Origin of the sequence: Luteibacter sp., from assembly GCF_036499525.1 — a bacterium.
GTDB lineage: Bacteria > Pseudomonadota > Gammaproteobacteria > Xanthomonadales > Rhodanobacteraceae > Luteibacter.
Window position 1 is genome coordinate 1 of sequence record NZ_DASYDO010000080.1, and the last position, 57,671, is coordinate 57,671.

Here is a 57,671-nt window from a genome sequence, read left to right on the forward strand (position 1 = left end):
AGGCCAGCGTTTTGCCTCGGGCTTCCTTCAGACGACCAGTCACCCGAATCGCCCTTGCCTCTGGCTAACCCTTCCCCTTGCCGGGTGGGTAGAGGACTTTCACCTCCTAGCAGGTGCGCCCTGCCGGGCGCACATAAAAAAGGCCGGCGCTCCGCGCCGGCCAGTTCCAGGGAGATCTCGTCGCGCACCCGGATACTTTGCCCGGGTGCGCGCTGGTCCTCGCCGTTTAGAGCGAGAAGTCGTAGCGAACGCCGACGCGGACGTAGCGCGGGTTCTGGAACGCGATCGGACGCTCGTAGTTGATGCTCTTCACCGGCAGGCCGGTGTCCTCGTTGATCGCACCCGTTTCGCCCACGTCCGTCTGAGCCACCACGCGCTGCTTGCCGGCGACGTTGAAGATCGCCGCGGTGAAGGCGAGCGGCTGCTTCTCGCCGGCCCACATCGGGCGGTATTCGGCGTTCAGATCGAGGTTCCAGGTGTACGGCAGACGGCCCTTCGAACCACGCGGCGCCGGCTGCAGGCCACACTCGAAGTACGAAGCGCCGTACTGAATCGCATCGACCGGATCGACACCGATGCAGTTCTTCGGACGGCCGGTAGCAATGGCCATGTTGGCGCCGATCAGCCACTCGGGCGACGCCTGCCAGTAACCGTACGCCTTCAGCTGGTGGGTACGGTCGTTCGGCAGCGGACCGTTCGTGTACTGCATGATTTCCGGGGCATCCCAGTCCTGGGTCACCGACGGATCGAGCTGGCCGATATCCGACTTCAGCTGGCCTTCCGAGTTACCGTAGCTGCGCGAGAAGGTGTAGTCGATGCGACCGTACCAGCTGTCGGCGAAGTGGTGCTCGAGGTACATGTTCAGCGCGTAGTAGCTGCGCTTCAGGTCCGGCATCTTCACGCCGGCCGGCGATGTGAAGTCGTCCTTGCCCAGCTTGAATGGCACGTACTGGCCGTTGCCCACGTTGACCAGGAACGTGTTCGACTCGCCCGGGTTGAACAGGTAGCAGCCCGGGAGCGACGCGTTGGTGATGTCGATACCGTTGCGCTCGGCATACGCTTCGAACGGGCGCGAATCGCAGAAGTCGTCGATCGAGCTCTTCAGCTTGCGATAGGTGGCCTTGGCGCCGAAGCTCCAGTTCTCGCTGAGCGCCTTGTCGAAGCCGAGGATGTACTCGTCCTGGTAGTACGCCTTGATGTCTTTCGCGGCCACCGTCTTCGGGTCGAGCGGGGTGCCGTCCTCGCCGTTGAGGTAGGCACGGGAGCCAAGCTGGGCGATGCCGGTGGGCTCGCCGTTCACGCCCACGCCGCTGTAGGTGTAGTACTCGCTGTAATACGTGGACGCGGAAGCCCCACGGATCGCGACATTCGACGGGATGGCCAGGTGGTAGCGGCCGGCGTTCGCGTAGATCTTGAACGTGGAATCGCCGAACACGTCCCAGGTGACACCCAGGCGCGGAGCAAGCTGGTGGCGCTGCTTCACATAGGTATCGCCGCTGCCGTTGATGTTCTTGAACTGCTCGTTACGCAGGCCGATGTACGCCAGCCAGCGATCGGTGACCTGCCAGTGGTCTTCGATGTACTGCGCTTCCTGCTCGGTCTTGACGCTCGCGCCGGTCTGGAACAGGCGCTTTTCCACGAAGTAGTCGGTGCCCGGAGGCGGGAGAACGTCGTCGCGGCCCGGCACGGTGCCGGCATCCTGATACACCCAGCGGTAACCACCTTCATAGACGTTGCCGGCGTAGGACTCGAGAGTCTGGTTGTCCACACCCACGCGGAAATCGTGATCGCCGATGCGGTACTCGACGTCGAGGCGATAGCCGTGGGTCTTGTCCTGGGCACCATCGCCAAGAACGGTGCCGTTGACCAGGCCGCAGCCGACGATCGGCGTGCTGACCGAGCGATTGTCCGTGATCCAGGGGCAGTTCGGGTTGGAATTGTACGAGAGGTTGCGCTCATGCACCGTCTTGCTGTGGCCGTACAGCGCGTTGATCGTCAGATCGTCGGTGAGGTAACCGGTGTACTTGGCGACGTAGACGTCACCGCCCGGCGCCGCGCCCGGGCCCGCGTCGAAGTTCTTCAGGTTGTCGGTGCCGATATAGTCGGCGCGGCTACCCGAGGCGTAGTTATATTGGTAGACGCTGCGCTCGGTGTTGGTCTTGTCGCCGAGTCCGGTCAGTTCGAGCAGGTGGTTGTCGGTGATGTTCCAGTCGACCTTGGCCAGCCACCGGGTGGCCTTCTGCTCCTGGTAAGTCTTCTGCGGTGCGGTGACGACGCTCGTGTTCCTGCTGTTGGAGCGGGTGAAGTCGCCTGCCGCGTACAGGAACAGCTTGTCCTTGATCAGCGGACCGCTGATGTAGCCGGTGTACTGCGTGTCGGTGCTCTTATTCTCCGAGCGGGTCTGGTAGAGCGTGCCGTTCGTGCGATAGATGTTGCGCGGGTTCTGGCGCAGCGCCGAGGGCGTGAAGTACATGCCGACGCCAGCCTTCCACTCGTTGCCGCCGCGCTTGGTCACGATGTTGATCACGCCGCCGGTCGAACGGCCGTATTCCGCGCCGTAGCCACCGGTGTAGATCTGCTGCTGATCGATGGCATCGAACGGCAGCGTGGTGGCGCCCAGGCCGGTGAGCGCGTTGGTGACCGAGTAACCGTTGATGTAGTACTGGTTTTCCGACGCCGACGAACCACCGAACGATGCGGCGTTGCCATAGCGGCTGTCAGCGGCGACGACACCAGGCGCGAGCAGGGCGGCGGCGGTCACGTCGCGGGCGAGCGGAATCTTCTGCATCTGTTCGGAGGTGAGGACGGTGCGCGAGTCGACCTGCGACACGTCGATCGCGGGCAGCACGTTGCCGGTAACCTGCACGCCTTCGAGGTTCTGCGCCTCGGCGCTGGTAGCGCTGGCGGCGCCGGCGAAGGATACGTCCACGCCGCCGCCGATGTTCACCTGGACGTTGTCGCGGGTCTCGGTGGCCTGGCCATTGCGCTCGACGGTGACCTTATAACGGCCGATGGGCAGCGAGCTGGCGTTGTAGCGGCCATCGGCCGAGACCTCGATATCGCGGTTGAAACCGGTGTCGAGGTTGGTCACGTGCACCCTGGCGCCTTCAGGCTGGGAGACACGACCGAACACGGTACCGGTGGTATTGGATTGGGCGAGCACGGCGCCACTGGCGAAGCAAAGGGCGAGCGCGGTGCACAGGGTGGAACGGCGGATGACGCCGGTGTGGCGGGTGGAACGTTGCATGTGTTGTCTCCCCAAATAAACAGCAAGGAAGCCGTAGCCATGATTGGAATCGGACTTCTGTTCTCGATGGCCGCTTTTCGTACCCGCTCCACTCATCCTCCCCAGGACGGTGGTTTACCGGCACGCCCCCGGGGCGAAAGAACTCGCCCCACGCAGCAATCTCTTACGCTTTTAATCGAATTATTTCGCGCCCGTCAAGGGGTTGTTAAGGTTTCGATGAAAAACCCGTGACAGACAAGGGACTTGCGCTGTAGCATCCGGCACGTTCGGGTGGCCCTTGTAAGCGTTTCCACAGGGGCTGAAACGGGAAGCCGGTGCGCCAGTTCTTGGGGCAAGGCCGGCACTGCCCCCGCAACGGTATGCGTCATCGGGAGGGCGGTTTGCGCTTTCCTGCGATCCGGTCGTAAGCCACTGCGCAAGCGGGAAGGCACCGGAGCGGCCATCGCCGATGGCTGGCGCGAGTCCGGAGACCGGCCCGATGAACGCCCGCCCCCTTTGGGGTGGGTGTCCCTGTTTCGGTCGATTCGCGGAGGGCGGATCCGGACAGCTTCCGGGTCCCTCCCCGTTCGCCGTTCGCCTGCGTCCTCCCAGCGGCCTCTTGCCATGGCCGCGGTAGCGGCAGAGGAACGGACGGTAGTGAGAAAGACCCTGCTTGCGACAGCGTTGCTGTCGACGATCGCCATGGCGCACGCGGCCGATGCGCCCGACCGCCTGGATCCCGTCGTGGTTACCGCCAGCCGCTTCGCCACGCCCCTCGACCAGGTCCTTGCCCCGGTCACCGTGATCGCCCGCGAGGACATCGGGCGCCTGCAGCCGCTCAGCGTGCAGGACGTTCTCGCCGGCCTCCCAGGCGTATCGTTCTCCAACGCCGGTGGCCTGGGCCAGCAGACCTCGCTGTTCATGCGCGGCACGAACTCTTCGCACACCCTCGTGCTGGTCGACGGCGTCCGCGTCGGAACGGTCGGCGCTGGCCTTCCTGCCTATGAACAGCTACCCGTCGAGCAGATCGACCGCATCGAGGTCGTCCGTGGCCCGCGCTCTGCGCTGTATGGGTCGGACGCGATCGGCGGTGTCATCCAGATCTTCACCCGCCACGGCGAAGCGGGCCAGGCACCGGCACCGACGTTGTCGATCACGGGTGGCAGCCATGGCTACACCGCCGGACAGGTCGGCGTTTCCGGAGGCACCGCGCATGGCTGGTACAACGCCAGCCTGGGCGGCCAATACACCTCGGGCATCAACGCCTGCCGCGTCGGTGCCGCGACCGCATTCGCCGGTTGCTTCACCGACGAGCCCGATCGCGACGCGTACCGCACCTACAACGGCGCGTTGTCCGGCGGCTATCGCTGGGACGACGGCACGGAATTGACCGGTAGCTGGCTCCGCGCCAAGGGCGACATCGCCTATGACGGCGATTTCCAGAACGTCACCCGGCGGTCGCAGCAGGTAGCAGGCGCCAGGCTAGCCTTCGACGCAATGGCCGACTGGCGCATGTCCCTGTCCGTGGGCCAGAACCAGGACCGTGCCGACAACTACCTCGACGGCGCCGGCAAGACGCTGGATTTCGTGAACTACGGGGTCGACAAGGCACGCGTCGGCTATCTCTATTCGAAGCGCAATCAGGCTTCCTGGCAGAACGACATCGCGCTCACGAAGAACCAGGTGCTGAGCGCGGGCGTGGACTTCCAGCAGGAGAAACTGGAGAGCGATACGGCCTACCTCGCCGACTCGCGAGACAACACTGGTGTGTTCGCTCTTTACCGTGGCGTATTCGGTGCGCACGAGCTTGAGCTGTCGGCGCGCCACGACCACAACTCCCAGTTCGGCAACCACACCACCGGTTCGGCGGCCTATGGCTTCCGCTTCGGCAATGGCATGAAGGTCACCGCCTCGTACGGCACGGCCTTCCACGCCCCCACGTTCAACGACGAGTTCTATCCGTACGGCGCCCCGGTAAATCTCAATCCGGAGAAGTCGCGCACCACTGAAGTCGGCCTTTCCGCTCGGCCGGGCATCTGGAACTGGGCGGTGAACGCCTACAGCACCGATGTGGACGACCTGATCGGCTTCGACGCTTCCTTCCTTCCGATCAACGTGAGCAAAGCGAGGATCCGCGGCCTCGAAGGCCAGGTCGGTGCCGACGTGGATGGCTGGCACCTGCGTGGCTACCTCACCTTCCAGCAACCGGAAAACCGCGACAGCGGTGCGCAGGAGGACAACCAGCTCGCACGCCGGCCACGGCGCATCGCGCGCGCCGACATCGACAGGGACCTGGGCGCGTTCACGCTGGGCGGCTCGGTCAACGCGGCCGGCGACAGCTACGACGACGCTGCCAACACGCGCCGGCTGGGCGGTTACGCCACCGCCGACATCCGCGCGACCTGGCACGTGGCCCGCGACTGGAGCGTGCAGGGTCGCGTGGCCAACGTGGCGGATAAGCGCTACGAGACCGCGGCGTTCTATAACCAACTCGGCCGCACCTACTATCTAACGCTGCGCTACTCCCCGATACGTTAATCCTGACGAAAGGTCCAGCCCCCGTAGGAGCGTGCCCTGCGCGTTTATGCCCGCGTCGGGTACGACAGCCCTTCGCCAGGAGCGACAGGTCCTGCGGCTCTTGGCCTCAAAAGATGTCGCGCGCAACGCGCGCTCCTACCTGCCATGACATATAACCCCCTGCCTTCCGGCAGGGGCCCCACTAAAGGCACAGGCGACGAATCTCGCGGGACGTCATAAAGTTGCGGGCGCGGAGTGTGGGCTCCGCCCACAGGAAGTGCCGTGAACTTTTTTGCTCCATTCATTCGCCGACCGAAAGGTACCTCGCTGCTCGCAGCGGGGCTGACGCTTGCAGGCGCCATCGCCTACATGTTGCTGGGCGTGGCCGCGTTGCCGTCGATCGAAGTGCCCGCCGTATTCATCCAGACACAGATGCCGGGTGCCAGCGCGCAGACGATGGCATCGACGGTGATCGCGCCGCTGGAACGCCACCTGGGTCAGATTCCCGGTGTCGACCAGATGTACTCGAACAGCGTGGAAGGCGCCGGGTTCGTGCGCATCCGCTTCAACCTCGACCGCTCGACGGACGCGGCCGCCCGCGACGTGCAGGCCGCGATCAACGCCGCCGCCGCCGACTTGCCGGCCGGCATGCCCTCGCCGCCGCAGTACTTCAAGTTCGACACGGGCCAGATTCCCGTGCTCCTGGTGGCTTTCACCTCGAAGACCATGCCGCCGGACAAGCTCTACGACGTGGTCGATACACTGATCCGCCCGGCCGTCGCGCAGATCGACGGCGTTTCGCGCGTGCAGGTGTTCGGGGGCACGCCGCACGCCGTGCGCATCGAACTGGACACGAATGCGCTTTCCTCGAAGGGCATTACTACCAACGACGTCTCCAATGCCCTGCAGGCCGCGAACGTGAATTCGCCGCAGGGCCTGCTGTCCGACGGCAGGACGCAAATGACGGTGATCGCGAACGACGGCCTGCGCGATCCGTCGGAGTTCGCCAACATCCTGATCGCCGTGCGGAACAACATTCCGGTACGGCTTTCGGACATCGCGAAGGTCTACAGCGGCCAGCAGGACCAGTACCAGAAGGCGTGGTTCCAGGGCGAACGCTCGGTCACCATGCAGATCAGCAAGCGGCCGGAGGCCAACTCTATCGCCACCGCGAATGCCATTCGCGCGGCGCTGCCACGTTTCCGCTCGCTGTTGCCCGCCGATGCGCAGGTAACGCCGATCTTCGACCTGACCCAGACGACGCAATCGGCGCTGCACGAGGTCAAGGTGGCGCTGCTGATCAGTATCGCCATGGTCGTGCTCGTGATGATGGTATTCCTGCGCCGGCTGGGACCCACCATGATCGCGACCTTGAGCGTGCCGCTGTCGCTGGCGGGTGCCTTCGTCATCATGTGGTCGCTCGGATATACGTTGAACACGATGTCGCTCATGGCGCTGGTGCTGTGCATCGGCTTCGTGGTGGACGATGCCATCGTGGTCATCGAAAACATCGTCCGGCACATGGAGAACGGGGCCAAGCCGATGGAAGCGGCCTTGGAAGGCGTACGCGAGATCGGTTTCACCGTCGTATCGATCACGTTGTCGCTGGTGGCCGTGTTCGCTCCGCTGTTGTTCGGCAACAACATGGTCACGAAACTCCTTCGCGAGTTCTCGGTGACGCTCGCGTCTGCGGTGCTGATCTCGGCGGTCGTGTCGTTGACGCTCACGCCCGCGCTGTGCGCGCATTACCTCAAGCATGACCCGCCGGACCGCAAGCCCGGCCGCTGGGAGCTGGCGCTGGAGCGCTTCGACCGTGGTTTCCTGCGCGTCTACCAGCGTGCGCTCGACTGGGCGATGCACCATCGCCGCCTCATGCGCTGGCAGCCGTTGATCCTGCTCGGGGCCACCGTGTTGCTCGCCATCGCGGTGCTGAAGACCGCCGGCGGCAACTTCATGCCAGACGAAGACACCGGCATGCTGCAGGCGCAGGTCAGCGCCGACGCCAACATATCGCCCGATGAGATGAGCCGGCGCCTGAAGCGGGTCGGCGACATCATGCAGCACGACAGCACCGTGGCCGATGTCACGACCATCCTCGGTGGCGACAGCGGGGGCGCGGTGGGGAACCAGGGCCTGATGTTCATCGACCTCAAGCCCAAGGGCAGCGGCCCGGACCACCGCAAGGAGTCGATGAAGGAGATCATGGACCGGTTGGGCAAGGCGTACGAAAAGATCTCCGACGTCCAGGTGTTCATGAACCCCGTGCAGTTCCTCGGCGGCGGTGGCGGCAACAGCAATCGCGGGCAGTATTCGTTCCAGCTCATCAGCACCAGTGGCGAAAACCTCCAGCCCTGGACGCTCAAGCTCGTGCGACAGATGCGCACGATGAAGGAATTCCGCGACGTCGGCAGCGACTTCGACATCGTGGGCAAGCAGCAGATGCTGAAGGTGGACCGCGAGGCCGCGGGCCGCCTGCACGTGGGCATGGGCATGATCGATTCCGCCCTGTTCAATGCGTTCGGCCAGCGGCAGGTGTCCATCATCTATTCGGACATCAACCAGTACTGGGTGGTGCTGACGGCCGCCGCGGCGCAGACGCTGAGTCCGGATGCCCTGCTCAACACCTACGTGAAGAACGAGATCGGCAAGATGATCCCGCTGTCGGCGGTCGCGAAGATCGCGCCCGTGGCGGTTCCCAGTTCGGTGACGCACCAGAACCAGCTGGAGTCGGCGGACATCACCTATAACCTCGCTCCGAAGATCACGGCGGACAAGGGCAATAAGCTGGTCGAGCAGGCGGTGCAGGCCATCCACCTGCCCGAGGGCGTGCGCATGGATTTCACCGGTGCCAACCAGCGCCTGCGCGACGCGCAGTCGAACGGCATGGTGCTGCTGATCGGCGCCATCCTCGCCGTGTACATCGTGCTGGGCATCCTTTACGAGAGCCTGGGCCACCCGCTCACGATCATCTCGACCTTGCCGGCGGCCGGCGCGGGTGCGTTCCTCGCCATGCTGGTCACGCAGACGCAGGTGACGCTGATGGCGATCATCTCCGTGTTGCTGTTGATCGGCATCGTGAAGAAGAATGCGATCCTGATGGTCGATTTCGCCCTCGTGGCACAGCGCGAGCAAGGCATGTCGCCGGTGGAGGCGATTCGCCAGGCGGCGCTCGTGCGCTTCCGCCCGATCACGATGACGACGCTCGTGGCGATGGGCGCCGCGCTGCCGCTCGCGATCGGTTTCGGCGTGGGCTCGGAAATGCGCCGTCCGCTCGGTATCGCCATCGTCGGCGGCCTGCTGGTCTCGCAACTGCTCACCCTGCTGAGCACCCCGGCGATCTACCTGTGGAACCACGACCGCAAGGAACGCAAATACCGGCGCAAGCTGAAGCGCCGGTACAAACGGTGGGTGAAGATCCGGAAGGAGCGGGAGAACGGCGGGCTGCGGGGGCTGACGCCAAGCGAGGCCTGATGCTGTTACGGTAGGAGCGCGCCCGGCGCGCGACAGTTTTTCGCCAAGACCTGGAGCTGGCGCGCAAGCTCGCGGACAGGGGCGAAAAGCTGTCGCGCGCAGGGCGCGCTCCTACGTGACGGCGGGGTCCGCCAGGGTGCGAATGTAATCGCGCACGTCCGTCGGCCACGCGTCGATCAGCCCCTCGAACCGCTCGCGCTCGTTCCGATGGAACGCGCGCGACGCCTCCTCGTAGCCGGGCAGGTTGCCCGCCAGCGCCAGCATCACGCGATCGACCGCTTCGCGCGCCTGGCGGATCCGGTCGGCGGACACATTCTCGCGACTTGCGGCTTCGACCAGGCGCCGCAGTGCCACGGACGCGCCTCCGGGCTGGGCACCCAGCCAATCCCAATGACGCGGCAGCAGCGTGACCTCGCGAGCGACAACTCCAAGCTTCGGCCTGCCTGGCCCACGCCTCGCCGCCGGTTCGGCGGCTGGCATAAGGCGCGCCAGCACGTCGTGGGTGGTGCCCCGGTAGTCGATGTCGACCGGACGGCCCGTGGTGTCGTCATAAACGAGGATCGCGGCGCCGGGATCGGTGTCGTGGAAGGCCTTGCAGCGCTCGGCGACCGCAGTAAGCGAACCGGCGCCGAGGCGGGTCTGCGCGTGGAAGGCGGTGTAGGTGGTCATGAGCGGTGGCTCCGGGGTAGACTGGCAAATAGTACCCGGGTCAAAAGTTTCGCTCAATACTCCCCGGATAAAATAGAGCTCAGGTAGGAGTTGCTATGACGGCGAGAAAATCCGGTGGCGGAGCCCCAAGATGCGCCGGCCGCTATAGCGGCTCCTACGCGACGCCCCAAGCGTAGGAATCCATCGATAGCACGCCGTACGTGATGCCTCCATCGATCGCCATGGGCGCGTCGCTCCCGGCAGCACCCTGGGCCACCAGCAAAGGCAGGTAATGCTCCTCGGTGGGATGCGCGCGAATGGCGCTTGGCGCCACCTGCCGGTAGTCCAGCAAGGCCTCGACGTCGCCGGCAAGGACGGCTTTTCGACTCCACGCGGCAAATTCCTTCGCATAGGCCGCGTTTTCGCCATCGCGCCGTACTTCGTAAAGGTTATGCGTGAGGCTTCCCGAACCTACGATGGCAACGCCGCGGTCGCGCAGCGGCGCGAGGGTCTTTCCCAGTCGAAGCGCGCCGGCGGCATCGAGGTTGTGCGGCATGGATACCTGAATTACCGGTGTGTCGGCGCCCGGCCGCAAGTAGCGCATTGGCACCCATGCACCGTGGTCGTAGCCGCGCTCGGGATCCACCATGGCAACGAGACCGCTGTCGATCAGCAGTGACGCAGTCTCGGCGGCGAGGGCGGCGGAGCCGGGCGCGGGGTAGGTAAGGCTGTACAACGGCGGAGGAAAGCCGCCGAAGTCATGGATCGTCGGCGGCCACGCCGCTCCGGTGACACGGATGCCGCAAGTCTGCCAATGCGGAGACACGACGACGATGGCGCCGGCACTCGAGAGGCGCTCGCCGAGTTCGGTCAGGCGGGAGCCGAGCAGGCCGGGTTCGAGCGCGAAGGTGGGAGCGCCGTGGGAAACAAAAAGGGCGGGAGCACGGTACATGGGGATCACCGGGGGGACGATGGCTTGGTGCCATGGTTTCCAATGTAGGAGCCCGGCGCCTTGGGATAAATCGCCTTCCGGCGAACGGAATGGATCATTCCGCGAACGACCGTCGGCATCTGCCCTACAAGGGCTCCCAGAGGACGGAAAACGGGTCCGCGGGTGCCGCGGGAGGCACGGGCCGGAAGCACCGTATTTCCTCGATGGGTACCGGGCGCGAGAAGAAATAGCCCTGCATGGCGCTGCAGCCCTCGGCCAGGAGCCAGTTGCGCTGGCTATCCGTTTCCACGCCCTCGGCCACCACGTCGAGGTTCAGGCTGCGTGCGAGGAAGATGATTGAACGACAGATGGAGGTGTCCACGTCGTCCTGCAGCAGGGTGGAGGTGAAATGGCGGTCGATCTTGATCTTGTCGAGCGGGAGGCGAGAGAGATAGGTGAGGTTCGAGTAGCCGGTACCGAAGTCGTCCAGCGCGATGCTGACGCCCATCGCGCGCAGCTCGTGCAAAGTGCGTATCGCCCGTTCGGGCTCGTGCATGAACGCGCTTTCCGTCAACTCGAGTTCCAGCGCCGAGGCACTGGCGCCCGTCTCGGCCAGGGCCTGGCGCACGTCGGCGACAAGGTCGGTATGCACCAGTTGCTGCGCTGACACATTCACCGACAGGCGGCATCCATGGCCGATGATGTCCAGCACCAGGCGCTGCTGCCGGCACGCCTCGCGCAACACCCACTGGCCGATCTGCACGATGGCGCCGGTTTCCTCAAGCAAGGGAATCAGACGATCGTTGCTCCCGAGGTCGCCAGGCGCCGAGGGCCAGCGCAGCAGGGCTTCCGCGCCGATCGTCCCACCGTCGGCGCCCGCGTGCTGGGTCTGCCATGCGAGTGCGAGTTCGTTGTCGAGGTTCGCACCGGAGAGGCGAGTGAGTACCGTGAGCCTCGCCATCGCGGTCGCGTGCATCTCGGCGGAATAGCATTTCCACGTATGCCGGCCGGAGCGCTTGGCGTCGTACATCGCTGTATCGGCATTGCGGATCAGGGTGTCCGCGTCGGCGCCGTCACGCGTGGCGAAAGCGACGCCGATGCTGCATTTCAGGCGCTGCAAGGTACCGGCCACCTCGAGGGGTTCCTCGATGGCGCGCTGGATGCGTGGGAGGACGTCGATCGCCTTCGCGGGCGAGCAGGTGAACGGCAACATCGCCACGAACTCGTCACCGCCGAACCGGCCGACTTGCCCTGCGCCTTCGAGGGCGTCGCCCAATCGCAAGGTGACGTCGCGCAGCACCTGGTCGCCGAACGCGTGCCCGAGCGCGTCATTGATGACCTTGAAGTGGTCCAGGTCGATGAACACCACCATCAGCCCCGAACCGTCGCGCACGCTTTGCGCGACCATGGCATCCAGCGTTTCCCGCAACGCGCGGCGGTTGGGCAGGCCGGTGAGCTCGTCATGCCTGGCCTGGTGGTTGAGGCGTTCCTCGTAGCGGCGTTGTTCGGTCACGTCGCGAACGATCACCAAGGTGCCGCGACCCCGCGAATCGCGGTAATCGGATAGTGCCAGTTCCGCCTCGAACGGCATCCCTCGCCCGGGCTCGATCCACGCGGCGATGCTGGTGCCTTCGGGCGTGCCGCGCCGCGTGACTTCTCGTGCATCCGCATCCAGGAAGTCGCCCGCCGGGCGGCCGACCAGGGTCGAACCCTCGCCACCGAGGCGCTCCTCCGCGAGGAGGTTGGCGTATTCGATGCGATCGTCCCGAACGATCAGCAGGGGCAACGGCATGCGGGCCAGCAGCTGGCGGTACGCCGCCTCGCTGGCGGCAAGGTCGCGATCCGTGTCCTGCAGGCGCTGCCGCGTTTCGTGCAGCGCCGTGATTTCGCTGATCGTGCCGGCCAGGATCGAATGGCCTTCCTCGCTGGTGATCCGCGCGGCACGCAGGTTCACCCGCACCTCGCGCCCATCCGGCCGGCGCAGCCGATGCTCGCACTCGTAGGGACCGTCGCCTCGGGCAAACGACGCGAACCATGCCGCGACGGCTGGCTGGTCTTCCTCGTGCACGAGCCGGTAGTACGTGCCCTGGCGACCGATCACCCGGTCGGGCGACAGGCCGGTGATTTCGTGGACCTGACCGGACCACACGATGGTCCGGTCGGCGAGGTCGGCTTCCCACAGACCGATGTGCCCGGTGCGCTGCACGTCACCCAGGTGGCGCGTGCTGCGCGAGAGTGCTTCCACCAGGCGTGTCTGCCTGCGATAGGCCCGGTCGAAAAGCGCCGCGAACCCGTTGAGCAGGATCACGAGCGCCAGCGTCGCCAGCATGGACGGACGCGCCTGGCGCATCCAGTCGGCCTGGGTAGCGGCACGGTCCAGGCTGACCAGCACCATATAAGGATAGTGAGTTGAGGCAAGCCATGCGTAGAGCCGGCCGCCATCGTCGTAATTGCCCGATGCGCCGGGCTGCGGGGACGGCAACGTCCACGGCGTAACGACGTCGTCCCGATTGCTCGCAAAAGGGCGACCGTCGAGCGCGAACGCGCTCATTACCGCGCTGAGGCCGAGCATCGAATGACGCATCCCATCGCCCACGCGACCGGCATCGACCACCGCGCCGAAGGCGGCAGGCTGGGGCACGCGCGAATCGACGAGGATGCGCACCCCCGCCGGGAGCTTGCCCTGCGCATCCGCCACATGAACACGCACGCTCACGCCCAAAGCCATGTGGCGTGGGATCGTGAGGCTGCTCCGCCAGTTCGCGAGAGGAAGGCTGGTGGATGCGATCACCCCGCCGTCGGCGTCGAGGGCGACCATGCTGGCCAACTCGGGATGACGCGCCTGCACTTCGGCCAGGCGCGCATGGATCGGGCCCGAGTCGGCGCTGTCGATCGCGTTGCGCAGGGCGAGCAGCGGACCGAGGCCGCTATCGATGCTCTGGTCGATCATGCGCACGGCGTCCGAAGCCGACCCGGCCAGTTGTCGCCAGGTATTGCCGAGCGTGCGGTGATAGGCATCGAGCTGGAGGATCGCGACGATCGCGACGATGGCGATCGACAACGCAAGGGTTACCGCCCAGGTCGCCAGGCGTACATGGCGGGCGCGCACTCTTGTCGCCACCTTGAGCGTGCCGCCTTCCACCGTTCCCTGACCCCTGTAGCCCCTGTGCCCGCCATCGACGGCGGGCCCTCTGCTCTTTAACGGCAGGCCCCCGGTTCCCCTTTACCACCCTGGTGGCAGGTGTAGCCAATCTTCTACGTTCCCGGCGGAAAATAATCGCGTTCGTGCCCTTTATTCACATTCGTTGGACACTATTTACCAAACGATTCAGTACACAAACGTCCGATTACAAGGCCTCGTCCCCTATGCGTTCGTCCCGTCCCATCCTCGGTTCCCTCGCCGTGCTCGCCCTCGCCGCCGCCAGCCTTCCCGCCGCGGCGCAAACCCACTTCGAAGTGCAGGGTGGGCGCAGCTACATGAACGGCTATGGCACCGCCGCCTTCTTCACCGAAGCCGTGTTTGAGCCCCAGGTCATGGGCCAGAGCCGCTTCACCTGGTCGCCGGACGTGTCCATCGGCTACATCAAAGGGCGCGAGATCGGCCATTACCGTGAGTCGAACCCCGGTGTGACGAACAACGTCTGGGTGGGTGCCGCCGGTGCGCGGTTCCATTACGGCAACAACGGCGACTGGTACCAGCCATTCTTCTTCAGCTTCCAGCTGGCGGGCACCACGGGCGGCCGGACCCAGGCCCTGTCCAGCGGCTACGAGTTCGTCAGCACCGTGGGCTGGCAGTTCAAGAACGTGAGTTTCCAGATCCGCCATATCTCCAACGGCGGCTTCAAGGAGCCGAATCGCGGCGAGACGATGGCGCTGGTAGGCGTCGGGTTCGACATCTGAAGAAGTCCGTAGGAGCGCGCCTTGCGCGCGACATCTCTTGAAGCTATGAGCAACAGGACCTGTTGCTCCTCGCGAAAAGATGTCGCGCGCAGGGCGCGCTCCTACGTGAGCGGTTAGTGGCCGGAGGCTGCGGGTCCGGCCTTCGCGGAGAAGGGCGGCTTCGCGAGCCACACCACCAGGATCAGCGCCGCGAAGACGTAGCCCAGCATGTGGAAGACCTCGTTGAAAGAGATCTGGTAACTCTGCTGGGTGATCATCTGGTTCACCGCCGCCGCCGCGTATTGCGCATCGCCGTGGCCGATCTGGGTGAGCGCCTGCTGCGCCGTGGGGTTGAACGGCGTGATGTTCTCCGCAAGGCGCTCGTGATGCACGATTGCGCGGTGGTCCCACATGAACGTGGTGATCGACGCGGCGAAACTACCGCCAAGCGTGCGCAGGAAGGTGGCAAGGCCGGAGCCCGACGCGATCTCGCGCGGTTGCAGGTCGGAAAGCAGGATCGTCAGCACCGGCATGAAGAACAACGCCACGCCCAGTCCCTGGATCAGCTGCACCATCGCCACGCTGTAGAAGTCGATTTCCAGGTAGAAGTCCGACCGCATGAAACAGGTGGCGCCCATGACGATGAACGCACCGGATGCCAGGAGGCGCAGGTCGAACTTGTGCGCGTAGCGACCTACGAACGGCGTGAGGATCACCGGCAGGATGCCTAAGGGTGCGGCGGCAAAGCCGGCCCATGTCGACGTATAGCCCACGTTGCGCTGCAGCCATTGCGGCACGAGCAGGCCGATCGCGAAGAACGCCGCGTAGGCCAGCACGAGACATAGCGTGCCCATCGCGAAGTTCCGGTGCCGGAACAGCTTCAGGTCGACGATCGGGTCCTTGTCGGTAAGCTCCCAGATGAGGAAGACGATGATGCCGACCGCCGCGACGATCGCCGTGATCACGATGAAGGTGGAGTTGAACCAGTCCTCGTCGTTGCCCTTGTCGAGCACCACCTGCAGCGCGCCCACGCCGATGATCAGGGTGATGAGGCCCACGTAGTCGACCTTCGGCCGCTCGGTCGTTTCCGGACGTCCCTTCATCTGGTTCGCCACGACGAAGCTGGCGAAGATGCCGATCGGCACGTTGATGAAGAAGATCCACGGCCACGCGTAGTTGTCCGTGATCCAGCCGCCGAGGATCGGGCCGGCGATCGGCGCCACGACCGTGACCATCGCCAGCAGCGCCAGCGCCATGCCGCGTTTCGCGGGTGGATAGATGGAGATCAGCAGGCTCTGCGTGATCGGGTACATGGGGCCTGCCACCGCGCCCTGGATGGCGCGGAACAGGATCAGCATGCTCATGCTCTGCGCGATACCGCACAGTAAGGAGGCCAGCGAGAACAACAAGGTGGCCCACACGAACAGCTTCGTCTCACCGAACCGGCGGGTGAGGAAGCCGGTGAGCGGCAACGCGATGGCGTTGCTCACGGCGAACGAAGTGATGACCCAGGTGCTCTGGTTGGAACTGACGCCCAGGTTGCCCGCGATGGTAGGCAGCGAGACGTTCGCGATCGTGGTGTCCAGCACCTGCATGAAGGTCGCCAGCGAAAGGCCGACTGTAGACAGCGCCAGATTGGGCGGTCGAAATTCGGTGCTCATGGATAGAACCTGATCGTTGAAGGACGGTGCGGTCGGGGGAGAAGGCGCTTACTTCGGCGCCTTTTCCTTTTCGCCGTCGCCGGCCGAGACGTTCTCATGGATGACGCGCGCGATTTCCTCGTCCGCGCCAGCGAGGCGGCGGTCGTAGACGTCGGTCGCGAACTCCGGCTTGCTGGGTGCCTGCTGCGCGAGCAGCGGGCCGCCCTGGTCATGCAGCGAGACGGTCACCTTGGTCGAAAGACCCAGGCGCAACGGCTTCTCGTCGAGTTGCTTCGGATCCGTGAAGACCACGCGCACCGGCACGCGCTGCACGATCTTGATCCAGTTACCCGTGGCGTTCTGCGCCGGAAGCAGCGAGAACGCGCTACCGCTACCCACGCCGAGGCTGCGGATCTTCGCCTTGTACACAACGTCGCCACCATAGACGTCGGCGGTGACATCCACCGGCTGGCCGATGCGCATGTGGGTGAGCTGGGTTTCCTTGAAGTTGGCGTCGATCCACACCTCGTGGAGCGGCACCACGGCCATCAGGGCGGCACCGGGCTGAACGCGCTGGCCCAGCTGCACGCTGCGCTTGGCAACGTAGCCGTCCACTGGCGCGAGGATGATCGAGCGGGCCTCGTCCAGGATGGCCGAACGCAACTTCGCGGCGGCGGCGCGCACGTCGGGGTGCGAGGCGACCACGGTGTCGTCGACCAGCACCTTGCTCGTGCTGTAGGACTGCTTCGCCGAAGCGAGGCTGCTTTCCGCCGAGGTGAGCGTATCCATCGCGTGGGACAGTTCCTCCGCCGAGATCGCACCCGACTTCGCCAGGTCGCGACGACGGTTGTAGTCGGCACGGGCGCGGTCCACGGCGGTCTGGCGCACGGCCACGTCGGCCTGCGCGGAACTCACGTTGTTGTACAGGCCACGCACGCGGCGCACGGTATTGGCGAGTCCGGCACGCGCGGTCAGCAGGGCGATCTGGGCATCGCTGTCGTCGAGCTTCACCAGCACGTCGCCCTTGTGCACGAGGTCGCCGTCGTCGGCCGTGATCGACAGGACGGTGGCGGCGATCTGCGGCGTGATCTGCACAATGTTGCCGTTGACGTAGGCATCGTCGGTTTCCTCGTACCAACGGCCGTCCACGAAGTACCAGACGGTCCAGCCGATACCGGCCAGGACGAGGACCAGGACCAGGAGCTTGAGGAGTAAGCCGCGACGGCTCTTCGGTGGCGGCGCCACGACGGCGCCGGCGGGGGCGGTGGTTTCTTGGGACATCGTTAGCTGCCTCGGGACGTTTTCTTAGTTGTTCGCCGGCGTGGCGGCGACCGGCTGATCGCCTGCCTCGGGGCGGAAACCGCCGCCGAGCGCCTGGATGAGTTGGACGGACGTGTCGACTTTCTGCGCGCGCAGCGCGGCCATGCGCTGTTCCGCCATGAGCAATTGCTGGCGCACCACGAGCGATTCGAGATAGCTGCCGACACCGGCCTTGAACCGCTGCTGCGACAGGTCGTAAGCCTGCTGCGCGGCATCCGTCGCACGCTGTTGCGCTTCGATCTGGGTGCCCAGCGAGTCGAGGCCGGAAAGGTCGTCGGCCACCTCGTTGAGCGCGCCGACCAGGATCTTGTTGTACTGGGCGACGGCAAGGTCATACCCGGCATCCTTGCCGGCAAGGTTGGCGCGCAGCCGCCCGCCGTCGAAGATCGGAAGGCTCACTGCGGGAAGCACCTGCCAGAAACGGGCGCGCGACGAGAGCAGGTTCTCCGTGCCGCCCGCGACCTGCGCGGCGAGGATGCCGAGGCTCACGTTGGGCAGGAACTCCGTCTTGGCCGCGGCGATGTCCTTCGACGCCGCCTCCACGCGCCAGCGCGCGGCGACCAGGTCGGCACGATGGCCGAGCAGGTCGGCCGGCAGGTTCGCCGGAACGGCCACCGCCGAAGGCGTCAGCACCGCCGGACGTGCGATGTCGAGGCCGCGGTCCGGGCCCTTGCCCAACAGCACGCTCAGCGCGCTGCGCGAGGTATCGATCGCGCGCTGCGCTACCGCCATCTCACGCTCCGCCGAAGCCACCTCGGTATCGGCCTGCTTCACCTGTATCTGGTTGTCGACGCCTGCGGCGACGCGCTGGCGCGTCAGGTCGCGCGAGGCGACGCTACGCTCCAGCTCGGCCTTCGCCACATCCTGTTCGGTAAACGCGTAGCCGAGCTGCACGTAGGCACGAGCCACGTTGGTCGACAGCTCGATGCGCGCCGCGCGTGCATCGATCTCGCTGGCGCGCTGCGAACCCACCGCCGCTTCCCATGCGGCGCGCTTGCCGCCCCACAGGTCGAAATCCCAGCTGAAATTGCCGTAGCCGTACTTGGTCCAGCCGAAGTGGTTGCCCAGAGGCGCGGGAAACAGCGTGCCCGGCAAGTGCGCGCCGGCGACACCGCCACCCACGGACAGCGTGGGATCGCGCGCGGCATCGGCCGCGCCGCTCTGTGCCTCAGCCTGGCGCACGCGTGCGTCCGCGGCGGCGAGGTCGGGATTGTCCTTCAGCGCGTCGTCGATCAGCCCCGAGAGCTGGCTGTCGCCCAGCCCCGTCCACCAGTCCGCCGCGGGCCAGTTGGCCGGCGATACCTGCGCTTTCGCCAGGCTGCGTTCGGCGTGGAGGGTGGCTGGATCGGCGAGTTGGCCCTGCGGCTCCAGTCCACGGCTGGTGACACAGCCGGAAAGGATCAACGCGGCCCCGACGGCCGCCACGAGAGTGTGCAGACGCATGAGTTTTTGCCTCGACAGTAAGGTCAGACTTTTTCGCGGAGCGCGGTAAGCACGCGCCCCAGGTAATCCTGCAGCCGGTCGCGCTCTTCGGCGGACAGGCTGCGTTGCGCGCGCTCCAGCGTCGCGACGTTGCTTTCGTACAGGTGCCGCCAGAGCGCCTCCCCGGCCTCGGTCAGTTCGATGCGCAGCGCCCGGCGATCCTGCTCGTGCGGCTGACGACGCAGGTAACCCTTGGCCTCAAGCTGGTCGAGTTGGCGGGTCATGGCGCCCCCATCCAGATCGACGGCGCGGGCCAGCTCGGTGGCCGACATCGGTCCGTGCATGGCCAGACGCTTCAGCACGTGGAACTGAGTGAACTTAAGGTCCGCACCCTGGGCGGCGAGGTCGTACTCGATGGCCCGCACTATCTCGCTACGGACCATGCCGATCAGGGCGCCAAGGCTATCCCGGCCGTCAGGGGTTGGACAGGCGTTCGTGTTCATGCCGCACATTCTATTGCCCTTGGTATAGTTGTCAAGGCAAATATGCGCATTGCAGATACTTTCAGCTCACGGACAGTTCGTTCTCATCGGCGAGGAGGGCGGCGAGTGCCGGATCGCGGATCGCGAACAGGTCGAACACGCCGAGGGCGCGGAGGGTCGGCAACTGTGCCAGCAGGCGCGGCTCGAGGGTTCGGACCTGATCTTCCGGGGTTCCCGGGTCAAGCATGGCGTGAGCGCAGGCCACGAAGGTGACCATGGCGTTGCCCGCCTCCTGCCCTCGGTCAAGGTCGCTGTAGTCGTTAGTGACGAGACGGATCATGGGGAATCTCCGGCGTCGAGGTCCCTGTCGCGGCGAAAGAGCACCACGCGGAGACATTTGTTTGGGAGTGCAAATGTTAGCCATGGATGCTAACGGCCTGATATCGTCATCGGGCCAACTTATGTCGAGGAATGGCCAAAATGCTGGATGATGCCCTCCATATATTGCTGGAGCGCGCTGACGGCCCCCCGTTGGTTGCCTACGAGGCAAAAGGCGAAATCCCGGTAGAGGAGACCGACTGGCACAGTCACGTGCGCGGCCAGTTCTTCTATGTCGAGCAAGGGCTGGTCGTCAGCCGCACCGAGCATGGCTCCTGGCTGCTGCCGCCGCACCGGGCGGGCTGGATGCCGCCCGGCGAGATGCATACGGTAAGCATCGCCGGACCGACGCGCGCCTGGGGCGTGTTCATCGCGCCCTGCGCCGCGGCGGGCCTGCCCGACCGGCCGTGCGTCGTCGGCGTCAACGACCTGTTCCGCGCGATCATCAAGCGCGCGGCCACCTGGCCCGTCGACGCGGTAAGCGAACCGGACAAGGATCGCCTGCTGGCGGTGCTGCTTGACGAGATGCGCCGTGCGCCTGTCGAACAGCTGCACCTGCCCATGCCGGTGGACCGCCGCCTGCGCCGCATCGCCATGGCGATGTTCGAACGGCCCGATGACACCCGCGGAATCGAGGAGTGGGCAAGCTGGGCCGGCATGTCGGTGCGCACGCTCACCCGGCTGTTCCGCCAGGAAACCCAATGCAGCGTGGCGCAATGGCGGCAGCAGGCGCGCCTCACCTGTGCACTGGAGCGACTGGCTGAAGGGGAACCCGTCTCGGTGGTGTCGGATGCGCTCGGCTACGCCTCGCCCAGCGCGTTCGTGGCGATGTTCCGCAAGGCGTTCGGCGATTCACCAGGGCGTTACCTCGCAAGGCAGACCGTCGGGGCGTAACCCTGCGGAACATGCGGCTTTCACACGGTGTCGGATTTCCACAAGCGGCAGACCGGAACAATGTCGGGATATGTTTCGCACGATGCCGCCCCCATCGCGTACTTCTCGGCGGGGCACCCGCCGCAACATCCGGCCGGGGATTTGCAGCTTCCGCGGCTTGCATTCGACAACGCCTGGGCGAAGAGGGTGAACTCGTTCGTGCCGGGATTCAGGGCAATGCCCTCGTCATCCATGGTGCAGAAGTGGAAATCCGTGTCGAAGAGATAGGAGCAGATATAGCAACGTCCATCGGGGAAGATCGATATACGGTCCATCGTTCTTCCCACGCACCCGCGATAGCCTTGTTCGTAGTATCCCGGCAGGTCTTCGATCCTGGCATACGTCGGTTGATACCAGATCTGGCACCTGGATTGTCCTTCCTTCTGCTTTAGCAGATCGCAGAATTCCACCCATTCGATCGGCGTCAGGGCTGCGGAGTCGTCGCCCTTGCCTGTCCCAATCGTCGAAAACACATGGTATTTGACCAGCGTTGCGCCGATTTCGTCCGCCAACCTGATCAGGTCGAGGCAATCCGCCATGTTCTTTCTGCTCACAGTGCAGATAAAACGAATGTCGTAACCGGCGCGACACAATAGCCGTGCGGTTTCCAGCGCATACCGGAAGGTGCCTGGCCCCCGGATGAGATCGTGTGTTGCATGGCTTCCGCCGTCCAGGCTTATCTGGACATAGTTGAACAATGAAGGCTCGAACTTCAGGAATCCGCGTCGTGCAGGACCAAGGCCATTCGTCGTAACGATCACCTTCTCGTATCCCAGCTCGTAGGCAGCCTGGACACACTCGCGGAAATGCGGATGGGTGGTGGGCTCTCCGCCCAGGAGGGTCAGCTTGCTTCCGCCCATCTTCCGCCAGAGCGCCAGGGTTGTCCTGACCTTCTCCAGCGGCATGACCCGGGCGCTTTCAAGGCGCTCGCCCATGTAGCAATGGCTACACCGGAGCTGGCACACCTCCGTGATGTACAAGTAGACGTTCCGAAAGCGCCCGTATTCAATGCGCCGCTCCGTTTCGGGAAAACGGGCCCAGCCATAAGCATCCGGCGCAACGGGCAGTCGCTGTGTGATGTCAACCATGTCTAGAGCACTCCTTCGCTCTGAAGTTTCCTGAGCACTGAATCGTACTGCTCGCCGGTCATGCGCTTCTCGCGCTTCTGCGATTCCGACTCCAGTGCGCTTGCATATTGCGTCCACGACTCCGATGTCGTGCGGTCCATCACCGTGAAGGCGCGCCTGGCCGCGGGACCACGAATGATAAGGGTGATCGTATTGGCGGAAGCGCGGATCGAATGGTAGAGGTTCTCCTTTAGGAAATAGGAGGTTCCCTCTTCGCGGTGCTCCAGGAACTCCAGTTGCAGATCCTCCGGGCGCGTGGATTCCTGCGGTGGAGGGCCGTCCTTCCTGGCGAAGATATAATGGTCGTAGCCGCCCGTCAGAATCCGGGCTGCATACGGCCACCTGTGATTATGCGGCCTGTCGAACCGGCCGCTTCCGAAAACATGCAGCCTGATTCGCGCATCGGAATCAGCGTCATGATGCAGGACAAGCTTGTCCAGGATGTCATAGTGCTCGCACATCGCCCACAGGTGGGGAGCATGCCGGCTTTCGATGACCGCATCACGGAGGGCGGCCCGATCGGATGCGAGCCGTCCCAGCAGGTGAATGCTCTGGTGGGCAACCGTTTCCGTGTCTGCCCAATCCAGCCGATGCAGTGCCTCTACATAGGTATCGAACATCCCCAACCTCCATGTTCCGAATACGGAATGCCATCCCGTATGTAATGCAGGGCCGAGCGGACATAGCCGACAATGTTATCCACCTGGTCAAGCGTGTCCAAAGTGACCCAGCGAATTCCGCCGCATTTGTGCGGCTCCAGGTTCCTGGGGCTCCCCTGCCAGATCTGGCATTTGAAGAATACGGCCAATCGGTCGCTGTCGGAGCGATGATGCATGATGTGCACGAGCCGGAGATCCGCAGGAGTGATGTCGATGCCAATTTCTTCCCTGGCTTCGCGAAGCATGCCTTGGGCCAGGGTCTCGTTCGCCTCGAGGTGGCCGGCAACCAGACCGAGGTTTCCGTCTTCGAAGCCGGTGCCGAAGCGAAGGGACAGACACACCTTTCCCCGGTCCATCAGCATGAGGTGAAGATCGATAGTCAGTACCGGCCTCATATGCGCTGCTCGCAGCAGTCTCCCTGACTCGCGACCGGCGGATAGGCGAAGTACCCGAAAAGCATCGCGCGATCCCATTCGGTCAGATGGATGAAATTGCGCGAAAGGATTTGCTCTACATTCATTGCCCTCATGACGCTGTTGACAACGACGCCATCGCACAACAGCGACTTCATCATCGCCGCCTCCGAAGAGCTTGCGTCGAGCACATCGATTGCGCGGGCGACAACCGTCGCCGGCTTATTGAAATCGGCATCGTAGAAGTCGTTCCGCGACACGCGGCATGCACGGTGAATTACCCGCCACGCCAACGTAGCCTGGAACTGGGCACGGGTCTGGCGGCTCGCCCCATAGTTATGCCGACTCAACTCCCGGTAGACCTGTAAGAACCGGACATCGGCATTTGCCGGCTCCGCGCACCTGCACGGAAACAGGATATCCGCCTGCTCTGCCGCGTCGATCGCCGTATCGGGCACATGCAGGCAGTTCAGCAAGCGGTTCATGTGCCCCATTCTCTCCCGCAGGAGACCATCCCCTGCAGGGATGGCGGCGCCTTGATGGCTCTTCAGGCACGCTTGAATGTTTCCTGCCTGGCTTTCACTGGACACCATGAGGGCAAGCCAGGGACCGAGGCGGGCACACCTTCGATTAACCAGCCACGAGTCGTTCTTCGCGTCGAATCCGCGCTCATACGCCAAGTGGTAGAGGCGGTCACTCATGTGAACGATCTGGAAGCGGCGGACCCTGTAGCCCCACAGGTGCATGGTATCGAACGCCCTGGCAAGACAGCCGGTAATGAGAACGTCCGGTTTCAGATAGCAAAGTGCCAGGGTCACATGAATTCCTTTTCATACGGCGGCGGCCATCCGGTCCACCATTGGTTCCAGCTCCAGCTCTACGGCAACGACGAGCTGGATGCATCCGATGCAAGCCGTGATATCACCACGCCTGAGCAGGGTCAATACATCGATTAGCCATGCTGCCAGTCAGCGCGAGCGCGTCTTCACGCAAGTCATGCTTTCCTTGTCGTCGTCGTGGCGACAGGTGAGAAGGCAAATTCGGTACGCCAGTGAAATGCGCATGGTTCGCAAGGAGTTTTTTGGGCCAGGGCTCGAGGTGAAGCATGGAATCGAATGTGCGGAATTCATGGACGGATCGCGCCATGGCCTTCGAAGTGCAACTCGGAAATTTTCTCTTTACGCATCCATGGGTGCGGGAATGCAGTTCGCGGATGCGCGATGCATGCCTGCGATACATACGGATCGGCTCGCTCAACCGAGGGCGCTCGCTACACGAGATGCTGTTTCGCATACATCGTCCCGTTGAACTGCCGTTTGCCGGCCGGGTCGGCAGCACCCTCGATCTCTTCCGCGTGCTTCATGGCGAGGGATCGATTCGCGAGGAGCAATGTGTTGTCTGGCGCGTCTTCAGTGAACTGATCGCTTGCGACCTGGTCGGCGGCATGCGCCGCGACGATAGCCTCGAGATTGCCGAACGCGCGGGATTCAACCTATACCACCTGGAGGGCTGGTTGACCGACGCTGCCAATCATGCTCGCGCGCGGACCGGCTGGGACACTGCGTGGAACCAGGTGAACCCACGCGACGATTTCATGCGTATGGATTGGCACGCCATACGAAAACTCCAGGACGACACCCGATTGATCTACTCGTCCATGCATCAGAGGCAGCGTTACTGGAGCCTGGGCACCCGTGCCGAACATCTTGCTTCCGGCGGATCATTCAGCCGATTCGAAACGCGGCTTTCGGGCCCTCTCGGCCCGGGACGACTTCCATGGGTCGATGCACGTCGCTTCGCGAAGCCAAATCCAGTCAGCCCAGTGGTGCAGGACGCGGAAAGGTCTCGCGTTCCGATGGTGACGGGCGTTTCGGGCGTGAGCATGCACATGCACCAGTTTGCCCGCGTCCTGGGTGTCGACGACCCCATCGGCGTCCGCCTGGTCGCCGCAGCGTACCTGCTTCCCATCCGGCAGCACAGCTTTTACGAGATACTGGTATCGGAGGGCTCCGCCGCCCCGGATCGCGTCGAACCCCTCGTCTATCGTGACCTGGTCCCCATCGATCACGAGCGTTTACACATCCATAGCGTTTCGAAGGTGTAAGCATCGCCGCTATGCCGTTCAACGACATCCATCGCAATCCGGCCGTAGCGCCATTCGCCGTACTCGCCCGGTTTACTTACCTCGTAACACGCGCGCTGCTTCTCGAAATCCCCTGTGTCGGGGTGGGTCATCTGGTGCTCTTCCTCGCGGCATTGCAGGAAGGCCTCATCGTATGAAGGAAGGAGGCGTTCCCCCGCGACGAAACGCTCGTCCGAGCACGTCACCATCGCGGCTGGAGCAGGCAGCTTATGAGCGGCGGCCGCAAGTGACAGGATAGCGACGGCAATGCACGACAACCGGACCATGAAACCCTCCTTCTTCGAATGAGCGCGCGAGGCTGCGGCAGCCCATCGTTGAAGGAAATCGGATTTGTCTTAGAAACGGGGCGCGATACCTGGGATGTGACGTGGATCACGCGCCCGGTAAGAGAAATGAAGAGCGCGTGAGAGATGAAAACGTTTGCTCGCGATCACGACGCGGGGAAGCGATAGCCCACGCCGGGCTCGGTTTTGAGCCAACGCGGAGACGAGGGGTCGTCGCCGAGCTTCTGCCGGAGCTTTCCCATCACGATGCGCAGGTAGTGGGTGTCTTGCGTATGCGTGGCGCCCCAGACATCGCGCAGGATCTGCTGCTGTCCCACCACGCGGCCGGGATGGCGCACGAGCAGCGACAACACGGCGAATTCCTTGCGGGTGAGGGCAATCATGTGTCCGTCCAGGGAAACCTCCCGGCGCGCGACGTCGATCGACAGCGTGCCGTCGTCATAGCGCAGCGATGCTTCGGCATCCCCGGCTTTAGCGCCCGAGCGCAAGAGCACGCGCAGGCGCGCCATCAGTTCCTGGATGCCGAAGGGCTTGGTGACATAATCGTTCGCGCCGCGATCCAGTGCCTTCACTTTTTCGCTTTCGGCGTCGCGCACGGAAAGCATCAGCACCGGCACCTCGCTCCATGCGCGTAGTTCGCGCAGCACGTCATGGCCTTCCATGTCCGGCAGGCCGATATCGAGGATGACGATGTCGGGCGAGCGTGTCGCCGCCAGGCCCAGCCCTTCCTGTCCGGTGGACGCCAGGATCACCTGATAGCCTTCCGCACGCAGGCCGATGTCGAGGAAACGGCGGATCTGGACTTCGTCGTCGATCACCAGCACGCGCGGAGCGGCAGGATTCATGGGCTTTGCCCTGGCGGCGCCGGCAAGGGCAGCGAGACCCGGATGGTGGTGCCAACGCCTGCGTTGGGCAAGGCCTCCACGCTGCCGCCATGTGCGCCGATCATGCCGCGGCAGATGGCGAGCCCGAGCCCCGTTCCCTGTTTGCCGCGGTCGCCCCGCGCCACCGAGTGGAACATGTCGAAGATCCGCTCCCGTTCGTCCTCGGGAATGCCGGGGCCGCGGTCGATCACGTCGACCAGCAGGCGGCCGGCCTCGCCGCGGACCACGACGCGCACGGGTTCGGACGGCGGCGAGAACCGTGCGGCGTTCTCGAGGATGTTGAACAGCGCCTGTTCGATCAGCGCCGGGTGCACGTGGAGCAGCACCGTGTCCTGCGGCAGTTGCATGTCCACGCGCGACTCGGGGAACAGCTTGCGCATGCGCGCCACCGCGGCGGCGACGATTTCGCCGGCGTCCACCCAGTCGCGCTTGAGTTTCAGCGCGCCATGGCCCAGCCGGGTCATGTCGAGCAGGTTCTGGATGTAACGATCGAGGCGCTGGCCCTCGCCGAGGATGGCTTCCAGCAGCTCCCGCCGTTCATGTTCGGGGAGTTGCCTGTCGTAATCGAGCAGGGTGCCGGCGGAGCCGATCATCGAGGCGAGGGGCGAACGCAGGTCGTGCGATACCGACGACAGCAGGGCGCTGCGCAGGCGCTCGGTTTCCCCTTCCACGCGAGCGCCTTCCAGCTCGGCGGCCAGACGCGCGCGCTCGAGCGCCTGGCCGATGTCCTGGACCATCGCCAGGGCCAGGCCGCGGCGGTCGGCATCCGGTTCGCCCAGGGCTGGAGGGAAACGCAGGGCGACGACGCCCGCGCGCCGCAAGTCGCTGCCCAGCGGCAGCATCCAGCTCGATGCGGCGTGGAGCGTGTCGGTGAAGCGACCCGCCGGCTCCGCGTGCATCTCGCTCCAGTCGGCGGCGGCAAGGTCCTGCGTGGACAGCGCGAACGGCTCCGGCGCCGAGGCGGCCGGAACGAGCTCGGCCGCCTCGTTGCGCGAGAGCACGGCCACGTGGATGTCCAGCGTGCGCGCCAGGGCGCGGGCACCCACTTCCCGGATGGCGGCGCCATCGGTCGCGGTAGCCAGTTGCTGGCCCAGCGTCACCAGCGCGCGGCCGCGCACCTGTGCGGCCCGCAGCGAGTTGACCTGGCCCGCGAGGCGGGTGGCGAGACGGCTGCAGACCAGTGCCGCGACGAGGAAGAGCACTACCGCCAGCACATCGTCGGCGTTGGCGATCACCAGCGTGTAGCGCGGCGGGGCGAAGAAGAAGTTGTACCCGAGGAAGCAGAGCAGGGCCGTGTACACCGCTACCGCCATGCGCGTGCGCGCCGCGACGAAGAGCACCGCGGTAAGGAAGATCAGCGACAGGTTGGCGACCGAGAGGAAGCGGTCGGCAACGAAGGCCAGGGCCATCGCCACGGCCGTCGCCATCGTGGCCATGCCGTACTCGCGCCGCGAACCTTTCGCTTCGGCGGCGGAGCGCAGGCGACGGCGCGCGCTGGCACGTTCCACCGGCGTGGCGACGATCGTCAGTTCCAGGTGCGCGCCGCGACGGAGCAACTGCTGGGTGAGCGAAAAGCCGAGCCGGCGGGCGATGGGCCGTTCCCGCGTGCGGCCCACGATGATCTGGCCCACGCCTTCGCGATCGGCCCAGGCCAGCAGTTCGTCGGCCACCGCGTGACCGCGCAGGATGACCTCCTCGCCGCCCAGCCGGCGGGCCAGGCGCATCGCCGCATCCACGCGTTCGCGGCGGCCGGCGTCCACGCCGCCGCGATCGACGAACACCACGCTCCACGGCGCACCGCGCCGGTCCGCGATGCGCCGGGTGACACGCACCAGGTATTCGCTCTGCGCCGCGCCGTCGATCGCCGCGACGATCCGCCGGCGCACCGGCATGACACCGCCGCGCGCGAGCATGGACTCGCGCAGGTCGCTGTCCACGTGGGTAGCGACCGTCTCCACGGCCAGTTCGCGGAGTGCGGCGAGGTTGGTCGGCGAGAAGAAGGCCTCGAGTGCCACGGCAGCGGTCTCGGGCACGTACACCTTGCCCTGGCGCAGGCGCGCGATGAGTTCGCGCGGCGGCAGATCGATCAGCACGATGTCACGCGCGCGGTCGAGGAACGCGTCAGGCACGGTCTCGCGCACGGCCACCCCGGTGATCCGGCGCACCTGGTCGTTAAGGCTTTCCAGGTGCTGCACGTTCATCGCCGTGTACACCTCGATGCCCGCCTCGAGCAGTTCCGCGATGTCCTGCCACCGGCGTGCGTGGCGGCCACCGGGCAGGTTGGCATGCACCAGTTCGTCGACGAGGATCACCGCCGGCTTGCGGGCCAGCGCCCCTTCGAGGTCGAACTCCTGGAAGGTGCGCCCCGCGTAATGCACCGATCGCGTCGGCAGTACCTCCACGCCTTCGAGCAGTGCCGACGTTTCCGTGCGGCCGTGTGTCTCGACCAGGCCGACCACCACGTCGAGGCCCTGCCGGCGCAGCTCGCGCGCCGCCGAAAGCATGGCGAAGGTCTTGCCCACCCCGGGCGAAGCGCCGAGGAAGATCTTCAGGCGCTGGCCGTCCTCGTCCTTCGCTGCATTGAGCAGCGCGTCTGCGCGGGCGTCGCGATCGTCGTTCATGAGAGTGGCTGGGCAAAGTGAGGGAACGTGCCGAGCGTAGCCGAACACGACGGAAGGGTAGGAGTGCGCCCTGCGCGCGACAGCTTTTCGCGATAAGCACAATCCTGTGGTCCTCGGCGAAAAGCTGTCGCGCGCAGGGCGCGCTCCTACATTTATTTGCTGGCGTCCAGTGCGAGGTTCAGCGCCAGCACGTTTACCCGCGGCTCGCCCAGTACGCCGAACTGGCGGCCGGTGGTGCTGGCCGCGATCAGTTCGCGCACCCTGGCCGGGTCCATCCGGCGCTCGCGGGCGATGCGGCTCACCTGGTATGCCGCGGCGGCGGGGCTGATGTCGGGGTCCAGGCCGCTGCCCGAGGCCGTGACCAGGTCCACGGGCACCGGCGCCGTGTTCGACGGATCGGCCTGCCTCAGCGCATCGATCCGTTGCTTCACGGCATCCGTCAACGCGGGATTGGTCGGCCCCTGGTTTGAGCCGGACGAGCTGGCGCCGTTGTCCGGATTAGGCGAAGTCGCCGACGGACGACCCCAGAAATACTTCGGCTCCGAGAACGCCTGCCCGATCAGCGATGACCCGACCGTCCTGCCATCCTTCTGGATCAGGCTCCCATTGGCCCTGGCGGGAAAAAGCACCTGGGCCAGCCCGGTCGCCGCCAGGGGATAGACGATGCCGGTGACCACCGTCATCGCCACGAACAGAACCGCGCATTGCCTGATGAATTTACTCATGGCCATACCCTCTTAGAAGGTCCCCTGAAACATGACGAGTCCACGGGTGCCGCCGGTGTCGCGCGTGTCGCTCGCGTCGACGAAGCTGGACACGTGGCGATAGAACGCCTCGTCGGTCGCGCGCGTCACGCCGGCGCTCACCGACCAGTGCGTGGCGAACTGGTACTTCACCGTGGCCGAATAGTCGCTGTAACTGGCGTCGCGAGCGCCATTGCCAAGTGCCGTCGCGAGCCGGGCCGCGTAATGGGTATGACCCGCATGCAAGGCCAGCGACCAGACATCCGACAGCGGAAAGGCCGCGTCGAGCTGGAGATAGCCCGTGCCATGTGTATCGCCGTCGTAGCCCTGTTCCTTGTCCGCCGCGAAGTAGTCGGTCAGCGAACGGTTGTATTTCAGGGTGAACTGGCGCCAGGTCAGGGCAACGTTGGCCTCGAGCGTATTGAAGGAACGCGACTGCAGGTTCGCTTCGTCCAGGTCGGCACCGGGATACACGTAGCCATACAGTCCGATGCGCCACGACCAGTCCTCGTCGATCGGACGGCCGAAGCTGGCATACAGGTCCAGCTCCATCGAGCCGCCGGGGTAGCTCCTGTCGCTGATGCTCGATGCCCAGGTACCGGCGGCGAACCCGTTCGGGTTGGTGTAATCGGCACCGCCCTGGATCGCCGGGTGGCCCCAGGTCTGCGTCAGCCCGCGGAACATGTAATCCGAGACCGCGGCCACGTTGCCGATAACGGTCGGGGCATCTTCCGCCTGTACAACCGAACCGATGCCGAGGAGGGAAACAACCGCAGCTGCGGTAAGCGAAACGACTTTCATGGATGTGCTCTTGGCAATGGGTCAGGCCAGCCCGGACAGGACCAGCAACATGTCGATCAACTTGATGCCGACGAACGGGACCGCGATGCCGCCCAGCCCGTAGATCAGGAGATTGCGGCGAAGCAGCGCGCCGGCGGCCAGGGCACGGTAAGCCACGCCCTTGAGCGCGAGTGGGATGAGAAAAATGATGATCAGGGCATTGAAGATCACCGCCGACAGAATCGCGCTCTGCGGCGTGGCCAGGTGCATCACGTTCAGGGCATTCAGTGCCGGGTATGTCGTGGCGAATGCCGCCGGGATGATCGCGAAGTACTTGGCGATGTCGTTGGCGATGGAGAAGGTCGTCAGGGAGCCGCGGGTGATCAGCATCTGCTTGCCGATGCCGACGATCTCGATGAGCTTCGTCGGATTGGAGTCGAGATCGACCATGTTCCCGGCTTCCTTCGCCGCCTGCGTGCCGCTGTTCATGGCCACGGCTACATCGGCCTGCGCCAGCGCGGGTGCATCGTTGGTGCCGTCGCCGCACATCGCCACCAGGCGGTTCTCGGCCTGGATATCGCGGATGAGCTTGAGCTTGGCTTCCGGCGTCGCCTCGGCGAGGAAGTCGTCGACACCCGCCTCGGCCGCGATCGCCGCCGCGGTCAACGGGTTGTCGCCGGTGATCATCACGGTTCGGATGCCCATCTTGCGCATCTCGGCGAAGCGCTCCTTGATGCCGTCCTTCACGATGTCTTTCAGTTCGACCACGCCGAGCGCCAGCGAGCCGTCGACGACGATCAACGGTGTCGCGCCGCGTCGCGCCACCTCTTCGGCCATGCGCTTGACCAGCGGGGGCATGTGGCTGTCCAGCGATTCCAGGTAACGCTCCACGGCGTCGATGGCACCCTTGCGGATATGGCGGGTGTCGAGATCGACTCCGCTCATGCGGGTCTGGGCCGTGAAGGGGACGAACTGGGCACGACTGTCGGCTTGATGCTGCCCGGCCTGGCCAAACAGCTTCGAAGCCAGTGTGACGATGCTTCGGCCTTCGGGCGTTTCGTCTGCGCGCGAGGCCAGTTCGGCCGTCTCGGCAAGCTCCCGTTCCTCGACGCCGGGCGCGGGATGGAACGCCACCGCGTGGCGGTTGCCCAGCGTGATCGTGCCCGTCTTGTCCAGGAGCAGCACGTCGACGTCGCCCGCGGCCTCCACGGCGCGGCCGGAGGTGGCGATGACGTTGGCGCGGATCATGCGATCCATGCCGGCGATACCGATCGCCGAGAGCAGGGCGCCGATCGTCGTCGGGATCAGGCAGACCAGCAGGGCGATCAGCACCGTGAGCGTGATCGGATTACCCGCGCCCGCCGCCTGCACGCTGTAGATCGAGTACGGAAGCAGCGTGGCGCAGGCGAGCAGGAAGATCAGCGTGAACTTCGCGAGCAGGATCGTCAGCGCGATCTCGTTAGGAGTCTTCCGGCGCGATGCGCCTTCCACCATCGAGATCATGCGGTCGAGGAAACTTTCGCCCGGGTTGCTGGTGATGCGCACGACGAGCCAGTCGGAAAGGACGCGGGTGCCGCCGGTGACGGCGCTGCGGTCGCCGCCGGCCTCCCGAATCACCGGCGCGGACTCGCCGGTGATCGCGCTTTCGTCCACGCTTGCCGCGCCGGCCACCACTTCGCCGTCGCCCGGAACGATGTCGCCCGCCTCGACGAGCACATGGTGCCCGGTACGCAGCTCGCTCGAAGGTGTGAACACGATGCGGGCAGCCCGATCCGCGGAAGCCAGCTTCTTCGCCGCCACGTCCCGGCGCGAGCCGCGCAGCGCATCGGCCTGCGCCTTGCCGCGGCCTTCTGCCAGCGCCTCGGCGAAGTTGGCGAACAGCAGGGTGAACCACAGCCAGAGGCTGACCCAGAAGATAAAGGCGGTCGGCGCCTCGCCGTGACCAGCCAGCGCCTGCACCCAGAGGAGGGTTGTCAGCGAACTGCAGACGAAGACGACGAACATCACGGGATTGCGGAACTGCAATCGCGGAGAGAGCTTGACGAACGCGTCACCCAGGGCGCGTGTTACCAGGGCGCGGTCGAAACCGTGCCTTGCTGTAGTCGGATTATTCATGGATCAGCGTCCCGTAGCGGACATCAGGTGCTCGGCAATCGGCCCGAGGGCCAGCGCCGGGAGGAAGGTGAGTGCGCCGACCACGATGACCACGCTGGCCAGTAGAACGACGAAGAGTGGCGTATGCGTCGGGAGCGTGCCCGCGCTCTCGGGTACATGGCGCTTCGCAGCCAGCGACCCGGCCATGGCCAGCATGGCGATGGCAAGCGGATAACGGGCGAAATACATGCAAATCGCCAGCAACACGTTCCAGAAGGGCGTGTTGGCCGAGAGACCGCCGAACGCACTTCCATTGTTGTTGGAAGCCGAACTTACCGCGTAGAGGATCTCGCTGAAGCCATGGATACCTGGATTGGCAATGCCCGCCACACCCGCCGGCGACATCACGGCGATCGCCGTACAGATGACCACCAGGGCACAGGGCAGCAGCACCGCGAGGCTCGCCATCTTCATTTCATGGGCTTCGATTTTCTTGCCCAGGTACTCCGGGGTACGCCCGACCATCAGCCCTGCGATGAATACGGCGACCACGGCGAAGGCAAGCATGCCGTAGAGACCCGAACCCGCGCCGCCGAAAACGACCTCGCCCAGCTGCATCAGCCACATGGGAACCAGGCCGCCAAGGGGAGTCAGGGAATCGTGCATGGCGTTGACCGCACCGCATGAGGCGGCCGTGGTGATCGCCGCGAACAGACCGGATGCGGCGATACCGAAGCGCGTCTCCTTGCCTTCCATGTTGCCGCCGCTCTGCAACATGCTGGCATGCGCGTCGACAGCCAGGCCATGCAGCGCCGGATTGCCCGCCTGCTCGGCGGCCACCACGCCGATGGTCAATGGAATGAAGATCACCAGCATCGTCGCAAGGATGGCCCAGCCCTGGCGTCGGTCGCCCACGAGCTTGCCGAACATGTAACAGAGGCCACTGGGAATCAGGAAAATCGCCAGCATCTCGATGAAGTTCGAGAAGGGTGTCGGGTTCTCGTAAGGGTGCGCGGAATTGACATTGAAAAAGCCGCCACCGTTCGTGCCGAGCATCTTGATCGCAATCTGCGAGGCGGCCGGACCCATCGGAAGCACCTGCTCCTGGGTGCTCGCCGTATGGGTGACGGGTTTACCCGCCGCATCGAGCACGGGGTTACCGTCCGCGTCCTTGACCGGCTCGTCGAACGTCGTGGCCTGGACCGTCGTCGCGTGTTCATACGGGCGGATGTTCTGAACGACACCCTGCGAAACCAGCACCAGCGTGATGACGAGCGAGATCGGAAGGAGGATGTACAACGTCGCCCGGGTCATATCGACCCAGAAATTGCCCAAAGCCGAGACACCACGGCGCGCGAAGCCGCGTATCACCGCGATCAGCACGGCGATGCCCGTGGCCGCCGACAGGAAGTTCTGCACGGCAAGGCCAAGCGCCTGGGTGAGGTAGCTCATCGTCGATTCGCCGCCATATCCTTGCCAGTTCGTGTTGGTGGCGAAGCTGACGGCGGTATTCATGGCGGAATCCGGCGTGATCGCACCGAAATGTTCCGGATTGAGCGGCAGCCATTGCTGGACGCGCTGCAGGACATAGACGGCAACGATACCGGCGACGTTGAACATGAGCATCGCGAAGGCATACTTCTTCCATGACATGTCTTCGCCGGGCTCCACGCCCGATGCCTTATAGATAAGTCTCTCGATGCGCGCGCCAAAGCGCGTCACGCCATTGGGCCGCTCGTCGAAGACCAGCGCCATGTACGCGCCCATCGGCTTGACGAGAAGCAGCAGGACGACGAGGAAAACGACAATCTGGATCCAGTCGTTGGCGCTCATTCGAACCACTCCGGCTTGAGAAGCGCTACGACCAGGTAGCACACGAGTGCCACGGCTATCAGCCCGGCAGCGATATAAAGGAGAGTCATGTCGGTTCCTTACCTGCGACCCAGCCGGTCGCAGATCATGAGGAAACCGATCGTCATGGCCGTAAGGACGACGACGAGGAGGACGTACAGGAATTCCACGGTTGCGTTCCGTCGAAGAGGACGGTGCGCATTGTTCGCCCGGGGCGATATTTACGGCGTATCGATAAGGAAGGGGGGCGTAACGTTTGCGTAAAATTTCATTGTGGTCACTGTAGGAGCGCGCCTTGCGCGCGACATCTTTACGCGAGGCGCCACAGGACCTGCCACCTGATCGCGAAAAGCTGTCGCGCGCAGGGCGCGCTCCTACGGATGGCGGTCGATGGTACCGGCTGGCTCCAGCTTTTCGCGGAACAGTTCATCGATCCGCCGGTACTCGTCATACCACGAGTCCGCGTGCACGAATCCATGCCGCTCCATCGGGTACAGGGACATCCAGAAGTTCTTCTTGTGCAGCTCGATGAAGCGCTGGTACAGGCGGATGGAATCGCTGGCCAGCACGTTGTCGTCGATCAGGCCGTGTTCGATCAGCAGCGGATCGGCCAGTGCCTCGGCGTAATGGATCGGCGAGCTGGCCTTGTACGCCTCGGGATCGATCTGCGGATCGTTGAGGATGTTCGACGTGTATTCGTGGTTGTAGCTGGTCCAGTCGCTCACCGGGCGCAGCGCGGCGCCAGCGGCGAATTCGCCCGGCGCGCGCAGCAGGGCCATCAGCGTCATGAAGCCGCCGTAGCTGCCGCCATAGATACCCACGCGCTTCGGGTCCACCCCGTGGTCCGCCACCAGCCAGGCCTTGCCGTCGAGAAGGTCGTCCAGTTCCGGGTGGCCCATCTGCCGGTAGATCGCCGTGCGCCAGTCGCGGCCGTAGCCCTTCGAGGCGCGGTAGTCCATGTCGAGCACGACGTAGCCGCGCTGGACCAGCAGGTTATGGAACATCTGCTCGCGGAAGTACGCCGGATACGACAGGTGCACGTTCTGCAGGTAGCCGGCGCCGTGGACGAAGATCACCGCCGGCCGCGATGCCGACGCAGCCGCGTCGGCAGGACCGTAGAACTTCGCCCAGATCGTGCCCGCGCCATGCTTCGACGGCACCTGCACGATCTTCGGGACGATCCACTCGCGGGCCTTGTAGGCCGGCTTGCGCGTGTCGGTCAGCTCGCGAACCGCCGAACCGTCCACGCCAATGGTCGCCAGCTGCGACGGCACGTATGGCGAGGAGTGCAGCACGGCGAGGCGGCTGCCGTCGGGCGACAGCATGAAATCGTCGAGTCCTTCGAACGTCGTGACCCGGGTAAGCTCGCCACCCTTCACCGGCACGGCATAGATGTCGTAGCTGTACGGCGCGACCTTGTTCGTGCGCACGTAGAAGCGCGAACCGTCGGGGCTCAGCAGCGGATGGTCGACCTCGAAGCGGCCCGAAGTCAGTGCCGTGGCCTTGCCGCCCAGCGGGCGCGTGTACAGCTGCGCGTAACCGGATTCCTCGCTGAGGTACCAGAGCGTGCGGCCGTCGCGCAGCCAGCCGAAGTCGTTACCGTCCCAGTTGATCCAGGCCTTGTCGGTAAGGCGGTGCTGGGACACCAGCGCGTGGCGATCGAAGTCCACGGTGGCGATCCAGCGATCCTTGTTGTCGATGGCACGCAGCTGCACGGCCACTTCATGGCCGTCGTCGCTCCAGGCGATGCCGGGGCTGTATTCGCCGTTGACGATGACCGGCCGTTTCTTCGGCGCGGCGAGTTCGTCGGCGCGGTCGTTCTTGCCGTCCTTGCGCAGCGCCGCGATGGTCTTCGCGCGGATGTCGGCCAGCGGATCGTCGCCGATGCCGGGCAGCGTCTTCATGTCGAGGTCGTAGCTCGCGCGGGTCTTCAGGTCGAGCAGGCGCAGGGACTGCGGCACGGGATCTTTCCTGCCGACATAGCTGCGCGTGGCCTCGGATTCCGCGTAACCCGAATCGGTCACGTAATGGGTGAGGTCAGCGATCTTGCCCTTGTCGGCGTCCTTGGCTTCGGTCACCACAAGCATCCAGCGGCCGTCCGGCGACACCGATGTATCGGCGATGCTCACGTCCTTGCCCAGCCAGAACGGCTTCGGCGTGCGGCCCGCGTCGGCTGCCGCCAGCGCGTCGGTATCGGCGGCCATCGCCTCTTCGTCGGAACGCAGGTCGCGCAGTGTCTTGAACAGCGCTTGCTGGTCGTCGGTGAGGTCATCCGACTTTCTGGCTTTTGGATCTTCTTTCGCTTGCAGGTCCGCCACCTGCGATACCGGGCCGCCCGCGACGGCATAGGCGAACCAGTCATTGCCGGCGCGGAAGGTGAGCAACCGGCCGTCGAGGGAGAAGCGCGGATCGCGTTCCTTCGCGCTGCTGCGCGTCACCTGCACGGTGGCACCGCTGGCGAGGTCGCGCAGGAAGATATCGCCGTGGCTGACGAAGGCCGCGTGACGGTGGTCGCGGTCGAACACCGGCTTGCCGCCATCGGCCTTCGCGGCTGCCGCCGGGTCGAGGCGCTCCGGTGTACCGCCGCTCGCGGCCACTCGCCAGAGGTCGCGCACCGGCGTGCCGTCGTGCTTCAGCGAGTAGTAGACCTGACTGCCGTCCACGCTCCAGTAGGCATCCTCCACCGGCGGCCCGATCCAGTCCGGATCGGCCATGATCGTTTCCATGTCCAGCGGCGGCTGCGCGGCGAGCGCGGGGGCGGCGGCAAGGACGGTGAGCAGGGCGGTGGCGAGTACGCGCATCGGGAGGGTTCCGGATGTGGCAAATCGGGCGAGCATAGCGCGGCCACGAAACCCGGTGTAGGAGCGCGCCGTTTGCTACCCTCGGAAATCCTCCACGGGAGTCCAAACCCATGCGCGTTCTCGTCCCCCATCTGCTCGCCGCCAGCCTGTGCCTCGCCTTCGGTGCGCAGGCCGCCACGACCACCCCGCCCCCGACGCCGAAGCGGATGGTCTCGGAAACGCTCGCGGGCCAGCCGGTAAACGATGCGTACCGCTGGCTGGAAAACCCGGACGCGGCCGATGTGAAGCAGTGGATCGACGCGCAGAACACCTATACCGAGGCCGCCATCGGCGCCATGCCGCTGGGCAAGGCACTGAGCAACCGCATCCGCGAGCTGTCGATCACCTCCACCACGCGCTCCTCGCCCACCCTGGCCGGCGGGACGCTGTTCTACTTCGAGAACACGCCGCCGCAGCCGCAGCCGGTGCTGGTCGCGAAGGCCTGGCCTGACGGCAAGACGCGCACGCTGGTCGACCTCAACCAGGGCGACGGCAGTACCGCGATCACCGCCTACTGGCCCTCGCCCAGCGGTCGTTACCTCGCTTATGGCACCGCCGAAGGCGGCAGCGAGCTGACCACCATCCACATCCTCGACACGAGCACCGGCAAGCCGCTGGGCGACGTGCTGCCCTTCGCCGGCGGCGGCACCACGCCGCAGGCCCTGGTCTGGGACGCCGACGAGAAGGGCGTCACCTATGCGCGTTTCGCCGCGCCGGCCGCCGGCAAGCCGCTGCGCCAGTTCGGCGCTTACCTCGCCCACCACGTCATCGGCCAGCCGGCGGCGAAGGACACCACGGCGTTCGGCAAGGGCTATTCGCACGTGGCCGAATACATCCTCATGGAAAGCAAGGGCGGCAAGACCACGGCGCTGCTGGCGAACGAAGGCGACGGCGGCCCGGCGGAGGTCTACCTGCGCGAGGACAACGGTTCGTTCAAACGCGTGCTTGGCCGCGAGGCCGACGCGCGCGAGGCAAGTTGGGTCGGCGACCGCCTCTACGTCGCGACCTTCGCGGGCGCGCCGCGCGGAAAGATCGTCGCCATCGGTGCGGACGGCAAGGCCACCGACGTGCTCGCGGAAGGCAAGGGCGCCATCCAGCGCGTCACCCCGCTCGGCGATGGCTTCCTCGTCGTTCGCAGCGCAGGCCCGGATTGGTGGGCCGACCAATACGATGCCAAGGCGGGCTTCGTGCGCCGCGTGCCGCTGCCCGCGACCGGCATCACGATCGGCGGCGTCGCCGCCGAGCAGGGCGAGGGCAAGGCACTGATCAGCTACGCCGGCTGGACCCAGCCGACCCACTGGGTCGAATACGACGGCGCCACCGGCACGGTGAAGACTGTCTTCGAGGTGAAGCCGGCCGCCGATTATTCGAAGGTGCGCGTAACCCGTGTCGAGGGCACGTCGAAGGACGGAAGCAAGATCCCTGTGACCGTGATCTCCATGGATGGCACCACGCCGAACGGCAAACGTCCCACCATTCTCTACAGCTACGGCGGCTTCGGCATTCCGGTCACGCCGGGCTTCATCGGCGCGAACCTCGCATGGCTGGAACACGGCGGCGTACTCGCCTATGCCAACATCCGCGGCGGTAACGAATTCGGCGAGGCCTGGCACGAGCAGGGCCAGAAGACGCGCAAGCAGAACGTATTCGACGATTTCTACGCGGCCTCGCAGGCGCTGATCGACACGAAGTGGACCGACACGAAGCACCTCGGCATCCTCGGTGGCAGCAACGGCGGCCTGCTGATGGGCGCCTCGCTCACCCAGCATCCGGAGCAGTACCGGGCCGTGGTCGGTGCCGTCGGCATCTACGACGTGCCGCGTCACGAGACCGCGTTCGCCAACGGTCCATATAACGTGAGCGAGTACGGCAGCGTGTCCGACCCCGTGCTGGCGAAGGCCATGCTCGCCTACTCGCCGCTGCACAACGTAAAGAAGGGCACGAACTATCCGGCAGTGCTGCTGACCACCGGTGCCAACGATCCGCGCGTGGCCCCGTGGCAGTCGCGCAAGTTCGCCGCGGCGTTGCAGGACGCCAGCACGTCCGGCCAGCCCGTGCTGCTGCTCACGCGCATGAATGCGGGCCACGGCATCGGCGCGCCCTTCAGCCAGCGCGTGGGCAACCAGGCGCTGTCCATGACTTTCTTCGCGACGGAGCTCGGGCTCGGGGAGTAGTTGCGTAACGCTTCGGCATGCGTAGAGGATGCCCGCGGCACCGCACCCGATGCCGCGGGATCGCCACTGAAGCGGCTCCCCCCCGGTTTCGTCAGGCTTCCGGGAAGGGCAGGCCCAGGCGCTGTCGATAGTACTGATGAAACCCGGCGGTGTGATGAAGCTGTTCGCCTTCGCCCCGGTCTTCGGCCGATACGACACGGCAGAGGAAGAAGGTGTGCGAGCCGATGACCTGACTATGGATGATCGCCAACTCCTGCACGCGCAGCGCCGATGCGACCGTCGGAATGTCGAACCGGGGGGAACGGCTAAGCGGGACGGAAAGTTCGTTCCAGATCGTCACGGCATCCTTGTGATGTCGCGCCAGCTGGTAGACGGCCGCCTTCATCGATGCCGGCGGGTGCGAGAGCGCCACGCGGCGCACGTCGCGCATGGTGGGCTCCGACACGTTGGTGCTGCGCAAGGCGAGCGAAAAAAGTCCACTGCCCTCCAGCGGCCCGATGAGGTCCATGGGAAAGATGTTCCGGTGGCCTTCCGTCTCTACCGATACCAGGACCACGGGGCGCGGGCACAGGTAGGTGACCATGAGCTGCTGTGCAGCGACGGGTTCCATGTTCAGGTGATTCGCGGCCCGGTGCTTGAGCATGTTCCGGTTCTGGCGCCATGCCGTGAGCTCACGCAGTGGCCAGCCGAGGCAATAGTGCCTGCCGGATTCGACCTGGTAGACCGTGAGTGTCGCATCCTCGACCGCGATGGTTCCCTCTTTCCTGAGACGAAGCGCCCCAAGCGTGCACTCCGTCAGACGATCGCGGTACTGGAGTAGCGGCCGGGGTCCGGCATCGATGCTGGTCGCGATGGTCAATGGCTTGAGCGAGGCGATCGTGTGATCCCGGGTGGCCTCGGCCGAACCGCTTTCCCAGCGCAGTTCCGCCGTCACGAACTGTGCCGACGGCTCGACGCCGACCGACGCCCATTGCGGCACGGCCGGTATGAGCCGGTCGACGATGCCATGCCACATAGTCAGCCTCGCCTGAACAACAGGAACATGTACGGCGCGGTCAACATGCCAAGCCCTCCGGGGAACAGCCGTTCGAGGTGGAAATGCGGTGTGGCGGCACGCGCCAGCACGTGTGGGGCAAAGCGATGGATCCCGCTTTCCGTATCGAACGAATAAGCGCCGTGGCGAAAGAGGTTCACGAGGTTCTTCCTCCACCACCCGTACTTCGCGTCGCTGAGGACGTATGGATTGAGCATGCTGGCAAGAACGAATCCGCCGGGGCGGACCACGGTGTACAACTGTTCGAACAGAGGCGCGTGATCGGCAATGTGGTTGAGCACGGCGAAGTTCGCCGTCACCGCGTCGACATGGCAAGGAAGATCCGCCCCGACCTCGACGACCGTACCGCCGGCGATCTCGCTGCGGCAGTGGACTTGGAGATATCCGCGCATCGATGGCGACGGTTCGTAGACATACGTCCGGTGGCCCCTCGCCGCATACGCCTTGGCGTCGATACCCGTGCCTGCGCCAAAGTCGAGAAGCTCGGCTTTTTCCGCCAACAAGGGCAGCAGCGCCTTCTGGAAGCGGTCGCGTACCGCCAGGTCTCGCCTGGAGGACAGGAAGAATTCGTGGTACTGCTCCCCGGTATGCATACGTCGGCGACCTTGCGTTGTAAGAACACCCCGAGGGCGAACGGCTGCAGGGTAAGTGCTCCTGACCTCCCGAAAGGTTTCATCAGGTACGATGCGGACCCTGCGAAACGGAGTTTTCACCCATGCCCCTGCCCACCGTCGAACACGAAACGAAGCCCTCACCCGGCTGGTCCGTCATCTGGTTGCACGGGCTTGGCGCCGACGGCAATGACTTCGCCCCGATCGTCCCGGAGCTGGTCGATGCGGCGTGGCCGGGCGTTCGTTTCGTGTTCCCGCACGCTCCGGTGCGCCCGATCACGGTGAACAACGGCGTGCCGATGCGGGCCTGGTACGACATCAAGGGTCTCGCCATCGCCGACAAGCAGGATGCCCCCGGTATCCGGGCCTCGATCGGTGAGGTGGAGGCGCTGATCGCACACGAGGTCGAGCGCGGCGTACCGCCGTCGCGGATCGTGCTGGCCGGTTTCTCCCAGGGCGGCGCGATGGCGCTCGCCGCGGGGCTGCGGCATCGCGAATCGCTCGCAGGCCTCCTCGTCCTGTCCGCCTATCTTCCGCTGCACGACACCATCGAGGCCGAGCGTAGCGGAGCGAACCACGCCACGCCGATCTTCTGGGGCCATGGCAGCGCCGATCCGATCGTGCCGATGGCCCTCGGTGAACAGTCGCGCCAGGCGCTGGAAGCGCTGGGCCATCGCATCGACTGGCACACCTATCCCATGGGCCACCAGGTGAGCATGCCGGAGATCGCGGACATCCGCGCCTGGATGTCGGAACGCTTCGCCGACGCGTGATCCGGCGCGCGCCGGCCCTTCCAGGCATCCGGCATACTCGCCGCATGTCCGAACCCCGCGACAATCCACGCCAGCCATCGGCACCGCTGCCCGATTTCTGCAGCCTGCCGGTGCTGTTTGCCTTGCTGGTGGTCGGGGCGCTCACCGTCACGCTGATGTGGCTGGCGCCGGGTAACGACGGCGACCTGCGCGATTACAGCATCGCCGTGCTCTTCACCAGCTGGCTGTCGATCCTGCTCACCGTGGCGCTGTGCAAGCTGCGCCCCTGGATGCAGCGGCTTCCCTGGCTCCTGCCTTATGCCGCCGTGTGGCTGTTGCTCGTGATCACGGTCGGCGTCAGCGCCGCTGTCCTCGGATGGATCGACCGCAATCTGGGCGCCGGCCTCAGCCCTGCCTCGGGTTTCCGTTTCGTACGCGACTGCGTGTTCGCCACCGGCCTTCTCGGTGCCGGCCTTCTTCGCTACTTCTACGTGGTGGCGCAGTGGCAGGCGCGTGTCGCCGCGGCGACGCAGGCGCAGGTTGCCGCCCTCCAGGCGCGCATCCGTCCTCATTTCCTCTTCAACAGCATGAACGCGGTGGCCGCCCTCATCCACGTGGATCCCGACGCTGCCGAGCGCACGGTGGAGAACCTGGCGGAATTGTTCCGCGCGGCGCTGGGCAGCGATCCGGCCTCGCTGGGCACGCTAGCGGATGAGTGGGCGCTGGTGGACCGTTACCTTGAGATCGAGGCGCTGCGCCTCGGCGACCGCCTTCGCGTGGAGCGCGATATCGACGTGCCGGCGGACCTTCCTCTGCCCCGCCTGCTGCTCCAGCCGCTGGTGGAGAACGCCATCCGCCACGGCGTGCAGCCTCTCCGCGAAGGCGGCACGATCCGCCTCGGGGGCCGCCGGGTGCCGGGTGGCGTGGAGATCGTCGTGGACAATCCCCTGGCCGACGCACCGGCAACGCCCGGCAACGGGCACGGCCTGCGCAACGTGCGCGAGCGCGTGCGTTTCCACTTCGGCGAGCGCGCCACCGTGAGCGCGCAGGCGCGCGACGGCCGCTTCATCGTGAACGTGTTCCTGCCGGAGGCCGCGCATGCGCGTACTCATCGCCGATGACGAGCCGCTGGCGCGGGTCCGCCTGCGCGGCCTGCTGGCCCGGCGCGCCGATGTGACGGTCGTAGGCGAAGTGGCCGACGGCGAGGCGATGCTCGAGGCCTGTACCGAGCTCACGCCTGATCTCGTCCTGCTCGACGTCGAGATGCCCGGGCTGACCGGCACGGCCGCGGCGCGCCGGCTCGCCGTCCTTCCCGCGCCGCCGCAGGTCGTGTTCTGCACCGCTTATGAGCAGCATGCGCTCAGCGCCTTCGACCTCGGCGCCACGGACTACCTGCTGAAACCGGTGCGCGCGGAGCGGCTTGACGAAGCGCTCGATCGCGCGGCCGCGCGGCGGTCGTCCCCGCGCACGGAGCGTGGCGCATGGCTGCGCGCGCGCAGCGGCGCCGACGAGGTACGCGTGGCGCTGGACGATGTGCTTTATCTGCTGGCGGACGAAAAGTACGTGGCCGTGCACCATGCCGGTGGCATGTGGCTGATCGACGAATCGCTGCGCCAGCTGGAAGCCGCGCATGGCGAACGGCTGGTCCGCCTGCATCGCAACTGCCTGGTGCCGCGGACCCGGTTGCAAGGCCTGAAGACGCTGCCCGATGGCCGGGTACTCGCACGACTCGCCGGCACCGAGGTGGCTCCCGAGGTCAGCCGGCGCAACCTGCCGGCGATCCGCCAGTTGCTGCGCACCAGCGGCCCCTGAGCCAGCGCGGACCTTAGGCCGCGCTGCGCGGGCGGCCCGTTTGCGGGACAATCTCCTTCTTCGTCCGCTTCGTCCCGGCTGGAAAGCAATGACCACACCGCTCCGCATCGCCACCCGCAAAAGTGCACTGGCCCTCTGGCAGGCCGAACACGTGGCCACGTTGCTGCGCCAGGCGCATCCGGGACTGGTCGTGGAGCTGGTGCCGCTGTCCACGCGGGGCGATGAAATCCTCGACCGCTCGCTGGCGACGATCGGCGGCAAGGGTTTGTTCCTGAAAGAACTGGAGATCGCGATCCTCGAGGATCGCGCCGACATCGCGGTGCACTCGCTGAAGGACGTGCCGGCCGAACTGGAACCGGGTTTCGTGCTCTCGGCGATCCTGCCGCGGGCCGATGCCGCGGACGCCTTCATCAGCAACGACTACGGGACGCTGGCCGACCTGCCGAACGGCGCCCGCGTCGGCACCTCGTCGCTGCGCCGGCAGGCACAGGTGCGCGCACTGCGCCCGGACCTGCAACTGCTGGACCTGCGCGGCAACGTGAATACGCGCCTGGCCAAGCTCGACGAAGGCCAGTACGAGGCCATCATCCTCGCCTGTGCCGGCGTCGAGCGGCTGGGCATGGGTGGCCGCATCCGCCATCGCCTGGCCAGTCCGGACTGGCTGTCGGCGCCGGGACAGGGCGCGATCGCCGTCGAATCGCGCGAGTCCGATGCGCGCGTGGGCGAACTCATGGCGGCGCTGAACGATGCGGAGACGCGTATCGCGGTGGATGCGGAGCGCGCCATGAACGAGAAGCTCGGCGGCAGTTGCGCGGTGGCGATCGGGGCGTGGTGCGTGGTGGCTGAATACGGGCTTACCCTGCATGGGCTGGTCGGCAACGCGGCCACCGGCGAACTGCTGCGCGCGCAGGCGGACAGCCAGGGCGATACGCCCGTGGCGCTGGGGCACGAAGTGGCGGCGATGTTGCTGGCGCTTGGAGCCGAAGAATTGCTGAAGCCGCAGCGCTAGTAGGAGCGCGCCCTGCGCGCGACATCTTTTGAGGCCGTGACCCGGAGCTGGCGCGCGACCTGCAGACCGAGGCGAAAAGCTGTCGCGCGCAGGGCGCGCTCCTACAACGACAAACCGATCGGAGGTTGTAGCGAGGTTCGTCCGGTCAGAAGTTATAGACGAGGTTAGTCGTCGTCAGCTTGTCGGTGCTCTGCGTGCCCGGCTGGGTATCGCTGTTGTAGCGGATCTGGTAACCCACCTTCAGCGCCATCTTCTTCGTCATGCTGACCGAGAGACCGATGTCGTTCTGGTAGTACTGGTTCTTCGATCCCGCTTCCACCAGCAGCGTATCTTCCAGCGCAGTGTTGTCGGTGAGGCGGTACTTGGCGTTCACCAGGCCGCGGCCGACCACTTCGCTTTCTGCATCCGGCTTGTAGGTCTGGCTGACGGCGTTGCCCTCGGCATCCACCACGGGGGAACCGTCCGGATTCAGCACGGCGCGCTCCGACTCCGCCGGCTGGTAGCGCTTGAAACCGGGACCGATTTCGAAGGACAGCTCGGTGCGCTCGTTCTTCAGCGCGATATAGCCGTAGCCTACCGACACGATGCCCTGCCAGATGTTGGCACCGAAATCGTCATGCTCGTAGCGGCCCGCCGTCACGATGTAACTGCGCGGATCGAATTTGTAGCCGACCGAGGCACCCGTGTCGTAGCGGTTCGCGGTGGTGCTGAACTTATCCACCGTGTTGCCTTCGCCGTCCTCGACCGATACCTCGCCCTTGGAGCGCAGGCCGTTGAGGAAGAAATTGTTCTTCCAGACCTCGTTTTCCTGGCTCAGCCCGAGCTTGGCGTTGGCGTTCTCGGAGCGGGAGTTGCCGCGCGAGGAGGCGAAGCCGAACTCGCCGGAACCCGTCCAGCCGCCGTTCTGGGCGGCATCCGAATTCGGGTTGGCGTTGGCGTCCTGGGCCGATGCCGTGAAAGGCAGCGCGGCAAGGACGAGCGTGGCGATAAGGAGTTTTTTCATCGTCTACCCGTTTGTGGAGGGGGAAACCGTCATGCGTGGCCGGCGACGAGCCGACCGTATGCACGACCGTAGAGGCACTGCTCGAGGCATTGACCGACAACACAGCTTAACGCGGCCAGACCGGCGGCCAGGGCGTGGGCCGCGCCGAGGGGATGGGATATCAGAAGCAGGCTGGGCAGGCCGATCGACAACATCGCCACCGCGACCCGCCCGCCGAGCAGGGAAACCGCGCCGCGGCCGCTGGCGAAACGCTCCGCGGCACCGTTCTCATCGGCCAACTGGCGCAGCGAGCGCCAGCGCATGCCTTCGACGAGGCCGAGCGCCAGGGCCACCGCGAGAAGCCCCAGCCGCCAGGGGTTGAACGGCTCGACCGGCGTCTCGGCCTGCAGTGCGACGCAAAGCCAGAACCAGAGGCCGCCGGCAAATAACGCCCAGGTGGTCCGTCCCAGCGGCAAGGTATTGGCGACCGAGGCGACTGCGGCGGGAAGGCCGCGCGACATGCCGCGCGCCGTGTAAACCAGCGTGGCGAGGCTGCACAACGTGAGCGCGGCGCCAGCCAGCCGCGTGGCCCAGAAATCGTTGTCGCCCCTCGCCAGGCCGGCGAGGGCAAGCATGGGCAGGAAGTTCACCATCGCGATCATGCCTTCCATGGTCGGCATCATCCGCTTCGCCGGGTTCCAACCGTGCCAGTCGAAGGCGAACGGGAGGCGCAGGAAGGTCGCGACCAGGCCGGAGGCGACGAAGATCAATCCGATCGTGAGGGGGGCGAGCACTTCGCCGCGGCCATCGGGATAGGTGCCCAGCGCCAGCGCCGTGCCGAGCACCATCCACAGGCCGTAACCGGTCGCGGTGGCCGTCTGGATGACCACGCTCGGGGTGGAGAACAGGTTGCGGATAGGACTGTCCCTGCCGGGCCGGCCTTGCGGGTCCAGCGCGACGGAGGAAGTCTCGGTCGGTTCCGCCATGGTCGGGGAGGGCCTTCGGCGAATCGCAAAGGACCATTTTTGCGCCTTATCGCTCCCGGCGCAAACCGAAGGCCGTGCTCTCTTGCGGAGCGGCCTTCCCACCGCCATGCTTCGGGCCGTAGATACGGGCGTCACGCCCACGCGGACACACTTACCGAAAGCTCCATCTGCCGGCGACACCCATGGACCGCTACGAGCGCATTCTCACCCTGCACCGCCTGCTGAAGTCCGCCCACTATCCGGTGCCGCTGTCCCGCTTGATGGACGAACTGGAGTGCTCGCGGGCCACGCTTTACCGCGACGTGGCCTTCCTCCGCGATGCCTTGGGCGCGCCGGTGCAGAGCGTGGCGGGCGAACAGGCCTCGTTCCGTTACGAGGCCAACGAGGGCGACAGCTTCGAACTCCCCGGCCTGTGGCTGACCAGCGACGAGCTGGCGGCACTGATGGCCCTCAACGAACTGATCGGCCGTTCCGATCCCGGCGTGCTGGCCGGCGCCCTGGCGCCGTTCAAGACGCGCATCGAGCGGCTGCTCTCCGACCATGGCAGCGGCAAGGCCTTGCCTGTCGACCGCATCCGGGTCATTTCGTGGGGCGCACGCAAGATGGACCAGCAGGTGTTCCGCATCGTCGCGGGCGCCGTGCTCGAACGCCGGCAGGTAAGCTTCCGCTACCGGGCGCGCACCACGAATTCCGACACGAAGCGTACGGTGTCGCCGCAGCGGCTGACTCACTATCGCGACAACTGGTACCTCGACGTATGGGATCACGATCGCGAGGCGCTGCGCAGCTTCGCCGTGGACCGTATCGCCGATCCCCAGGCGCTGGACGGCAAGGCGAAGGACGTCGAGGAAGCCGAGCTCAACGACCTGCTCGCCTCCAGTTACGGCATTTTCGCCGGCAAGCCGAAGGCCTGGGCCACGATCCGCTTCTCCTCCCACGCCGCGCGCTGGGTTGCCGACGAGCACTGGCATTCGCAGCAGAAGGGCGAATGGCTGCCGGACGGCCGCTACGAACTGAAGGTGCCGTATTCGAACTCGCGCGAGTTGCTGATGGACGTGCTCAAGTACGGCCCCGACGCCGAGATCGTGTCGCCGCTGCCGCTGCGCGAGGAAATGAAGATCCTGCTGCAACTCGCGCTGTCCGGTTACCAGGCCAACGGAAATCATCACTGAAGACCGTTTCGTGAGCGACCTCGACATCGCCGATCCGGGTGCGCTGCCCGCCGCGAACGCAGCGTGGCGCAAGCCGCGCGTGGCCCTGGCGCTCGGCGCCGGCGCGGCGAAGGGCCTGGCCCATATCGGCGCCATCGAGGCACTGGAGGAACACGGCTACGAGGTCGTGGCGGTGGCTGGCACCTCGATGGGCGCGCTCATCGGCGGCATCTATGCCATGGGCAAGCTCGATATCTACCGCGACTGGGTGTCGACGCTGGCCCGTTTCGACGTGCTGCGCCTGGTCGACTGGAGCTTTTCCGGCGGCGGCTTCATCAAGGGCGACCGGATCATGGCCGCGCTGCGCGAACTGATCGGCGAGGTGAACATCGAGGACCTCGAAGTCACCTACACCGCCGTGGCTACCGACATCGATCGCGAACGCGAGGTCTGGCTCACCCGGGGACCGCTGTTCGATGCGATTCGCGCGTCGATCGCCATTCCGACGCTCTTTCGCCCCTACACCCACGAAGGCCGCCGGCTCGTCGACGGCGCCCTTCTGAACCCGCTGCCCGTGCTGCCGCTGATGCGCGAGGACGCCGATTACGTGGTGGCTGTGAGCGTGGACGGCGCCGCGGAAATGCAGAAGCCTCCGGAAAAGGACGTCATGGCGGTGGCCGACACGGGCTACACCGCGAAACTCGGCCGCCTCATCAGCCGCGTGCTTCCGCAAGGCGAACAGAAGATCCGCGATCCCGGCGCGTTCGAGCTGATGACCCAGGCCATGGACCTCATGCAGGCCAACCTCTCGCGCCTGCGCGTGGCCGCCTATCCGCCGGACCTGCTGATCGAAATCCCGCGCAACGTGTCGACGGTGTACGAGTTCTACCGGGCGCGCGAGTTGATCGACCTGGGGCGCGAGCGGACGGCGAAGGCGCTGGAGGCGTGGAAGCCACGATTGCCGCGCTGACGATCAGACCTCTTCGGTGCGGGTGACCTTCGCGCGACGCATCAGCCACGCCACGCCGCGCAGGTCGGCCAGGCCCACCCAGAGGCGGTCGAGCATGCCGTATTTCGACGTACCTGCCGTGCGCGGGCGATGGCCCACCGGCACGCTCTGGCTCGCAAACCCAGCGCGCTTCACCAGCGCGGGCAGGTAGCGGTGCATGTGGTCGAAGTAGGGCAGGCGCAGGAAGGTTTCGCGCTCGAACAGCTTCAGGCCACAGCCGGTGTCGGGGGTGTCGTCGCGAAGCATGCGCGAGCGCACCGCGTTGGCGATCTTCGAGGAAATGCGCTTGTTGAAGCTGTCCCGGCGCGTGACGCGCCAGCCGGCAAAAAGCTTCAGGCCGGCCGCCGCGATATCGCGTGCGGCGAGCAGCTTCGGGATATCGGCCGGATCGTTCTGGCCGTCGCCGTCGAGCGTGGCGATCCACGGCGCGCGGGCGGCGCGTACGCCGTTCCACACGGCGGTGCTCTGCCCGCTGCGCGTGATGTGGCGGACGATCCGCAGTTCCGGGTACTGCGCCCTGGCCGCCATGAGCACGGCGACGCTGTCGTCGGTGCTGTCGTCGTCGACGTAGATGATCTCGAAATCGATCCGTCCACGCAGGGCCGACGCGATCTCGGCGAGAAGGGGCGGGATGTTGTCGCGCTCGTTGAAGACGGGCACGACCACGGCGAGATCGGTCATCGCTGTTCCGGTGGTGGCGGGATTCGGGGCGGCATTATCGCCCAAGCCGCCTGCGGATGGGCCGGGCTCGCGCCCGGCCGTTCAGATCTGGCCGACGCCCGGGGCAGCCGGCCCCTCGATGGCGGCGCGCCAGCCCCGTTCCACCGCCGCCATCGTGCTGCGGCTGGCGCCTTGCGCCATCACCACCAGGGTGCCGCCACGGAGCGCCACCTGGCGGCCGTCCCAGCCGTCACGATGGAAGTCGGTGCTCTTGTCGATCATCTTGCCTGGCATGTACAGCGCCACCACCGGCTCGTCGTTCATTCGCGAAACGAGATGCACCGCGGGATACGGACCCACCGTGCAGTCGTGCACGTAGGTGACGCCAACCGGTGCCGGGCCCTTGAGGTGCGTGGCGCGGCCCACGAAACCGGCTTCCACCTGGGCGTCCGTCATCGGCTGGGTCAGGTCCAGCGCATCCATTTCCTCGGGCATGTGCGCCACCGCGAGGGCCGGCAGCGAACCGAGGTCCGCATGGCGCCAGAACAGGCCGGCACCGACGAAGGCGATCAGGACCGAGGCCGCCATCGCCATCCAGGTTCGGCGGCGGCTCATCTCGCGGCGGCGCTCGCCGGTGGCGTGGACAAGCAGGATGCGATCGGCCAGGCCTTCGGGCACGGGCATGGCAAGCGCGGTTTCGAAGTCGTCCTCGAAACGCTGGGCCCGCTGCCAGAACGCCGCGCAACCCTCCTTGCAAGCATCGCGGTGGGCAAGCAGTGCCCGGTCGCGCGAGCGTGGCTCGGCGCTCAGGCGGCGGCGGAAGTCGAGACAGTTCATTTCCGGCCCCCTTCGGCCGCGGCGCGCCCGCCCAGCAAGGCCTTGAGGCGCTGGCGGGCACGGAACAACTGGGTCATCACGGCGCCGGGTTGCTGGCCGGTGCTTTCGGCGATCTCTTCGCAGGTCATGCCGCCCAGCACCTGCATGGCCAGCGGATCGCGATACTTGTCGGGCAGTTTGAGCATCGCCTCGCGCACCTGCGCGGCGTCGCCGCTGCGTTCGGGACTGGCGAAGACGGTGTCTTCCACCACGTTGTCGTCCAGATCCACGAGTTCCAGCCGCTTGCGCTCGTACAGGCGCGCGTGTTCGCGGCGAAGGATCGTGATGAGCCACGGCTTGGCCGACTCCACGTCGCGCAGGGCGTCGAGGTTCTTCCACGCACGCAGGAAGGTCTCCTGGACCAGGTCCTGGGCGACGGTTTCAGAGCGCGACAGCCAGAAGGCGTACCGGTAAAGGTCGGCCGACAGGGCGCGCACCATGGCTTCGTACTGGCGCTGCTTCGGATTCACACCCTCTTTGACCGGTGCCATGAGCTTTCTCTTACAGGGCATCCCGCGGCCTAGCGGACCTTCGTGAGGATGCCGTCGAGCTCGTCGAGGCTGTGGTAGTGGATCACCAGCTTGCCCTTGCCGCCGCGGCCATGGGCGAGTTCCACGCGGGTAGCGAAGCGCTCAGCCAGCTCGCGCTCGAGGTTGGCGATGTTCGGGTCGGCCGGAGCGGACTTCGCCTTGCCCTTGGGTGCCAGCTGGGCCTTGCGAGCGGCTTCCTCCAGCTCGCGCACGGTCCAGCCGTTGCGTGCGGCCTCCAGCGCCAGCGGCTCAGCGATGGTGGGCGGGAGGGTCAGCAGGGCGCGGGCATGGCCCATCTCGAGCTTGCTCTCGTCGAGCAGCTGCTTGATGGACTGGGGCAGTTCCATGAGCCGGAGCAGGTTCGACACCGCCGCGCGGGAACGGCCGACCGCGTCGGCAGCCTGCTGGTGGGTCAGGTCGAATTCGTCGATCAGGCGGTGCAGGGCCTGGGCTTCTTCCAGCGGGGTGAGTTCCTGGCGCTGGATGTTCTCGATCAGCGCCATGGCGAGCACGGACTGCTCCGGCACGTCTTTCACCAGCGCCGGAATCTCACTCATCGAGGCGCGCTGGGCCGCACGCCAGCGGCGCTCGCCGGCGATCAGTTCATAGCTGTTCTTGCCAATGGCACGAACCACCACCGGCTGGATCAGGCCCTGGGCCTTGATCGAGGCAGCCAGCTCGTCCAGCGCCTCGTCGTTCCAGTGACGGCGCGGCTGGTACTTGCCGGCCTGGATCTGCTGGATCGGCAGCGAACGCAACTCGCCCTCCTGCTCGACGATCGAGGGCGTGGCCAAGGGACCTGCGCCGCCACCGAGCAGGGCGTCAAGGCCACGGCCGAGTCCACGTTTCTTCGCTGCTGCCATGGATATTCCTTAGGAGGCCGCGCCGGTGGGATCCGGCGCCGCTTCGTCGATGTCATTCGCGGCAGGCTCCGCGGCCACGCCGTTCAGTAGCCGCTCGCGGCGGATGATCTCGCCGGCAAGCCCGATATAGGCGATGGCGCCGCGCGAGCCGCGATCGTAGAGATGGATCGGCTGCCCGTGGCTTGGCGCCTCGGCCAGGCGCACGTTGCGAGGGATGATCGAGCGCAGCACCTTCTCGCCGAAGTGCTGGGTGAGCTGCGCCGAGACCTCGTTGCCAAGGTTGTTGCGCACGTCGTACATGGTGCGCAGGAGGCCTTCGACCTCCAGCCGGGGGTTCAGGCGCTGCCGCACGGCCTCGATGGTATCGAGCAGGCTGGACAGTCCTTCCAGCGCGAAGTATTCGCACTGCACCGGGATCAGCACGCCGTCGGCGGCGGTCAGCGCGTTCAGCGTAAGCAGGTGCAGCGACGGCGGGCAGTCGATGAGGATCGTGTCGTAGCGGTCGGCAATCTTCGCCAATTGCTCTTTCAGGCGCTGCTCACGGGCAAGGCCATCCATCAGCTTCAGCTCGGCGGCGGTGAGGTCGCCATTGCCCGGCAGCAGGTCGAATCCCGCCTCGGTCCGGACCAGCACGTCGCCGATGGGCGCCTCGCCCAGCAGCACTTCGCAGCCGTTGGGCTTGGCCTCGTGCTTGTCCACGCCGGACGCCATCGTGGCATTGCCCTGGGGATCGAAGTCGACAAGCAGCACCTTGCGCTTCGCGGCGGCCAGGGCCGCGGCGAGGTTCACGGAGGTGGTGGTCTTGCCGACGCCGCCCTTCTGGTTGGCGACTGCGATGATGCGGGCCATGGGGTACCGGTAGCTGCCGTGCGCGGAAAGGGAGCTAGGTTAGCATCGACGGGGCGCTCGGCCCTAGGTGCCAAGGCCTGTGGGACTCAGCTTGGTGGGAGCCGACCCTGTCGGCGATGGGTGCTCGCGATCAGTCCCGACGAATAACCACCAGGTGCCGCTCACCCTCGACACCCGGCACGCCCAGCATGTGGATCGCTTCCACCCGGAAGCCTTCCGGCACCCCGTCGAGTTCCTCCGCCGGGTGCTTGCCCTTCATCGCGAGCCAGACGCCGTTCGGTGCCAGCAGGTGTCCACCCCAGCCGAGCATGTCCGCCAGGGAGGCGAAAGCGCGGGCGGTGATGCACTCGAACGTGCCCTCCACGTCTTCGACGCGGCTCTGCAAGGTCTTCGCGTTGCCCAGCTTCAGCGAGCGGATCGCTTCACGCAGGAAGCGGACCTTCTTGCCATTCGAATCGACCATGAGCACTTCGCGCGCCGGCTCGGCGATGGCCAGCGGAATGCCAGGCAGGCCCGGACCCGTGCCGAGGTCGGCCAGCGAGCGGCCGTGCACGTAAGGCAGGATCGCCAGCGAATCGAGCAGGTGCCGCGCGACCATCTCGCGATCGTCGCGGATCGCCGTGAGGTTGTACGCCGAATTCCAGCGCTCGAGCAGGTCGCGGTAATCGAGCAGGCGCTCCACCGCGCCGTCGGGCAGGGTCACGCCAAGGGTGGCGATGCCACGGTCGAGCTGGGTTTGCAGGGCTTCGCGCGCGGTCATGCGGCTTCAGGGCATCGAAAGGGACGAGGAGTATGAAAGCCCCGCCTTGGCGGTGCCAGCATTGAAGTCATCCGCGCCGCGTAAAATACGCCATGGGCTACATCAGCCCATGGCGTTGTTCGAGGATCGAACGAATCAGGCGGCGTCGAGCTCGACGCGGGTGACCAGCATGCCGCGGGCGCGGAGCGAGCCGTTCACGGCATGCTTTAGCTGGGTGCCTACGGCCCGGCGATCGGCCGAGTGCGCGGTGCCGCTGTCGCGAAGGGCGGCGACGACGTTGGTGCGGATGAACTCGGGTGCGTCGTCGATGACTTCGTCGGCGACTGCGGGCTCCAGGACCTGCCAATACACCGTGCCGCCTTCGAAACGGAGCACCTGGCCACCCAAGTCGATCTTGTGCGCGACCCGGTCGATCATGGGCAGCAGGACATGGGTACCGGCGGTAAGCAGCAAGGGAGCGCGGCCAAGGCGACGCACCGTGTAGACCTGCCCTTCGGGAATACGCCGGACCGAGGTCGCCGCAAGGGCGAAGGCAACGAAGGTCATGGCGATGAGGGTAGTGGTCAACATGGCTGCTATATCAAGGAGTTAACGGCTTTTCCTGTCGCATCAGGCAACGAGACACTGCATGATGATGAATCGATGAGGTGTTAATTGTAATTTAACGATCGGCCTTAACGCAAGTTTTACCAGCCACCCGTATTCAGTTAACGGTCGGTCTTGGTCAAAACTTGAGCAAGTCGAGCGCGAGACGGGCCCGTCCGACAGAAAGGCCGCGAATGATAATAGTTATCATCAATCTGCTGCCCGGCTTAAACCCAGCCTTCGATGTAACGCGCGTTACGTTGTGCCTTACACGACAGCTATTTATGTCGGTGAAGGGTATGTGCAGAAGTATTGCGGCAGCGCGGCAATTCGCCGAATACCACTCACCTAGCTGATGCCACACCATTTTTTAACGATCGCCGCGGACTGGTATGCCAGCCCCTGCCACTTCTCGCGGCAGTGCACCAAGCGCTTGATTCCGGGCGCTTTACAACCCCGTATGAAAACGTTTACGTTCCGCGCCGTCGAGCTCCGGGAGGGGCTGGCTCAAGGGCGAGAACGACGTGAGTGTGACGATCAAAGACGTCGCGAGAATGGCCAACGTATCGGTGGCCTCGGTCTCGCGTGCTCTCAACGGACATAGCGGGGTCACGGCGGAAACGCAGAAGCGGATCCGGGAAGTAGCGGCGCGACTGCGCTACGTGCCGCACAACGCAGCGCGCAGCCTGATTACGCGCCGCACGCAGACCATCGGCGCGTTGTTGCCGGATCTGCACGGTGCGTTCTTCTCCGAACTCATCCGTGGCATCGACCTCGCGGCTCGTGCGCATGGCCTCTACATGCTCGTGTCCAGCTCGCACGGCGACGCTACCGAGGCGGCCATCGCGCTGCGCGCGATGCAAGGCCGCGTCGATGGCCTCCTGGTGATGTCCCCGCACGCGGACGAGGCCTTCCTCGACGAGAACCTGCCGATCGTGTTGCCCACGGTGCTGATCAACAGTCATGTGCGCTCGGATCGTCATGCCGCGCTCGATGTGGACGATTACGGCGGGGCTCGCATCATGACCGAGCACCTGCTCGGCCTTGGCCGCAAGCGCATCGCCTTCATCGCCGGTCCCGAAGTGAACCATGACGTGCAGGAGCGTTGCCGCGGATACCGTGAAGCGCTCGCCGCCGCAGGCCTCGGCGATCGCGTCTTCGTGCTCCCTGGCGATTTCACCGAGGAATCCGGCTACCACGCCGGCAAGCAGGCGCTGGCCATGGTGCCGCGCCCCGATGCCATCTTCGCAGCGAACGACATGATGGCTATCGGCTGCCTTTCCGCCTTGTCTGAAGCGAAGGTTCGCACGCCGGAAGACATCGCAGTGGCAGGGTTCGATGACATTCCCATGGCGCGCTACGTCACGCCACCGCTCACTACCGTCCGCGTACGCATCGCCGAATTGGGCGAAGCGGCGCTGGAACGCCTCGTTCGCATGATCGAGGCACCCGAGGACGCCGCACCCGAACCGCGCACCGTGGTGGCCACCGAACTCGTCGTACGCGCTTCCTGTGGCGGTAACGGCACGGTACGACGACGAGCCTGACGCTCGTTGGACACACACGGCTTGCCGGGCCGTGCAGGAGTTCCAGGACGGCGTCACCACAGGATCTTTTCGTTTCATTACATCCGGCCCGTACCCGCGGAGCGGACGCGAAGACGACGGCATAACGCACGACAGAGTGGCACAACCACCGCGAAACGACAGCAACGTCGCCGCCGTACTTCACATTCGATGGGCCGGACTCAATACACAGAAAACCTTGGGAGAGGGGAATAATGAAAGCCTCGATGCACATGAAGAAGAAGCTGCTGGTCAGCATCATTGCCGCCGCCGTTGCCGCGACTGCCGCTCCTTCCGCCGTCATGGCGCAGTCCTCAAACGCCACCTTGCGCGGCAAGGCGACGCCTGGCGCGAACGTCACCGTATTCAACTCTCAAACGGGTTTCACCCGCCACGCTACGGCGGGGCAGGACGGTTCATACGTCATCAACGGCCTTCCGCCCGCGACCTATCGCGTTGACGCAGGTCCCGGCACAGAGAAGAACGTGACGCTGACTGTGGCTTCCACGGCGAACCTCAACCTCGCTGCCCCGACGACCGAAGGCACGGCGGCAGCCGCCAGCGCCACGTCGCTGGAAGGTGTCTCCGTCTCGGCGACAACCCTGGAAGAAGTGAAGACGCCCGAAGTCGGCCAGACGATCTCACTGCACCAGATCGCCACGATTCCGCAGGTATCGCGCAACTTCCTCGAATTCGCCGACACCGTTCCAGGCATGGTCTTCAGCGTCGACGCCAAGGGGAACACGTCGCTGCGCGGCGGCGCGATGAACACGAGTTCCACGAACGTCTATATCGACGGCGTGAGCCAGAAGAGCTACGTGAAGGAAGGCGGTATTTCCGGCCAGAACAACAGCCAGGGCAATCCATTCCCCCAGCTCGCCATCGGCGAGTACAAGGTGATTACCTCGAACTACAAGGCCGAGTACGACCAGGTTTCGTCGGCCGCCATCACCGCTGAAACCAAGTCGGGTACCAACGAGTTCCACGGTGAGGTGTTCGGCACCTATACCAACGACGCGTTCCGCAACCGTACGCCAATCGAAGAGAGCACGGGCAAGAAGGTCGATTCCGAGTCGAAGGAATATGGCTTTGCGTTGGGCGGACCCATCATCAAGGACCAGATGCACTTCTTCATCGCGTTCGAGCAGAAGAAGTTCGATACGCCGATCTCGGTGGTGCCCAACAGCGTCAACTTTGCGGGCGATGTGACCCCCCTGCTCCCGGCCAGCGTCCAGCAGGAACTTGGCTCGTCCAACCTTACCTTCGACGAGAAATTGTATTTCGGCAAGATCGACTGGGAAGTGACGGATCGGGATCGCATCGAGCTGAGCACCCAGGTGCGGCGTGAAACACAGATCTCGGGTATCGGCACCGGTACCGCACCGTCTGCTGGCGTGAACAACGAGAACCACGACACACGCGGCACGTTCAAGTGGCAGCACAGCGCCGATAGCTGGTACAACGAACTGATCTTCACGTTCGAGAACGCGTATATCAACGCGTTCCCGCTGCAGGCTGGCAACGGTTATACCTATAGCTGGCAGCCGGATCCCAACAATCCGACCATCATCACCACTGGCTCGGCGGATCCGCGCGCGACACAGACGAAGAGCCAGGAAGGACCGAGCATCTCGGACACCTTCACCTTCAACGACCTGGAGTGGAATGGCGATCATGTCGTCAAGCTCGGCTACAAGTTCAAGTCGATCGAATTGAAGGCCGCCGATGCTGCGGCCCAGAGCCCGCAGTTTTTCTATGACGTAAACCCGGGTGGCGTGGCGACCCAGCCGTGGCAGGTGTTCTACGCCTCCACCCTCCCGGGCCAGAGCGGCGTCGCGGAGACCACCGCCCGCCAGTACGGCGTATTTGCCCAGGACGACTGGTCGGTGAACGACCACCTGACGCTGAACCTTGGCGTGCGCTGGGACTACGAGGCCAATCCGTCGTACACGAACTTCGTGACTTCGCAGCGCGTGCTCGATGCGATCAACTCGCCGAATCCCTACGCGGGCGCGACACCGGGCGAGACCTACGGCGATGCATTGGCCGCCGGCGGCGTGAATCTCAACAACTATGTCAGCAATGGCCACAACCGCCACGCGTTCAAGGGCGAGTGGCAGCCACGCCTCGGCTTCTCGTACGACCTCTTCGCCGACG

Annotated in this window: 48 protein-coding genes and 1 riboswitch (1 of these 49 running past the window's edge); of the genes, 15 read left to right on the forward strand and 33 right to left on the reverse strand. The window is 65.4% G+C overall.

Annotated features, from left to right (window positions below; genetic code table 11):
* Positions 1–226 precede the first annotated feature (226 nt).
* Positions 227–3,247, reverse strand: a complete 3,021-nt coding sequence (locus VGM71_RS16830) for a TonB-dependent receptor (RefSeq protein WP_331547288.1) — start codon at positions 3,245–3,247, stop codon at positions 227–229.
* A 251-nt stretch (positions 3,248–3,498) separates the two neighbouring features.
* Positions 3,499–3,740, forward strand: a riboswitch (cobalamin riboswitch).
* A gap of 143 nt (positions 3,741–3,883) precedes the next feature.
* On the opposite strand from VGM71_RS16830, the gene VGM71_RS16835 reads away from it, so the two are divergent.
* Both VGM71_RS16835 and VGM71_RS16840 read left to right on the forward strand, forming a co-directional pair.
* Positions 3,884–5,764 carry a TonB-dependent receptor domain-containing protein gene (locus tag VGM71_RS16835; RefSeq protein WP_331547290.1) on the forward strand — a complete coding sequence of 627 codons (1,881 nt, stop codon included), beginning with the start codon at positions 3,884–3,886 and terminating at the stop codon, positions 5,762–5,764.
* A gap of 261 nt (positions 5,765–6,025) precedes the next feature.
* Complete coding sequence (locus tag VGM71_RS16840) at positions 6,026–9,214, forward strand: efflux RND transporter permease subunit (RefSeq protein WP_331547292.1); 3,189 nt, start codon at positions 6,026–6,028, stop codon at positions 9,212–9,214.
* A 111-nt stretch (positions 9,215–9,325) separates the two neighbouring features.
* Here VGM71_RS16840 and VGM71_RS16845 read toward each other — a convergent pair whose 3' ends face one another.
* From VGM71_RS16845 to VGM71_RS16855, 3 genes are all read right to left on the reverse strand, one after another.
* Positions 9,326–9,883, reverse strand: a complete 558-nt coding sequence (locus tag VGM71_RS16845; protein ID WP_331547294.1) for a DUF2239 family protein — start codon at positions 9,881–9,883, stop codon at positions 9,326–9,328.
* Positions 9,884–10,037: 154 nt separating this feature from the next.
* A complete protein-coding gene (locus tag VGM71_RS16850; RefSeq protein ID WP_331547296.1) occupies positions 10,038–10,814 on the reverse strand; it encodes a class III extradiol ring-cleavage dioxygenase in 777 nt (258 codons plus the stop codon).
* A 124-nt stretch (positions 10,815–10,938) separates the two neighbouring features.
* A complete protein-coding gene (locus VGM71_RS16855) occupies positions 10,939–13,902 on the reverse strand; it encodes a putative bifunctional diguanylate cyclase/phosphodiesterase (RefSeq protein ID WP_331547298.1) in 2,964 nt (987 codons plus the stop codon).
* 257 nt (positions 13,903–14,159) lie between these two features.
* On the opposite strand from VGM71_RS16855, the gene VGM71_RS16860 reads away from it, so the two are divergent.
* Positions 14,160–14,693, forward strand: a complete 534-nt coding sequence (locus VGM71_RS16860) for an acyloxyacyl hydrolase (protein WP_331547300.1) — start codon at positions 14,160–14,162, stop codon at positions 14,691–14,693.
* Positions 14,694–14,806: 113 nt separating this feature from the next.
* On the opposite strand, the gene VGM71_RS16865 is transcribed toward VGM71_RS16860, so the two are convergent.
* The 5 genes from VGM71_RS16865 to VGM71_RS16885 all read right to left on the reverse strand — a co-directional run bounded on the left by VGM71_RS16865 (position 14,807) and on the right by VGM71_RS16885 (position 19,876).
* A complete protein-coding gene (locus VGM71_RS16865; protein WP_331547302.1) occupies positions 14,807–16,333 on the reverse strand; it encodes a DHA2 family efflux MFS transporter permease subunit in 1,527 nt (508 codons plus the stop codon).
* 48 nt (positions 16,334–16,381) lie between these two features.
* Entirely contained in the window at positions 16,382–17,593 is a 1,212-nt protein-coding gene (locus VGM71_RS16870) for an efflux RND transporter periplasmic adaptor subunit (protein WP_331547304.1), read from the reverse strand.
* A 24-nt stretch (positions 17,594–17,617) separates the two neighbouring features.
* The gene (locus VGM71_RS16875) at positions 17,618–19,075 is read right to left on the reverse strand and encodes an efflux transporter outer membrane subunit (RefSeq protein WP_331547306.1); all 1,458 of its coding nucleotides are present in this window, start codon (positions 19,073–19,075) and stop codon (positions 17,618–17,620) included.
* 23 nt (positions 19,076–19,098) lie between these two features.
* Positions 19,099–19,557, reverse strand: coding sequence for a MarR family transcriptional regulator (locus tag VGM71_RS16880; RefSeq protein ID WP_331547308.1), 459 nt, complete (start codon positions 19,555–19,557; stop codon positions 19,099–19,101).
* Between the two features lie 61 nt (positions 19,558–19,618).
* The gene (locus VGM71_RS16885; protein ID WP_331547310.1) at positions 19,619–19,876 is read right to left on the reverse strand and encodes a hypothetical protein; all 258 of its coding nucleotides are present in this window, start codon (positions 19,874–19,876) and stop codon (positions 19,619–19,621) included.
* Positions 19,877–20,016: 140 nt separating this feature from the next.
* Here VGM71_RS16885 and VGM71_RS16890 point away from each other — a divergent pair, with 140 nt between their 5' ends.
* Positions 20,017–20,808, forward strand: coding sequence for a helix-turn-helix transcriptional regulator (locus VGM71_RS16890; RefSeq protein WP_331547312.1), 792 nt, complete (start codon positions 20,017–20,019; stop codon positions 20,806–20,808).
* 20 nt (positions 20,809–20,828) lie between these two features.
* Here VGM71_RS16890 and VGM71_RS16895 read toward each other — a convergent pair whose 3' ends face one another.
* Genes VGM71_RS16895 through VGM71_RS16910 form a run of 4 tightly spaced genes read right to left on the reverse strand, consistent with a single transcriptional unit; the run spans position 20,829 to position 23,864 of the window.
* A complete protein-coding gene (locus tag VGM71_RS16895; RefSeq protein WP_331547314.1) occupies positions 20,829–21,935 on the reverse strand; it encodes a radical SAM protein in 1,107 nt (368 codons plus the stop codon).
* A 2-nt stretch (positions 21,936–21,937) separates the two neighbouring features.
* Positions 21,938–22,594: a hypothetical protein gene (locus VGM71_RS16900; RefSeq protein ID WP_331547316.1), complete on the reverse strand. Its 657-nt coding sequence runs from the start codon at positions 22,592–22,594 to the stop codon at positions 21,938–21,940.
* On the reverse strand, positions 22,576–23,028 hold the full coding sequence (locus VGM71_RS16905; RefSeq protein ID WP_331547318.1) for an NUDIX hydrolase: 453 nt from the start codon (positions 23,026–23,028) through the stop codon (positions 22,576–22,578). Before VGM71_RS16905 ends, VGM71_RS16900 begins: the two co-directional genes overlap by 19 nt.
* A complete protein-coding gene (locus VGM71_RS16910; protein WP_331547320.1) occupies positions 23,025–23,864 on the reverse strand; it encodes a hypothetical protein in 840 nt (279 codons plus the stop codon). The genes VGM71_RS16905 and VGM71_RS16910 overlap by 4 nt, the downstream gene beginning before the upstream one ends.
* Here VGM71_RS16910 and VGM71_RS16915 point away from each other — a divergent pair, their 5' ends adjacent.
* Both VGM71_RS16915 and VGM71_RS16920 read left to right on the forward strand, forming a co-directional pair.
* Complete coding sequence (locus VGM71_RS16915) at positions 23,865–24,002, forward strand: hypothetical protein (RefSeq protein WP_331547322.1); 138 nt, start codon at positions 23,865–23,867, stop codon at positions 24,000–24,002.
* A gap of 323 nt (positions 24,003–24,325) precedes the next feature.
* Positions 24,326–25,150 (forward strand): hypothetical protein, encoded by an 825-nt coding sequence (locus VGM71_RS16920; RefSeq protein ID WP_331547324.1) that lies wholly within the window; start codon positions 24,326–24,328, stop codon positions 25,148–25,150.
* On the opposite strand, the gene VGM71_RS16925 is transcribed toward VGM71_RS16920, so the two are convergent.
* The 9 genes from VGM71_RS16925 to VGM71_RS16965 form a co-directional block, all read right to left on the reverse strand.
* A complete protein-coding gene (locus VGM71_RS16925; protein ID WP_331547326.1) occupies positions 25,111–25,455 on the reverse strand; it encodes a hypothetical protein in 345 nt (114 codons plus the stop codon). The two genes, VGM71_RS16920 and VGM71_RS16925, sit on opposite strands and share 40 nt — an antisense overlap.
* 164 nt (positions 25,456–25,619) lie before the next feature.
* Positions 25,620–26,318 (reverse strand): response regulator transcription factor, encoded by a 699-nt coding sequence (locus tag VGM71_RS16930; protein WP_331547328.1) that lies wholly within the window; start codon positions 26,316–26,318, stop codon positions 25,620–25,622.
* Positions 26,315–28,978 (reverse strand): sensor histidine kinase KdpD, encoded by a 2,664-nt coding sequence (locus VGM71_RS16935; RefSeq protein WP_331547330.1) that lies wholly within the window; start codon positions 28,976–28,978, stop codon positions 26,315–26,317. Before VGM71_RS16935 ends, VGM71_RS16930 begins: the two co-directional genes overlap by 4 nt.
* 152 nt (positions 28,979–29,130) lie before the next feature.
* The gene (kdpC, locus tag VGM71_RS16940) at positions 29,131–29,703 is read right to left on the reverse strand and encodes a potassium-transporting ATPase subunit KdpC (protein ID WP_331547332.1); all 573 of its coding nucleotides are present in this window, start codon (positions 29,701–29,703) and stop codon (positions 29,131–29,133) included.
* Positions 29,704–29,715: 12 nt separating this feature from the next.
* The gene (locus VGM71_RS16945) at positions 29,716–30,522 is read right to left on the reverse strand and encodes a TorF family putative porin (protein WP_331547334.1); all 807 of its coding nucleotides are present in this window, start codon (positions 30,520–30,522) and stop codon (positions 29,716–29,718) included.
* Between the two features lie 21 nt (positions 30,523–30,543).
* Positions 30,544–32,616 carry a potassium-transporting ATPase subunit KdpB gene (gene kdpB / locus VGM71_RS16950; RefSeq protein ID WP_331547336.1) on the reverse strand — a complete coding sequence of 691 codons (2,073 nt, stop codon included), beginning with the start codon at positions 32,614–32,616 and terminating at the stop codon, positions 30,544–30,546.
* 3 nt (positions 32,617–32,619) lie between these two features.
* Positions 32,620–34,428 (reverse strand): potassium-transporting ATPase subunit KdpA, encoded by a 1,809-nt coding sequence (gene kdpA / locus VGM71_RS16955; RefSeq protein WP_331547338.1) that lies wholly within the window; start codon positions 34,426–34,428, stop codon positions 32,620–32,622.
* On the reverse strand, positions 34,425–34,517 hold the full coding sequence (gene kdpF, locus VGM71_RS16960; protein ID WP_331547340.1) for a K(+)-transporting ATPase subunit F: 93 nt from the start codon (positions 34,515–34,517) through the stop codon (positions 34,425–34,427). The genes kdpA and kdpF overlap by 4 nt, the downstream gene beginning before the upstream one ends.
* Positions 34,518–34,820: 303 nt before the next feature.
* Positions 34,821–37,247: a S9 family peptidase gene (locus VGM71_RS16965; protein WP_331547342.1), complete on the reverse strand. Its 2,427-nt coding sequence runs from the start codon at positions 37,245–37,247 to the stop codon at positions 34,821–34,823.
* Between the two features lie 110 nt (positions 37,248–37,357).
* Between VGM71_RS16965 and VGM71_RS16970 the strand changes: the two genes are divergently transcribed.
* Positions 37,358–39,460 (forward strand): prolyl oligopeptidase family serine peptidase, encoded by a 2,103-nt coding sequence (locus VGM71_RS16970; protein ID WP_331547344.1) that lies wholly within the window; start codon positions 37,358–37,360, stop codon positions 39,458–39,460.
* Positions 39,461–39,551: 91 nt separating this feature from the next.
* Here the strand turns inward: VGM71_RS16970 and VGM71_RS16975 are convergent, their stop codons facing one another.
* Together VGM71_RS16975 and VGM71_RS16980 are read right to left on the reverse strand one after the other, a co-directional pair.
* Entirely contained in the window at positions 39,552–40,475 is a 924-nt protein-coding gene (locus tag VGM71_RS16975) for a flavin reductase (RefSeq protein WP_331547347.1), read from the reverse strand.
* Positions 40,476–40,477: 2 nt separating this feature from the next.
* Positions 40,478–41,107, reverse strand: a complete 630-nt coding sequence (locus tag VGM71_RS16980; protein ID WP_331547349.1) for a class I SAM-dependent methyltransferase — start codon at positions 41,105–41,107, stop codon at positions 40,478–40,480.
* Between the two features lie 122 nt (positions 41,108–41,229).
* Between VGM71_RS16980 and VGM71_RS16985 the strand changes: the two genes are divergently transcribed.
* The 4 genes from VGM71_RS16985 to hemC all read left to right on the forward strand — a co-directional run bounded on the left by VGM71_RS16985 (position 41,230) and on the right by hemC (position 44,698).
* Positions 41,230–41,898, forward strand: coding sequence for an alpha/beta hydrolase (locus VGM71_RS16985; RefSeq protein ID WP_331547351.1), 669 nt, complete (start codon positions 41,230–41,232; stop codon positions 41,896–41,898).
* Positions 41,899–41,942: 44 nt separating this feature from the next.
* Positions 41,943–42,998, forward strand: a complete 1,056-nt coding sequence (locus VGM71_RS16990) for a sensor histidine kinase (RefSeq protein ID WP_331547353.1) — start codon at positions 41,943–41,945, stop codon at positions 42,996–42,998.
* On the forward strand, positions 42,976–43,689 hold the full coding sequence (locus VGM71_RS16995) for a LytTR family DNA-binding domain-containing protein (RefSeq protein WP_331547354.1): 714 nt from the start codon (positions 42,976–42,978) through the stop codon (positions 43,687–43,689). Before VGM71_RS16990 ends, VGM71_RS16995 begins: the two co-directional genes overlap by 23 nt.
* Before the next feature lie 88 nt (positions 43,690–43,777).
* Positions 43,778–44,698, forward strand: a complete 921-nt coding sequence (hemC, locus tag VGM71_RS17000) for a hydroxymethylbilane synthase (RefSeq protein WP_331547356.1) — start codon at positions 43,778–43,780, stop codon at positions 44,696–44,698.
* A gap of 145 nt (positions 44,699–44,843) precedes the next feature.
* Here hemC and VGM71_RS17005 read toward each other — a convergent pair whose 3' ends face one another.
* Complete coding sequence (locus VGM71_RS17005) at positions 44,844–45,701, reverse strand: DUF481 domain-containing protein (RefSeq protein WP_331547358.1); 858 nt, start codon at positions 45,699–45,701, stop codon at positions 44,844–44,846.
* A 29-nt stretch (positions 45,702–45,730) separates the two neighbouring features.
* Positions 45,731–46,666 carry a hypothetical protein gene (locus VGM71_RS17010; protein WP_331547360.1) on the reverse strand — a complete coding sequence of 312 codons (936 nt, stop codon included), beginning with the start codon at positions 46,664–46,666 and terminating at the stop codon, positions 45,731–45,733.
* Between the two features lie 182 nt (positions 46,667–46,848).
* Here VGM71_RS17010 and VGM71_RS17015 point away from each other — a divergent pair, with 182 nt between their 5' ends.
* Entirely contained in the window at positions 46,849–47,838 is a 990-nt protein-coding gene (locus VGM71_RS17015; protein ID WP_331547362.1) for a YafY family protein, read from the forward strand.
* A 10-nt stretch (positions 47,839–47,848) separates the two neighbouring features.
* Positions 47,849–48,787: a patatin-like phospholipase family protein gene (locus VGM71_RS17020; protein WP_331547364.1), complete on the forward strand. Its 939-nt coding sequence runs from the start codon at positions 47,849–47,851 to the stop codon at positions 48,785–48,787.
* A gap of 3 nt (positions 48,788–48,790) precedes the next feature.
* On the opposite strand, the gene VGM71_RS17025 is transcribed toward VGM71_RS17020, so the two are convergent.
* The 7 genes from VGM71_RS17025 to VGM71_RS17055 all read right to left on the reverse strand — a co-directional run bounded on the left by VGM71_RS17025 (position 48,791) and on the right by VGM71_RS17055 (position 53,934).
* On the reverse strand, positions 48,791–49,507 hold the full coding sequence (locus tag VGM71_RS17025) for a glycosyltransferase (RefSeq protein ID WP_331547366.1): 717 nt from the start codon (positions 49,505–49,507) through the stop codon (positions 48,791–48,793).
* Between the two features lie 81 nt (positions 49,508–49,588).
* Positions 49,589–50,323: a DUF3379 family protein gene (locus VGM71_RS17030; protein ID WP_331547368.1), complete on the reverse strand. Its 735-nt coding sequence runs from the start codon at positions 50,321–50,323 to the stop codon at positions 49,589–49,591.
* Positions 50,320–50,853 carry a sigma-70 family RNA polymerase sigma factor gene (locus VGM71_RS17035; RefSeq protein WP_331547370.1) on the reverse strand — a complete coding sequence of 178 codons (534 nt, stop codon included), beginning with the start codon at positions 50,851–50,853 and terminating at the stop codon, positions 50,320–50,322. Before VGM71_RS17035 ends, VGM71_RS17030 begins: the two co-directional genes overlap by 4 nt.
* A 29-nt stretch (positions 50,854–50,882) precedes the next feature.
* The gene (locus tag VGM71_RS17040) at positions 50,883–51,755 is read right to left on the reverse strand and encodes a ParB/RepB/Spo0J family partition protein (protein WP_331547372.1); all 873 of its coding nucleotides are present in this window, start codon (positions 51,753–51,755) and stop codon (positions 50,883–50,885) included.
* 9 nt (positions 51,756–51,764) lie between these two features.
* Positions 51,765–52,604 carry a ParA family protein gene (locus VGM71_RS17045; RefSeq protein WP_331547374.1) on the reverse strand — a complete coding sequence of 280 codons (840 nt, stop codon included), beginning with the start codon at positions 52,602–52,604 and terminating at the stop codon, positions 51,765–51,767.
* A gap of 130 nt (positions 52,605–52,734) precedes the next feature.
* Complete coding sequence (gene rsmG / locus VGM71_RS17050) at positions 52,735–53,364, reverse strand: 16S rRNA (guanine(527)-N(7))-methyltransferase RsmG (RefSeq protein ID WP_331547376.1); 630 nt, start codon at positions 53,362–53,364, stop codon at positions 52,735–52,737.
* Positions 53,365–53,499: 135 nt separating this feature from the next.
* Positions 53,500–53,934: a hypothetical protein gene (locus VGM71_RS17055; RefSeq protein WP_331547378.1), complete on the reverse strand. Its 435-nt coding sequence runs from the start codon at positions 53,932–53,934 to the stop codon at positions 53,500–53,502.
* 569 nt (positions 53,935–54,503) lie between these two features.
* Here VGM71_RS17055 and VGM71_RS17060 point away from each other — a divergent pair.
* Both VGM71_RS17060 and VGM71_RS17065 read left to right on the forward strand, forming a co-directional pair.
* A complete protein-coding gene (locus tag VGM71_RS17060; RefSeq protein WP_414675157.1) occupies positions 54,504–55,496 on the forward strand; it encodes a LacI family DNA-binding transcriptional regulator in 993 nt (330 codons plus the stop codon).
* Between the two features lie 233 nt (positions 55,497–55,729).
* Positions 55,730–57,671 carry the 5' portion of a TonB-dependent receptor gene (locus VGM71_RS17065; RefSeq protein WP_414675158.1) on the forward strand. Its footprint extends 1,088 nt past the window's final position, so 1,942 of the gene's 3,030 nt are visible here — the first part of the coding sequence; the start codon lies at positions 55,730–55,732; its stop codon lies off the right edge, out of view.

Coding starts and splice junctions, on each gene's coding strand:
- VGM71_RS16830 (WP_331547288.1), bottom strand. CDS start 3,247: ATGCAACGTTCCACCCGCCACACCGGCGTCATCCGCCGTTCCACCCTG.
- VGM71_RS16845 (WP_331547294.1), bottom strand. CDS start 9,883: ATGACCACCTACACCGCCTTCCACGCGCAGACCCGCCTCGGCGCCGGT.
- VGM71_RS16850 (WP_331547296.1), bottom strand. CDS start 10,814: ATGTACCGTGCTCCCGCCCTTTTTGTTTCCCACGGCGCTCCCACCTTC.
- VGM71_RS16860 (WP_331547300.1), top strand. CDS start 14,160: ATGCGTTCGTCCCGTCCCATCCTCGGTTCCCTCGCCGTGCTCGCCCTC.
- VGM71_RS16865 (WP_331547302.1), bottom strand. CDS start 16,333: ATGAGCACCGAATTTCGACCGCCCAATCTGGCGCTGTCTACAGTCGGC.
- VGM71_RS16870 (WP_331547304.1), bottom strand. CDS start 17,593: ATGTCCCAAGAAACCACCGCCCCCGCCGGCGCCGTCGTGGCGCCGCCA.
- VGM71_RS16875 (WP_331547306.1), bottom strand. CDS start 19,075: ATGCGTCTGCACACTCTCGTGGCGGCCGTCGGGGCCGCGTTGATCCTT.
- VGM71_RS16880 (WP_331547308.1), bottom strand. CDS start 19,557: ATGAACACGAACGCCTGTCCAACCCCTGACGGCCGGGATAGCCTTGGC.
- VGM71_RS16885 (WP_331547310.1), bottom strand. CDS start 19,876: ATGATCCGTCTCGTCACTAACGACTACAGCGACCTTGACCGAGGGCAG.
- VGM71_RS16890 (WP_331547312.1), top strand. CDS start 20,017: ATGCTGGATGATGCCCTCCATATATTGCTGGAGCGCGCTGACGGCCCC.
- VGM71_RS16895 (WP_331547314.1), bottom strand. CDS start 21,935: ATGGTTGACATCACACAGCGACTGCCCGTTGCGCCGGATGCTTATGGC.
- VGM71_RS16900 (WP_331547316.1), bottom strand. CDS start 22,594: ATGTTCGATACCTATGTAGAGGCACTGCATCGGCTGGATTGGGCAGAC.
- VGM71_RS16905 (WP_331547318.1), bottom strand. CDS start 23,028: ATGAGGCCGGTACTGACTATCGATCTTCACCTCATGCTGATGGACCGG.
- VGM71_RS16915 (WP_331547322.1), top strand. CDS start 23,865: ATGAATTCCTTTTCATACGGCGGCGGCCATCCGGTCCACCATTGGTTC.
- VGM71_RS16920 (WP_331547324.1), top strand. CDS start 24,326: ATGCTGTTTCGCATACATCGTCCCGTTGAACTGCCGTTTGCCGGCCGG.
- VGM71_RS16925 (WP_331547326.1), bottom strand. CDS start 25,455: ATGGTCCGGTTGTCGTGCATTGCCGTCGCTATCCTGTCACTTGCGGCC.
- VGM71_RS16930 (WP_331547328.1), bottom strand. CDS start 26,318: ATGAATCCTGCCGCTCCGCGCGTGCTGGTGATCGACGACGAAGTCCAG.
- VGM71_RS16935 (WP_331547330.1), bottom strand. CDS start 28,978: ATGAACGACGATCGCGACGCCCGCGCAGACGCGCTGCTCAATGCAGCG.
- kdpC (WP_331547332.1), bottom strand. CDS start 29,703: ATGAGTAAATTCATCAGGCAATGCGCGGTTCTGTTCGTGGCGATGACG.
- VGM71_RS16945 (WP_331547334.1), bottom strand. CDS start 30,522: ATGAAAGTCGTTTCGCTTACCGCAGCTGCGGTTGTTTCCCTCCTCGGC.
- kdpB (WP_331547336.1), bottom strand. CDS start 32,616: ATGAATAATCCGACTACAGCAAGGCACGGTTTCGACCGCGCCCTGGTA.
- kdpA (WP_331547338.1), bottom strand. CDS start 34,428: ATGAGCGCCAACGACTGGATCCAGATTGTCGTTTTCCTCGTCGTCCTG.
- kdpF (WP_331547340.1), bottom strand. CDS start 34,517: ATGACTCTCCTTTATATCGCTGCCGGGCTGATAGCCGTGGCACTCGTG.
- VGM71_RS16965 (WP_331547342.1), bottom strand. CDS start 37,247: ATGCGCGTACTCGCCACCGCCCTGCTCACCGTCCTTGCCGCCGCCCCC.
- VGM71_RS16970 (WP_331547344.1), top strand. CDS start 37,358: ATGCGCGTTCTCGTCCCCCATCTGCTCGCCGCCAGCCTGTGCCTCGCC.
- VGM71_RS16975 (WP_331547347.1), bottom strand. CDS start 40,475: ATGTGGCATGGCATCGTCGACCGGCTCATACCGGCCGTGCCGCAATGG.
- VGM71_RS16980 (WP_331547349.1), bottom strand. CDS start 41,107: ATGCATACCGGGGAGCAGTACCACGAATTCTTCCTGTCCTCCAGGCGA.
- VGM71_RS16985 (WP_331547351.1), top strand. CDS start 41,230: ATGCCCCTGCCCACCGTCGAACACGAAACGAAGCCCTCACCCGGCTGG.
- VGM71_RS16990 (WP_331547353.1), top strand. CDS start 41,943: ATGTCCGAACCCCGCGACAATCCACGCCAGCCATCGGCACCGCTGCCC.
- VGM71_RS16995 (WP_331547354.1), top strand. CDS start 42,976: ATGCGCGTACTCATCGCCGATGACGAGCCGCTGGCGCGGGTCCGCCTG.
- hemC (WP_331547356.1), top strand. CDS start 43,778: ATGACCACACCGCTCCGCATCGCCACCCGCAAAAGTGCACTGGCCCTC.
- VGM71_RS17005 (WP_331547358.1), bottom strand. CDS start 45,701: ATGAAAAAACTCCTTATCGCCACGCTCGTCCTTGCCGCGCTGCCTTTC.
- VGM71_RS17010 (WP_331547360.1), bottom strand. CDS start 46,666: ATGGCGGAACCGACCGAGACTTCCTCCGTCGCGCTGGACCCGCAAGGC.
- VGM71_RS17015 (WP_331547362.1), top strand. CDS start 46,849: ATGGACCGCTACGAGCGCATTCTCACCCTGCACCGCCTGCTGAAGTCC.
- VGM71_RS17025 (WP_331547366.1), bottom strand. CDS start 49,507: ATGACCGATCTCGCCGTGGTCGTGCCCGTCTTCAACGAGCGCGACAAC.
- VGM71_RS17030 (WP_331547368.1), bottom strand. CDS start 50,323: ATGAACTGTCTCGACTTCCGCCGCCGCCTGAGCGCCGAGCCACGCTCG.
- VGM71_RS17035 (WP_331547370.1), bottom strand. CDS start 50,853: ATGGCACCGGTCAAAGAGGGTGTGAATCCGAAGCAGCGCCAGTACGAA.
- VGM71_RS17040 (WP_331547372.1), bottom strand. CDS start 51,755: ATGGCAGCAGCGAAGAAACGTGGACTCGGCCGTGGCCTTGACGCCCTG.
- VGM71_RS17045 (WP_331547374.1), bottom strand. CDS start 52,604: ATGGCCCGCATCATCGCAGTCGCCAACCAGAAGGGCGGCGTCGGCAAG.
- rsmG (WP_331547376.1), bottom strand. CDS start 53,364: ATGACCGCGCGCGAAGCCCTGCAAACCCAGCTCGACCGTGGCATCGCC.
- VGM71_RS17055 (WP_331547378.1), bottom strand. CDS start 53,934: ATGTTGACCACTACCCTCATCGCCATGACCTTCGTTGCCTTCGCCCTT.
- VGM71_RS17060 (WP_414675157.1), top strand. CDS start 54,504: ATGGCCAACGTATCGGTGGCCTCGGTCTCGCGTGCTCTCAACGGACAT.